Annotated in this window: 45 protein-coding genes and 1 pseudogene (1 of these 46 running past the window's edge); 14 read left to right on the top strand and 32 right to left on the bottom strand. The window is 66.5% G+C overall.

The window, feature by feature from the left end:
• The 10 genes and pseudogenes from LIG30_RS07435 to LIG30_RS07480 form a co-directional block, all read right to left on the bottom strand.
• Positions 1–301: pseudogene (locus LIG30_RS07435) on the bottom strand (phage late control D family protein); the annotation flags it as partial.
• A 289-nt stretch (positions 302–590) separates the two neighbouring features.
• On the bottom strand, positions 591–1625 hold the full coding sequence (locus LIG30_RS07440; protein ID WP_038710932.1) for a transglutaminase family protein: 1035 nt from the start codon (positions 1623–1625) through the stop codon (positions 591–593).
• Positions 1619–4225, bottom strand: a complete 2607-nt coding sequence (locus LIG30_RS07445; protein WP_038710933.1) for a circularly permuted type 2 ATP-grasp protein — start codon at positions 4223–4225, stop codon at positions 1619–1621. The genes LIG30_RS07440 and LIG30_RS07445 overlap by 7 nt, the downstream gene beginning before the upstream one ends.
• A gap of 205 nt (positions 4226–4430) precedes the next feature.
• Positions 4431–7841: a transglutaminase family protein gene (locus LIG30_RS07450; protein ID WP_038710935.1), complete on the bottom strand. Its 3411-nt coding sequence runs from the start codon at positions 7839–7841 to the stop codon at positions 4431–4433.
• 98 nt (positions 7842–7939) lie between these two features.
• Complete coding sequence (locus LIG30_RS07455) at positions 7940–8905, bottom strand: transglutaminase family protein (protein ID WP_038710936.1); 966 nt, start codon at positions 8903–8905, stop codon at positions 7940–7942.
• A gap of 8 nt (positions 8906–8913) precedes the next feature.
• Positions 8914–9855, bottom strand: coding sequence for an alpha-E domain-containing protein (locus tag LIG30_RS07460; protein ID WP_038710937.1), 942 nt, complete (start codon positions 9853–9855; stop codon positions 8914–8916).
• A gap of 67 nt (positions 9856–9922) precedes the next feature.
• Positions 9923–11338, bottom strand: coding sequence for a circularly permuted type 2 ATP-grasp protein (locus LIG30_RS07465; protein WP_038710940.1), 1416 nt, complete (start codon positions 11336–11338; stop codon positions 9923–9925).
• Positions 11339–11847: 509 nt separating this feature from the next.
• Entirely contained in the window at positions 11848–13107 is a 1260-nt protein-coding gene (locus LIG30_RS07470; protein WP_152986031.1) for a Zn-dependent hydrolase, read from the bottom strand.
• The gene (locus LIG30_RS07475; protein ID WP_038710942.1) at positions 13097–13639 is read right to left on the bottom strand and encodes an L-2-amino-thiazoline-4-carboxylic acid hydrolase; all 543 of its coding nucleotides are present in this window, start codon (positions 13637–13639) and stop codon (positions 13097–13099) included. The genes LIG30_RS07470 and LIG30_RS07475 overlap by 11 nt, the downstream gene beginning before the upstream one ends.
• A 68-nt stretch (positions 13640–13707) precedes the next feature.
• Positions 13708–14877, bottom strand: a complete 1170-nt coding sequence (locus tag LIG30_RS07480) for a branched-chain amino acid ABC transporter substrate-binding protein (RefSeq protein WP_038710944.1) — start codon at positions 14875–14877, stop codon at positions 13708–13710.
• A gap of 180 nt (positions 14878–15057) precedes the next feature.
• Between LIG30_RS07480 and LIG30_RS07485 the strand changes: the two genes are divergently transcribed.
• The 3 genes from LIG30_RS07485 (at position 15058) to ahpF (ending at position 18355) form a co-directional block, all read left to right on the top strand.
• Complete coding sequence (locus LIG30_RS07485; RefSeq protein ID WP_038710945.1) at positions 15058–15960, top strand: LysR substrate-binding domain-containing protein; 903 nt, start codon at positions 15058–15060, stop codon at positions 15958–15960.
• Positions 15961–16082: 122 nt separating this feature from the next.
• The gene (gene ahpC, locus LIG30_RS07490; RefSeq protein WP_038710947.1) at positions 16083–16646 is read left to right on the top strand and encodes an alkyl hydroperoxide reductase subunit C; all 564 of its coding nucleotides are present in this window, start codon (positions 16083–16085) and stop codon (positions 16644–16646) included.
• Between the two features lie 116 nt (positions 16647–16762).
• Positions 16763–18355 (top strand): alkyl hydroperoxide reductase subunit F, encoded by a 1593-nt coding sequence (gene ahpF, locus LIG30_RS07495; protein WP_038710948.1) that lies wholly within the window; start codon positions 16763–16765, stop codon positions 18353–18355.
• Positions 18356–18493: 138 nt separating this feature from the next.
• Here the strand turns inward: ahpF and LIG30_RS07500 are convergent, their stop codons facing one another.
• From LIG30_RS07500 to LIG30_RS07515, 4 genes are all read right to left on the bottom strand, one after another.
• Positions 18494–19318: a glycosyltransferase family 2 protein gene (locus LIG30_RS07500; RefSeq protein WP_038710950.1), complete on the bottom strand. Its 825-nt coding sequence runs from the start codon at positions 19316–19318 to the stop codon at positions 18494–18496.
• Entirely contained in the window at positions 19305–20471 is a 1167-nt protein-coding gene (locus LIG30_RS07505; protein WP_235510238.1) for an O-antigen ligase family protein, read from the bottom strand. The genes LIG30_RS07500 and LIG30_RS07505 overlap by 14 nt, the downstream gene beginning before the upstream one ends.
• Positions 20472–20890: 419 nt before the next feature.
• Entirely contained in the window at positions 20891–21445 is a 555-nt protein-coding gene (locus LIG30_RS07510) for a carboxymuconolactone decarboxylase family protein (protein WP_038711003.1), read from the bottom strand.
• 20 nt (positions 21446–21465) lie between these two features.
• Positions 21466–22800 (bottom strand): aspartate aminotransferase family protein, encoded by a 1335-nt coding sequence (locus tag LIG30_RS07515; RefSeq protein ID WP_038710951.1) that lies wholly within the window; start codon positions 22798–22800, stop codon positions 21466–21468.
• A 415-nt stretch (positions 22801–23215) separates the two neighbouring features.
• On the opposite strand from LIG30_RS07515, the gene alr reads away from it, so the two are divergent.
• Positions 23216–24343 (top strand): alanine racemase, encoded by a 1128-nt coding sequence (gene alr / locus LIG30_RS07520; protein WP_038710952.1) that lies wholly within the window; start codon positions 23216–23218, stop codon positions 24341–24343.
• Positions 24344–24395: 52 nt separating this feature from the next.
• On the opposite strand, the gene LIG30_RS07525 is transcribed toward alr, so the two are convergent.
• Together LIG30_RS07525 and LIG30_RS07530 are read right to left on the bottom strand one after the other, a co-directional pair.
• A complete protein-coding gene (locus LIG30_RS07525; RefSeq protein WP_038710954.1) occupies positions 24396–25190 on the bottom strand; it encodes an enoyl-CoA hydratase in 795 nt (264 codons plus the stop codon).
• A gap of 146 nt (positions 25191–25336) precedes the next feature.
• On the bottom strand, positions 25337–26032 hold the full coding sequence (locus LIG30_RS07530; RefSeq protein ID WP_235510239.1) for a YbhB/YbcL family Raf kinase inhibitor-like protein: 696 nt from the start codon (positions 26030–26032) through the stop codon (positions 25337–25339).
• Between the two features lie 27 nt (positions 26033–26059).
• Between LIG30_RS07530 and LIG30_RS07535 the strand changes: the two genes are divergently transcribed.
• Together LIG30_RS07535 and LIG30_RS07540 are read left to right on the top strand one after the other, a co-directional pair.
• A complete protein-coding gene (locus LIG30_RS07535; protein WP_038710957.1) occupies positions 26060–26338 on the top strand; it encodes a YlcI/YnfO family protein in 279 nt (92 codons plus the stop codon).
• Positions 26335–26643: a type II toxin-antitoxin system RelE/ParE family toxin gene (locus tag LIG30_RS07540; protein ID WP_038710958.1), complete on the top strand. Its 309-nt coding sequence runs from the start codon at positions 26335–26337 to the stop codon at positions 26641–26643. The genes LIG30_RS07535 and LIG30_RS07540 overlap by 4 nt, the downstream gene beginning before the upstream one ends.
• A gap of 119 nt (positions 26644–26762) precedes the next feature.
• Here LIG30_RS07540 and LIG30_RS07545 read toward each other — a convergent pair whose 3' ends face one another.
• The 5 genes from LIG30_RS07545 to LIG30_RS07565 are packed head-to-tail and all read right to left on the bottom strand — an operon-like array spanning position 26763 to position 31825.
• Entirely contained in the window at positions 26763–27128 is a 366-nt protein-coding gene (locus LIG30_RS07545; protein ID WP_038710959.1) for a response regulator, read from the bottom strand.
• A 20-nt stretch (positions 27129–27148) separates the two neighbouring features.
• A complete protein-coding gene (locus LIG30_RS07550; protein WP_038711005.1) occupies positions 27149–28108 on the bottom strand; it encodes a chemotaxis protein CheX in 960 nt (319 codons plus the stop codon).
• A gap of 29 nt (positions 28109–28137) precedes the next feature.
• Positions 28138–28671, bottom strand: coding sequence for a hypothetical protein (locus LIG30_RS07555; protein ID WP_038710960.1), 534 nt, complete (start codon positions 28669–28671; stop codon positions 28138–28140).
• Complete coding sequence (locus LIG30_RS07560) at positions 28668–29423, bottom strand: methyl-accepting chemotaxis protein (protein WP_038710961.1); 756 nt, start codon at positions 29421–29423, stop codon at positions 28668–28670. The genes LIG30_RS07555 and LIG30_RS07560 overlap by 4 nt, the downstream gene beginning before the upstream one ends.
• The gene (locus LIG30_RS07565; protein WP_051994908.1) at positions 29420–31825 is read right to left on the bottom strand and encodes an ATP-binding protein; all 2406 of its coding nucleotides are present in this window, start codon (positions 31823–31825) and stop codon (positions 29420–29422) included. The genes LIG30_RS07560 and LIG30_RS07565 overlap by 4 nt, the downstream gene beginning before the upstream one ends.
• A 770-nt stretch (positions 31826–32595) precedes the next feature.
• On the opposite strand from LIG30_RS07565, the gene LIG30_RS07570 reads away from it, so the two are divergent.
• Complete coding sequence (locus tag LIG30_RS07570) at positions 32596–34836, top strand: TonB-dependent receptor (RefSeq protein ID WP_038710963.1); 2241 nt, start codon at positions 32596–32598, stop codon at positions 34834–34836.
• 163 nt (positions 34837–34999) lie between these two features.
• Here the strand turns inward: LIG30_RS07570 and LIG30_RS07575 are convergent, their stop codons facing one another.
• Positions 35000–36010 (bottom strand): DUF2891 domain-containing protein, encoded by a 1011-nt coding sequence (locus tag LIG30_RS07575; protein WP_038710965.1) that lies wholly within the window; start codon positions 36008–36010, stop codon positions 35000–35002.
• A gap of 301 nt (positions 36011–36311) precedes the next feature.
• On the opposite strand from LIG30_RS07575, the gene LIG30_RS07580 reads away from it, so the two are divergent.
• Positions 36312–36536, top strand: coding sequence for a hypothetical protein (locus tag LIG30_RS07580; RefSeq protein ID WP_038710966.1), 225 nt, complete (start codon positions 36312–36314; stop codon positions 36534–36536).
• Positions 36537–36784: 248 nt separating this feature from the next.
• On the opposite strand, the gene LIG30_RS07585 is transcribed toward LIG30_RS07580, so the two are convergent.
• Positions 36785–37837, bottom strand: coding sequence for a medium chain dehydrogenase/reductase family protein (locus LIG30_RS07585; RefSeq protein WP_235510242.1), 1053 nt, complete (start codon positions 37835–37837; stop codon positions 36785–36787).
• A gap of 290 nt (positions 37838–38127) precedes the next feature.
• Between LIG30_RS07585 and LIG30_RS26110 the strand changes: the two genes are divergently transcribed.
• Positions 38128–38373, top strand: coding sequence for a hypothetical protein (locus tag LIG30_RS26110; RefSeq protein WP_152986033.1), 246 nt, complete (start codon positions 38128–38130; stop codon positions 38371–38373).
• 687 nt (positions 38374–39060) lie between these two features.
• On the opposite strand, the gene LIG30_RS07595 is transcribed toward LIG30_RS26110, so the two are convergent.
• A complete protein-coding gene (locus LIG30_RS07595) occupies positions 39061–40086 on the bottom strand; it encodes a hypothetical protein (protein WP_038710972.1) in 1026 nt (341 codons plus the stop codon).
• A 375-nt stretch (positions 40087–40461) separates the two neighbouring features.
• Positions 40462–41496, bottom strand: a complete 1035-nt coding sequence (locus LIG30_RS07600; protein ID WP_038710974.1) for a helix-turn-helix domain-containing protein — start codon at positions 41494–41496, stop codon at positions 40462–40464.
• Positions 41497–41637: 141 nt separating this feature from the next.
• Here LIG30_RS07600 and LIG30_RS07605 point away from each other — a divergent pair, with 141 nt between their 5' ends.
• Positions 41638–42684, top strand: coding sequence for a GlxA family transcriptional regulator (locus tag LIG30_RS07605; protein ID WP_051994909.1), 1047 nt, complete (start codon positions 41638–41640; stop codon positions 42682–42684).
• 215 nt (positions 42685–42899) lie between these two features.
• On the opposite strand, the gene LIG30_RS07610 is transcribed toward LIG30_RS07605, so the two are convergent.
• Both LIG30_RS07610 and LIG30_RS07615 read right to left on the bottom strand, forming a co-directional pair.
• A complete protein-coding gene (locus tag LIG30_RS07610) occupies positions 42900–45140 on the bottom strand; it encodes a putative bifunctional diguanylate cyclase/phosphodiesterase (RefSeq protein WP_038710975.1) in 2241 nt (746 codons plus the stop codon).
• Positions 45141–45304: 164 nt separating this feature from the next.
• Positions 45305–46684, bottom strand: a complete 1380-nt coding sequence (locus tag LIG30_RS07615) for an MFS transporter (protein ID WP_038710976.1) — start codon at positions 46682–46684, stop codon at positions 45305–45307.
• 360 nt (positions 46685–47044) lie between these two features.
• On the opposite strand from LIG30_RS07615, the gene LIG30_RS07620 reads away from it, so the two are divergent.
• Positions 47045–47941 carry a helix-turn-helix domain-containing protein gene (locus LIG30_RS07620; protein ID WP_038710978.1) on the top strand — a complete coding sequence of 299 codons (897 nt, stop codon included), beginning with the start codon at positions 47045–47047 and terminating at the stop codon, positions 47939–47941.
• Between the two features lie 85 nt (positions 47942–48026).
• Here the strand turns inward: LIG30_RS07620 and LIG30_RS07625 are convergent, their stop codons facing one another.
• Positions 48027–49007: a LysR family transcriptional regulator gene (locus LIG30_RS07625; protein WP_038710979.1), complete on the bottom strand. Its 981-nt coding sequence runs from the start codon at positions 49005–49007 to the stop codon at positions 48027–48029.
• Positions 49008–49177: 170 nt separating this feature from the next.
• Here LIG30_RS07625 and LIG30_RS07630 point away from each other — a divergent pair, with 170 nt between their 5' ends.
• The 3 genes from LIG30_RS07630 (at position 49178) to mmsB (ending at position 53017) form a co-directional block, all read left to right on the top strand.
• Complete coding sequence (locus tag LIG30_RS07630; protein WP_038710981.1) at positions 49178–50491, top strand: MFS transporter; 1314 nt, start codon at positions 49178–49180, stop codon at positions 50489–50491.
• Positions 50492–50581: 90 nt separating this feature from the next.
• Positions 50582–52105, top strand: a complete 1524-nt coding sequence (locus LIG30_RS07635) for a CoA-acylating methylmalonate-semialdehyde dehydrogenase (RefSeq protein ID WP_038710984.1) — start codon at positions 50582–50584, stop codon at positions 52103–52105.
• 15 nt (positions 52106–52120) lie between these two features.
• The gene (gene mmsB, locus LIG30_RS07640; RefSeq protein ID WP_038710986.1) at positions 52121–53017 is read left to right on the top strand and encodes a 3-hydroxyisobutyrate dehydrogenase; all 897 of its coding nucleotides are present in this window, start codon (positions 52121–52123) and stop codon (positions 53015–53017) included.
• 161 nt (positions 53018–53178) lie between these two features.
• Here the strand turns inward: mmsB and LIG30_RS07645 are convergent, their stop codons facing one another.
• The 4 genes from LIG30_RS07645 to pyk form a co-directional block, all read right to left on the bottom strand.
• Positions 53179–53487 (bottom strand): hypothetical protein, encoded by a 309-nt coding sequence (locus LIG30_RS07645; RefSeq protein WP_051994910.1) that lies wholly within the window; start codon positions 53485–53487, stop codon positions 53179–53181.
• Between the two features lie 442 nt (positions 53488–53929).
• Entirely contained in the window at positions 53930–55240 is a 1311-nt protein-coding gene (locus LIG30_RS07650) for an MFS transporter (RefSeq protein ID WP_038710989.1), read from the bottom strand.
• 90 nt (positions 55241–55330) lie between these two features.
• Positions 55331–56617: a phosphopyruvate hydratase gene (gene eno, locus LIG30_RS07655; protein WP_038710990.1), complete on the bottom strand. Its 1287-nt coding sequence runs from the start codon at positions 56615–56617 to the stop codon at positions 55331–55333.
• Between the two features lie 8 nt (positions 56618–56625).
• A protein-coding gene (pyk, locus tag LIG30_RS07660) for a pyruvate kinase (protein ID WP_038711012.1) crosses the window boundary here: on the bottom strand, positions 56626–57671 show its 3' portion. The gene runs 373 nt beyond the window's last position; only the last 1046 of its 1419 coding nucleotides appear in the window; its start codon lies beyond the right edge, outside the window — the gene reads right to left on this strand; it ends in the stop codon at positions 56626–56628.

Below are 57671 nucleotides of genomic sequence, written 5' to 3' on the forward strand. Positions count from 1 at the left end.
TCGTGACGATCCCATGCACGGTGCGCGCCGCGTGGCGCACCGGCTCGATCAGGCCCGGCATCGACGGCACCGACGCGTACTCCTCGATCGTGAAGATCGCCGGCCGCCCGACCACCGCCGCGCCGTCGATGCGCTTGTCCGGCGAGGTGGCGGTGATGTCCGCGAGGAACGGCGTGTTCATTGCCTCGTTCAGGACGAACGAGAAGACGGACACCGGCGACTGCAGCGTCGCGATCTCGAGATGGAAAGGCTGGGTGACGATTGCGCTCCGGTGCTGGAGCACATCCTGAATGGTTCGCATGGCGCCGCTGTCGTTAGGTTTCCCAACCGGCACGACCGCCCGCGTTGCCGCTACGGACGAGATGCCGTCAGATGCGCACGAGTTAAGCAAATCATCAGGTAAATGTCGATCGGACTATTCCTAAAATCACTGGGCGAGTTAACGTCGGCAAAAAAACGTCCGCGGCCTCCTCGATACCAGAGACGGTCACCGCGTCTATCGATTTGGAATACTTCGAATCCTTACCGGCAATCCAGTCGTGCTCCTGAACGGAGGCCCGGCGAACGCAACGCGATCATCGCATCCGCCGTCACACCTCCTCCAGCGGCTCGACCGTCACCGCGACCTTCAGCACCTGATCGGCCCCGCCGCCGCGAATCACGCCGCGCAGCGGCGTGACGTCCGCATAGTCGCGGCCGACCGACAGCATCACGTAGTCGTCGCCCGGCGCGCGGTCGTTGGTCGGGTCGAGCTGCAGCCAGCCGCCGTCCTCCGGCCACAGCGGGTCGTACACCTCGACCCACGCATGCGACGCGTCCGCGCCGATCAGGCGCGGCTGTCCGGGCGGCGGCTGGGTCAGCAGGTAGCCGCTCACATAGCGCGCGGCCAGCCCGAGCGAGCGGATCGCGCCGATCATCACGTGCGCGAAATCCTGGCAGACGCCCTTGCGCAACGCGAGCGCATCGAGCGCGGTCGTCGTCACGTCGGTGCTGTCCGGCGCATACGCGAATTCCGCGTGGATGCGCCGCATCAGCTCCCACGCCGCCTGCACGAGCGGCCGGCCCGGCGTGAAGCTCGCCGACGCGTACGCGGCCAGCTCCGGATGACACGCGACGTGCGGCGACGCGAACACGAATTCGCTCGCCGCATCGTACGGCTGCCCCGCGCGATAGCAGAACCGGTCGCGCACCGCCTCCCACGCGCTCGCATGCGCGGCATCCGGCTGCGCGATCGCGGGCGGCGGCGCACCGCGCTTGCCGGCCGACCACGCCGGCGCGGCGACCCGCACCACGCTGCGGCTGCGCACGAACAGCGCGTCGTGCGGCTGGTTCAGCGCGAACGACGCGCGCTCGTTGCCGAACGCATCGGTCTCGACGCCGACCGACTCCGGCTTCGGCTCGATGTCGAGCGCGAACGACAGCAGCTTTTGCCGCGGCGTCGACAGCGGCTTGAGCCGCGCCTGATGCTGCGCGGATTCGACCCGCGCCGCGTAGCGATAGTGGGTATCGTGCGTGACACGCAGCACACGGCCCGGCTCGGCCGCAGCGGTCGCAGTGGCCGCTTTCGGCTCGCGGCGGCGCTCGGCGGCGGGCTCGGCGCGCACCGCGGATTTCATCGTCACCATAGCGTCCTGCCTGCCTCGCGTACGTGGCTGAAATAGCGTTCGCCGATCCGGTTCGACAGCTCCCAGACCGCCTTCACGCTCGCGTCGAGTTCCGCCAGCAGCCGGTCGTGGCGCCCTCCCTCGCCGGTTTCGCACAGCGCGTGCAGCGACCATCCTGCGACGTCGGGAATCGCATCGGCCAGCTCCGACAGCGCATAGCCCTCGCCGCGCTCGACTTTCGTCAGGCGCCCGCGCAACGCCTGCGCGACCCACGCGAGCGAGCGCGGGTTGTCCCCGTCGAGCACGAGCAGCGCGAGCAGCGGCGCGACGTCGAAGCAGCGCTGGTATTGCGAGCGGAACGTGATCGCGCTGTCGAACAGCTCGAGCACCAGCTCGAAGCCGTCCTGCTTGTGCACCGCGCCCTCTTCGAACGCGAACTTCAGCACGCTGCACAGAAAATCCAGCCGGTCGATCTGCCGGCCGATCGACAGCAGCCGCCAGCCGTCGTCGCGCGTCATGTTGTCGGTCTGCGCGCCCGTGATCGCGCCGAGCACCAGCCCGAGCCGCTCCAGCAGCTGCAATGCGTTGTTGCCGAGCTGATCCTCCGCTTCCGGATTGCCCGCGCTGTCCGCGAACAATTGCGTCGCATCGTCGATCAGCCGCCATTGCTCGCGCGACAGCCGCTCGCGGATCGCCGCCGCCGCGCCGCGCATCCCGAACAGGCACGACGCGATGCCCGTCGCGCGGTCGGCGCCGCGCGTGAGCGACGCGCTCAGCGCCTGCTGGAACGCGCGCGGCGCGTCGACCGCATACGGCGTGTCGGCGCCGATCAGCCCGGTGTCGCGGCACAGCGTATCGAGCAGTTGCAGATGCGCGGGGCTGTCGGTGTCGTCCTCGCCGCGCAGGCGCTCGAGCGCGCCGCGCGCGAGCCGCATCAGGTTGGTCGCGCGCTCGGTGTAGCGGCCGAGCCAGAACAGGTTCTCCGCCGCGCGGCTCGAAATCGCGCGCGGCCGCGCGGTCAGGTCGTCCGGGCCGAGATGCGTCTGCAGCAGCGTCGTCGGATCGACGACGCCTTCCGTCATCACCCACGTGTCGATCGTGCTGCCGCCGCGCGGCATCGGCGCGTTGAACAGCATGTCGCGCGCGCCGACGCGCGACAGTCCGCCCGGCAATACGCGCCAGCGGTTCGCGCCGTCGGCCAGCGCGAACACGCGCAGCAACAGCGGCTTCGGCACGAGGCGCGCGGTGTCGGCGCTGCCTGGCTGCGCGCGGCCCGGCCAGGTCGGCGCCTGCGACAGCGGCAGATCGGCCTGCAGCGTGTAGTGCGCGGGCTGCGCGGCAATCCGCGCGCGCCATGCCGCGCGCTGCGCGGCGCTCAGGCGTGCGCCGATCACCGGATCGAAGCCGCCGCCCGCCTGCACATCGGGCGGAAAGGCCGGCTTGACGATGCTGCGCGCCAGCTGCGGCAACGCGTCGTCACATGCGGCAGCCTCGCCGCACCACCACGAATGCACGGCGGGCAGGCTGAGGGTCTCGCCGAGCAGGCTTTCCGCGAGGCGCGGCAAGAAGCCCAGCACGCCCGGCGATTCGAGAAACCCCGAGCCCGGCGCATTCGCGAGCAGCACGTTGCCCGCGCGCACCGCCTGCAGCAGCCCGGGCACGCCGAGCAGCGAATCGGGCCGCAGCTCGAGCGGGTCGAGCCATGCGTCGTCGACCCGCCGCAGGATGCCGTGCACCGGCTCCAGTCCGCTCAGCGTCTTCAGGAACACGCGATTGTCGCGGGCGGTCAGGTCGCCGCCCTCGACGAGCGTGAGGCCGAGATAGCGCGCGAGATACGCGTGCTCGAAATACGTCGCGCTGTGCGGCCCCGGCGTCAGCAGCACGATCCGCGAGTTCTTGCGGGCCGGGCTGAGCGCCTGCATGCTTTGCAGCAGCGCGCGATAGCTGGCGGCGAGCCGCTGCACCCGCATCCCCCGGAACGCGCGCGGGAAGAGCCGCGACACGATCAGGCGGTTTTCGAGCAGGTAGCCGAGGCCGGCCGGGCCTTGCGTGTGCTGCGCCAGCATCCGCCACTGGCCGTCCGGCCCGCGCGCGAGATCGAACGCGACGACGTGCAGCCAGGTGTCGCCCGGCACCCGCGCGCCGCGCATCGGGCGCAGGTAGCCGGGGTGGCCGGTGACGAGCGCGGGCGGCAGCAGGCCGCGCTGCAGGATCGTCTGCGGCCCGTAGATGTCGGCCATGATCGCGTTGAGCAGGCGCACGCGCTGCAGCACGCCGCGCTCGATCGCCGCCCAGTCGTGCGGCGCGACGATCAGCGGCAGCAGGTCCAGCGACCACGGCCCGGTCGCGCCGTCGCCGACGCGCTGCTCGTGCAGCTGATAGAACAGGCCGTTCTCGCGCATGCGCCGCTGCAGCGCGTCGGCGCGGCGGTCGAGGTCGGCCACGCCATCGCTGCCGAGCTGCGTGAAGAAGTCGCGCCACATCGGCGCGAGCGCCGGCGCCTGCAGGCCGGCCGCGCCGCCGCGCAGCTCGTCGTAGCGTCCGGCGGCTGCCGGCGCGGCGAGCGCGGCGGCCAGTTCCGCGGCATCCGGCAGCGACCCGGAATCGAAGAGCGTATGCATGGCGTCGGCGTCAGCCAGGTCGTCGGGGTGAAGGGGCGGCACGATGTCGGTCGGTCATGAATGGGCGGCCACGGGCGTGCGCCGCCGCGCACGGGCGCGGCGGCGCAGGTTCTGCCGGCATCCTAGCATTCGCGCCGGTGCGTTTTCGTGTGTGGCCCGGCGACGGGTCGTCATGCGGTCTCCTCCGGTTCCGTCGCACGCCGCGTCAGGTGCGCCGCAGGTCGAGCGTAAACGGGAACTCGCGGCTCGGCGACGCCGCGGCGACGTCCATCCGCCCCGGCGTATGCCCCATCGCGACGAAGCGCGCGAGACGGCGGCTTTCGGCCTCGTAGGCGTTGACCGGGAACGTCGCGTAGTTGCGTCCGCCCGGGTGCGCGACGTGATACCGGCAGCCGCCGAGCGAGCGCTGCATCCACGTATCGACGATGTCGAAGGTCAGCGGCGCATGCACGCCGATCGTCGGATGCAGCGCAGACGGCGGCCCCCACGCCTTGTAGCGCACACCCGCCACGTACTCGCCGGCGGTGCCGGTCGGCTGCAGCGGCAGCGCGCGGCCGTTCACGGTGACGACGTGGCGGTTGTCGTTCAGGCCGGTGACGCGCACTTCGAGGCGCTCCAGCGACGAATCGACATAGCGCACGGTGTGGCCGGCCGCGCCCTCCTCGCCCATCACGTGCCACGGCTCCAGCGCGCCGCGCAGCGACAGCTGCATGCCGCGCACCGCGATCTGTCCGAACAACGGGAAGCGGAACTCGAAGTGCGGCGCGAACCACGCGGCGTCGAATGCGAAGCCGGCCTCGCGCAGCTCGGTCAGCACGTCGTCGAAATCCATTTGCAGGAACGCCGGCAGCATGAAGCGATCGTGCAGCTCGGTGCCCCAGCGGGTCAGCGGCGTGGTGTATGGCGTCGTCCAGAAACGCGCGATCAGCGCGCGCAGCAGCAGTTGCTGCACGACGCTCATCCGCGCATGCGGCGGCATCTCGAACGCGCGCAGCTCGAGCAGGCCGAGGCGGCCGGTCGGCGAATCGGGCGAGTACAGCTTGTCGATGCAGAACTCGCTGCGGTGCGTATTGCCGCTCACGTCGATCAGGATGTTGCGCAGCACGCGATCGACGAGCCACGGCGGCATGTCCTGCCCGTACAGCAGCGTGTTGCGCTGGATCTCCTTGAACGCGATGTCAAGTTCGTAGACCTGATCGTTGCGAGCTTCGTCGACGCGCGGCGCCTGGCTCGTCGGGCCGATGAACAGCCCCGAGAACAGGTACGACAGCGACGGATGGTTGTGCCAGTAGCCGATCAGGCTCGCGAGCAGGTCCGGGCGACGCAGGAACGGGCTGTCGGCCGGCGTCGCGCCGCCGAGCACGAAGTGGTTGCCGCCGCCCGTGCCGACGTGGCGGCCATCGACCATGAACTTCTCGCTGCACAGCCGCGAGTGGTACGCCGCGTCGTACAGAAACTCGGTATGGTGAACCAGTTCGCTGAAATGGCTGGCCGGGTGGATGTTGACCTCGATCACGCCCGGGTCCGGCGTCACCTGCAACAGCTTCAGGCGCGCGTCGCGCGGCGGCGGATAGCCTTCGAGCACGAGCGTCACGTCGAGCGTCTGCGCGGTCAGCTCGACCGCGCTCAACAGGTCGAGATAGTCCTCGAGCGCGGCGAGCGGCGGCATGAACACGTAGAGGATGCCGTTGCGGACCTCGACGCAGAGCGCCGTGCGGGTGATCCACGCGGCCGACTCGAAGCGCTCCGGATAGCGCGGCGCGGGAGGCGCGGCGCGTCCGCCGTGTGCTCGCCCGTCGTCGCGCCACTGCATCACGGTGTTCGGCAGCGCTTCGCGCTGCACGCCGGCCAGATGGCGCGTCGCGTCGGCATGCGCCGCGTAGCGCGCGCGGAACATGTCGGCGCTCGGCAACGGCGCGAGCGGCGCGAACGGGTCGCGCTCGATCAGGTACGGGTAATCGCCGCGGCTCACCCACGGCAGCGAATCGAGCGGCAGCCGGTAGCCCATCGGCGAATCGCCCGGCATCAGGTACATCCGCTCGTCGCGGAAGAACCACGGCCCGGTCTCCCAGCAGGGGCCGTCGAGGCCGGGCCCGGCGTCGGCGGGCTTGAGCGGCAGCACGTAGCCGACGACGCTGTCGAGCTTCTGCTCGAACACCTTGCGCAGCCGCGCGCGCTCCAGCTCGTCGTCGAGACGCGAGTCGAACGGATCGACGTTGACCGGCAGCTGGCGTTCGCGCCACAGGTAGTACCAGACGTCCTCATACCCCGGGCGGATGTGGTCGCGCGTCAGGTTCAGGCGCGCGGCGAGCGCGTCGATGAAGCGTTTCGCGTCGTCCGTCGTAAGCGACGACGGCGCGCGCTCGTCGGCGAACCGCGCGGGATCCTGCCAGACCGGCTGCCCGTCCGCGCGCCAGTAGATCGACAGCGCCCAGCGCGGCAGTTGCTCGCCCGGATACCACTTGCCCTGCCCGAAGTGCAGGAAGCCGCCCTGGCCGTATTCCGCGCGCAGCCGCTGCACCAGTTCCGTCGCGTAGCCGCGCTTGGTCGGACCGAGCGCATCGGTGTTCCATTCGGCGCCGTCGCGGTCGTCGATCGACACGAAGGTCGGCTCGCCGCCCTGCGTGAGCCGCACATCGCCCGCCGTCAGCGCGCCGTCGACCGCGTCGCCGAGCGCGAGCACGGCGCCCCACTGCGCGTCGGTGTACGGCTTCGTCACGCGCGGCGATTCGTGGATGCGCGTCACCGTCATCTCGTGCTCGAACGCGACCTCGCATTCGTCGACGAGCCCTTCGACCGGCGCGGCGCTGGTCGGCTGCGGCGTGCAGGCGAGCGGAATGTGCCCTTCGCCGGCCAGCAGCCCCGAAGTCGGATCGAAGCCGATCCACCCCGCGCCGGGCAGATACACCTCGCACCACGCATGCAGGTCGGTGAAATCGACCGACGTGCCGCTCGGGCCGTCGAGCGACTTCACGTCCGGCGTCAGCTGGATCAGGTAGCCCGACACGAAGCGCGCGGCGAGCCCCAGGTGCCGGCACAGCTGCACCAGCAGCCAGCCGCTGTCGCGGCACGAGCCGGACGCCAGCTCGAGTGTCTGCACGGGCGTCTGCACGCCCGGTTCCATCCGCACCAGGTAGCGGATGTCGTGCTGCAGTCGCTGGTTGAGCGCGACGAGGAAGTCGACGGTGCCGGACGGCGTGCGGTCGATCCCGTCCAGGTATGCGCGAAACGCGGGCGCATCGGTCGTCTGGGGGTCGCACGCGAGATACGGCGCGAGCTCGGTGAGCAGCGCGTCGTCGTAGCGGAACGGGAACCGTTCGGCGCTCTCCTCGAGGAAGAAGTCGAACGGGTTGTACACCGACATCTCGGCGACGAGATCGACCGTGACCTCGAAGTGGCGCGTGCGCTCCGGGAACACCAGCCGCGCCATGTAGTTCGCGAACGGATCCTGCTGCCAGTTGACGAAGTGCTGCGCGGGCTCGACGGTCATCGAGTACGAGACGATCGGCGTGCGGCAGTGCGGCGCGGGACGCAGACGCACGATCTGCGGCCCCAGGTTGATGAGGCGGTCGTAACGGTAACGGGTGGTGTGATGCAGCGCGACGTGAATGGGCATGGCAAGGCTGCTCGGTTCGGGTTGGATCGGGGCGGCCGTGTCGCGGCGGCTTCGTCAGCCGCGGCACGGCATCACGGGTTGGGTGGCGACGCGCGGGTTCAGACCAGTTCGGGCGACTGCACGACGCTGATCTCCACGCCGAGCGGCTGCGCGCCGGAACCGGTCACCGGCTGCGTGTCGCGGTAATCGAGTCCTGCCGCGATCCGCACGTAGCGCTCGTCCGGGCAGCGGTTCATGAACGGGTCGAAACCGACCCAGCCGAGCCCGTCGACATGGGCCTCCGCCCACGCATGGCCGGCGGACGGCTGCATCAGCGCGAGCGCCTGCTGCCGCGCGCCCAGCGACGGTTGCGGCATGCCCGGCGCAGCGCGCGCCGCGCCGAGCGCCTGCCGCATGCCGTTGCCGGCCTGCAGCGCGGCTTCGGCCTCCTCCGCGCCGCCCGCGTGCTGCATCGCCTCGGCCATGCGCTGCATCGCGCCGTCGGCCAGCAGATAGCCGGACACGTAGCGCGCCGGAATTTTCAGCACCCGCGCGGCGGCGATGAACGCATGCGCGTGATCGCGGCTCGTGCCTTCGCCGTTCTGCAGCGCGGTCTCCGCATCGAGCGGCGCGTCGGCGCCGTTCGGCGCATACGCGATGCGGCCGTGGACTTCCGTCATCAGCCAGTGCAGCGCATCGAGGCCGCGCTGCTCGACCGGCAGCGCGTCGGCGAGCGCGCGGATCGCGTCGCCGGCCTGCGTGAGCGGTGTCTCGCGCTCGAAGATCCACGGCGGCGCATAGCCGTCCGTCGTGCCGAGGATGCCCGCGCGATCCTGCGTCTCGACGACGCCCGCCGCGACGATCACGATCTCCGGCTTGACCGCGCGCTCGTGCCGCACGAGGTCGATCCGGTTGCCGAGGCCGTCGGCATAGGACAGCGTCGGCTCGATGCCGTCGATCGTCACCTGCCATGCGCGCACGGTCTGCCCCGGCCCCGATTGCGGCCGCAGGCGCAGGCGCTGCAGCACGTGCGTGACATGATCGTCGAACCGATAACGCGAGATGTGTCGGATGGCGAGGCGCATGGCAGGTCTCAGTCGAAGTTGTAGGCCTGGGCGACTTCCTGCCCCAGGCTGTTGTTGCGGCCGATGAAGTCGGTCAGGAATTCGTGCAGCCCGCTCTTGAAGATCCGCTCGACGCTGTTGTCGGACAGCATCTGCAGGATCGTCGCGGCGGTCTCGTGACACGGATGCGTGACGCCGTAATCCTTCGCGAGCATGTCGAGGCTCGACACGACGCGCCCGTAGCAATACCGCAGCGAGCGCGGCATCCGCCCGTTGAGGATCAGGTAGTCGGCGATGTTGAGCGGCTTGTACTGCACGTCGTACATCCAGCGGTACGAGCGGTGCGCGGCGACGCAGCGCAGGATCGTCTCCCATTGGTAGTTGTCGAGGATCGTGCCGACGTGCGACACCGACGGCAGCAGCAGGTGATACTTCACGTCGACGATGCGCGCGGTGTTGTCCGCGCGCTCGATGAACGCGCCGATCTGCGCGAAATTGAAGATCTCGTTGCGCAGCATCGTGCTGTAGAAGCTGCCGAGGATCAGTGCCGTCTCGCGCTTCACCTGATCGAGAAACGCCGGCAGCTCGCTCGCCGGCACCGGCTGCGCGAGGCCGCGCCCGATCGACAGCCACGCGCCGTTGACGCTCTCCCACGCCTCGCGCGTGAGCGCGGTGCGCACCATCCGCGCGTTCGAGCGCGCGTCCTCGATGCACGACAGCACGCTCGACGGGTTGTCGCGATCGCGCAGCAGGTAGTCGGTGACGGTATCGGCCGCGTACGCGTCGTATTTCCGGCGATAGCCTTCGTCCGCGCCCGAGCTGACGAGCACCGACGACCATTCGGCCGGCGCGTCGGTCGTGCGCGTCAACGCCATCCGCAGGCCGGCGTCGACGATGCGCGCGGTGTTCTCCGCGCGTTCGATATAGCGGTACATCCAGTAGAGACCGCTCGCAGTGCGTCCAAGAAGCATCTGTGATCCACTCCGTCGTTGTTCTGATTGCGCGCCGCGTCCGGGCGCGCATCGCGTGGTGCGGCGGTCAGTCGGCGAGCACCCAGGTGTCCTTGGTGCCGCCGCCCTGGCTCGAATTGACGACGAGCGAGCCTTCCTTCAGCGCCACCCGCGTCAGGCCGCCCGGCGTGATGCGGATCCGGTCCGACACCAGCACGAACGGACGCAGGTCGACGTGGCGCGGCGCCAGGCCCTTCTCGGTCAGGATCGGCGTCGTGGACAACGCCAGCGTGGGTTGCGCGATGTAGTTCGACGGCCGCGCGCGCAGCTTCGCGGCGAACGCCTCGCGCTCCGCCTTCGACGCGGCCGGCCCGACCAGCATCCCGTAGCCGCCCGAGCCGTGCACCTCCTTCACGACCAGTTCGTCCAGATGCTCGAGCACGTACTTGAGGCTGTCGGCCTCCGCGCAGCGCCAGGTCGGCACGTTCTCCAGCAGCGCCTTGCGGCCCGTGTAGAACTGCACGATTTCCGGCATGTACGAGTAGATCGCCTTGTCGTCGGCGATGCCGGTGCCGGGCGCGTTCGCGATCGTGATGTTGCCCGCGCGGTACACGTCCATGATCCCGGCGACGCCGAGCACCGAGTCGGGCCGGAACGTGAGCGGATCGAGGAACGCGTCGTCGACGCGGCGATACAGCACGTCGATCGGCCGGAAGCCCTCGGTCGTGCGCATCGCGACGCGGCCGTCGATCACCTGCAGGTCGCTGCCCTCGACGAGATGCACGCCCATCTGGTCGGCGAGGAACGAATGCTCGTAATACGCGGAGTTGTGGATGCCGGGCGTGAGCACGGCGACGGTCGGGTTGTCCACGTTGCCGCCCGGCGGGCACACTGCCGCGAGCGACTCGCGCAGCATCTGCGGATAGGTCTCGACCGGCCGTACCTTGACCCGCTGGAACAGCTCCGGAAAGAGCTGCATCATCGTCTCGCGGTTTTCCAGCATGTACGAGACGCCGGACGGCGTGCGCGCGTTGTCCTCGAGCACGTAGAACTGGTTCTCGGCGGTGCGCACGATGTCGACGCCGATGATGTGCGTATAGACGTTGCCGGGCGGCCGGAAGTCGATCATCTCCGGCAGGAAAGCGTCGTTGTGCGCGATCAGGTGCTTCGGCACGATCCCGGCGCGCACGATCTCCTGGCGGTGATAGATGTCGTCGAGAAACGCGTTGAGCGCCATCACGCGCTGCTCGATGCCGAGCGACAGCCTGCTCCACTCCTGGCCGGAGAGGACGCGCGGCACGATGTCGAACGGGATCAGCCGTTCGGCCGCCTCGGCATCGCCGTACACGGCAAAGGTGATGCCGGTCTTGCGGAAGACGCTTTCGGCGTCGTGGGCCTTCTGGGCGAGGCTCGCGGGATTCTGCGTGTCGAGCCATTGTTTCAGGCGCGCATAAGGCGCCCGGACAGTGTCGCCGGGTTGCAGCATCTCATCGAATGGCTTCATCGATCATTATCTCCATCGTTTTCGCGGCACCCTGTGTGCCGGACCGGCGTCAATACTGATGAGCAAGGAGCGTGCCTTGCGATTCCTCCATTCTTCGGCCGGCCCGGCACGCTCGCGCGGCATCGCGCACCACGGCGGTGCGGCGCGCCCCGCGCGCGCGGCCCGGCATGCGCCGAGTCAGCGCACGGCCCGTCCGCGCGTCGCATGGCGGCGCGACGGCAGCGCGCGGATGGCGCGACGACCGGTATTTCGTATCGACCTTAGTCCGCGTTCGTGTCACGAATATGCAACCGACGGGAAGTAAGCGAGGGGAAGGCGGAAACGGCGGATGGCGCGTTACGGCGTGTTACGGCGCGCTCGGACGCTGGGCGTACAGCCTGCGGCGCAGGAGGGAGCGGGATAAGTCGGGAAAGCGCGGCGCCGTGCCGCGTCGCGGCGAATGACGCCGGCCGCGACGCCGCGCGGCCGGCCTGATGCGCCGGATCCGCCGGCGCCGGCACCGCGCGCCGTCAGGCGGCCGGCTCCTGCGCGCTCGCCAGCACCGCGCGCAGCAGCACGTTGGCGCCCGCCTCGGCCCATTCCGGCGTGATCGCTTCGGCTTCGTTGTGGCTCAGGCCGTCGACGCACGGCACGAAGATCATGCCGGTCGGCGCGATGCGCGCGAGATAGCAGGCGTCGTGCCCCGCGCCGGACACGATGTCGGCATGCGGCAGCCCGAGCGCGTCGGCCGCCTCGCGCACCGCGTCGACGCAGCGCGGCGCGAACGGCACCGGCGGATACCGGAAGATCTGCTCGATCTGCGCGGCAAGGCCGGCCTGCGCGGCGATGCGCTCGAGCTCGCCGCGCAGCGCGGCATCCATCCCGTCGAGCACGGCGTCGTCGGGATGACGGCACTCGATCGTGAAGAAGCAGCCGCCCGGCACCGTGTTGCGCGAATTCGGCCGCGCCTCGATCATGCCGACCGTCGCGCGCGCATGCGGCGCGTGACGCCGCCCGAGCGCATCGACGAACGCGATCATCCGCGCCGCGCCGACGAGCGCGTCGCGCCGGAACGCCATCGGCGTCGTGCCCGCATGCGCGTCCACGCCGGTCAGCGTCACTTCGTACCAGCGCTGGCCCTGCCCCGCCGTCACGACGCCGATCGTTTTGCCGGCGCGCTCGAGGATCGCGCCCTGCTCGATATGCAGCTCGTACGCCGCGTGCACCGGATAGCCGCCCACCGGCTCGACGCCCGCGTAGCCGATCTGCTCGAGCGCATCGCCGATCGTCGTGCCCGCGCCGTCGGCGCGCGACAGCCCGTATTCGAGCGTGTAGACACCCGCGAACACGCCCGACGCGATCATCGCCGGCGCGAAACGCGAGCCCTCCTCGTTGGTCCAGATCACGACGTCGATCGGCCGCTCGGTTTCGACCTGCGCGTCGTTCATCGCGCGCACCACTTCCAGCCCGCCGAGCACGCCGTAGATGCCGTCGTAACGCCCGCCCGTCGGCTGCGAATCGGCATGCGAGCCGGTCATCACCGGCGCGGCATGCGGATCGCGGCCTGCGCGGCGCGCGAACACGTTGCCCATCCGGTCGACCCGCACCGTGCAGCCGGCGTCGCGCGCCCATTGGGCGAACAGGTCGCGCGACGCGCGGTCGAGCTCGGTCAGCGCGAGGCGGCAGACGCCGCCCTTCGGCGTCGCGCCGATCTGCGCCATCCGTTCGAGCGACGCCCACAGCCGGTCGCCGTTGACGCGCGGCGCGCGCGTGCCGCCGTCATGCCGCATCGTCCGCTCCTTGCGCATCAGGTTGCGGCGCGCCGGCGAGCCGATAGCGGAAATCGCAGCGCGTGCCGCCCTGCATGAGCGTGCTGGTGCGCGTGAGCGCGATGCGCGGGTCGTAGCCCTGGATGAAGTCGCTGTCGCGCGCGCAGCTCAGCAGGTGGCCGATCTCGCCGAGCCCCATCGCGTGGTACATCTCGGCATAGCTGCAGCGATGCACGTCGTAGTCGTAATGCGTGTCGTCCGCGCGACGCACCTCGACGTCGAGCGCGTCGTCCTTCTCCCACAGCACCTGCAGCGCGATGAACGACGCGACGCTCGTGCCGTCGGGCTCCTGCGCGGCGAACGTGCGCCCCGCGTCGACCGCCGCGCCGCGCACGGCCTCGGCGATCACCGCCTGTGCACGCTCGATACCGAATTCGCGCTTCATGATCTCGTAGATCGGCTTGATGATCTCCGCCTCGATGCGGCGCCGCGCGAGGATGCCGAGGCGCGTGTCGTCCGGCGCGGCGGCCGGCGTCTGGGTGGTTTCAGTCATGTGTATTGTCTCGTGTCGACCTGAGTTAGCGCTTCAGCGCTTACTCTGGTCCCATGCAAAGCTCGAAGTCACTTCACGGCGGCGCGCGCGCCGCCGAGCACGTCGACGACCGCCCACTTGCCGCCACGCACCTGATAGATCGTGAATGCCGGGTTCTTCAGATTGCCGGCCTCGTCGAACGCGATCTCGCCCGTCACGCCCGGCCGGTCGATCGCGTGCAGCGTCGCGACCAGCTTGCCGGGCGCAGTCGAACCGGCTTTCTGCGTCGCGGCGATCAGCGTCGCCGCCGCGTCATACGCGAACGGCGCGTGCAGTTCGATCGGCGCGCGATAGCGTGCCCGATACTGCGCGTCGAACGCGTTGCCGCCCGGCATCCGCGACAGCGGCAGGCCCGGTTCGAGCGCCGTCACGCCCTCGCCGTCCTTGCCCGCGAGCGACAGGAACGTCTGGCTCACGAAGCCGCCCGCGCCGATGAGCGGCACGCGCAGCCCGAGCTGGCGCATGCGCCGCGCGATCGGCGCGGCCTGCGCGTCGAGGCCGCCGAAGAACACGAGATCCGCGCGCTTGCCCTTGATCGCCGTCAGCACGCCGCTGAAGTCGGTCGTCTTGTCGTTCACGTACTGGCGATCGACGATCGTGCCGCCATGTGCCTCCACGCCGCTGATGAACTGCGCCGCGAGCCCCGCGCCGAACGACGTGCGGTCGTCGATCACCGCGATGCGCTTCGCCTTCAGCGTGCCGACCGCGTATGCGCCGGTGTACGCGCCGCCCGCGTCGTCGTGGCCCATGATGCGAAAGGCCGTCGCGTAGCCCTGCTGCGTGTATTGATGGCCGGTGGATGCGGGCGCGATCTGCGGAATGCCCGCGTCACGGTAGACGCGCGACGCCGGCACGCTGCAGCCGGTGTTCCAGTGGCCGACGACCCCGGCGACGTGCCGGTCGACGAGTTGCTGCGCGACCGTGACGGCGGTGCGCGGGTCGGACTGGTCGTCGACCGCGACGAGCTTGTAGACGACCGGCTTGCCGCCGAGCGTCGGGCGCTTGCTGTTCGCGTCGTCGATCGCGAGTTGCGCGCCGTTTTGCAGATCCTTGCCGATCCGCGCAGACGGGCCGGTCAGCGGCGCGGCGAGGCCGATCAGGACCGTCTGCGGCGCGGATTGCGCGAGCGCGGCAGGCGCGGAAGCGGCCAGCGTGGCCGAAAACAGCGCGAGGCCGAAGGTGGAGAAAGCGGTTTTCATGTGCGGGGATCGAAGTATCGCCAAGACAAAACATGAAAAATACTAAACAGTCATCGCAACCCGCTCAAATATTCAATTGTTGGATGCTTATGCCATTCCGGAAACAATAGCTTAATTCGCTGTAAACACAAGATATTTCATGCTTGCACCATAACCAGGCTGTTCTATAAAATTTGATACATGAAAAATATCGAACAAACACCCAACGACCCGCCGTTGCGCGCGGTCCGCGCGTTCGAGGCGTTCGCGCGTCTCGGCTCGGTCACGGCGGCGGCGGCCGAACTCGACATCACGCCGTCCGCGGTGAGCCATCAGCTGCAGTTGCTCGAAGCGTTCATCCAGACGCCGCTGACCGTCCGCGAAGGCCGGCTGCTCGCGCTCACCGACGAGGGCCGCGACTATTACCGGTCGATCAGCGCCGCGTTCTCGGTGCTGCGCAGCGCGACGCGCTTCGTGCGCGACCGCTCGTCGCTGCGGCAGATCACCATCAGCCTGATCCCGCTGTTCGGCATCGGCTGGTTCATCCCGCGCCTGCACACCTTTCTCGCCGACAACACCGATGTCGACGTCACCGTGCTGTACGCGCATCACCGCAACTATCGAAGCGACGCGTCCGACCTGTCGATCCGCTTCGGCGTCGGCGACTGGACCGGCTACCGTTGCGAGCGGCTGCTGCCCGGCGCGATGGTGCCGGTGTGCAGCGCATCGTTCCTGCGGCGTCACGGGCCGTTTCGCACGCCAGCCGATCTCGCACGCGCGCCGCTCGTTCACGACGAGGACCGCAGCGCTTGGGTGAACTGGCTGCAGGGGGCGGGCGTGCGGCACGCGCCGCACGTGGTCGGCCCGCTGTTCGAGGACGGGCAACTGACGCTGAGCGCCGCGCGCGCGGATCTCGGCGTCGCGCTGCTGCGCGCGCCGCTGATCGCCCGCGAGCTGGCGAGCGGCGAACTCGTGCAGCTGTTCGACCATGCACTCGACGACGGACGCGACTACTACCTGTGCACGCGCGAGGACAGCGACCTGCCCGACGGCGCGCGGCGTCTCGCCGAGTGGCTGACGCGCATGGCGGCCGCCTCCGCGTGACGCCGCGCACGCGCGGATAGAAATTCACGATGCCGACTATTGAAACAAGCAATTTCACATCGGACGGATGAAACCGGATACTGACGCTTCCTCAGACATCACCGACACAAAGGGAAACGCAGATGCCGATCATCAACACCACCATCAAGCCGTTCAAGGCCACCGCATACCACAACGGCGAATTCGTGCCCGTCACCGACGAGCACTTCAAGGGCAAGTGGTCCGTCGTCGTGTTCTACCCGGCCGACTTCACCTTCGTGTGCCCGACCGAGCTGGGCGACCTCGCCGACCGTTACGCGGAATTCCAGAAGCTCGGCGTCGAAATCTACGCGGTGTCGACCGACACGCACTTCACGCACAAGGCGTGGCACGACACGTCGGACACGATCGGCAAGATCCGCTATCCGATGATCGGCGATCCGACGCTCACGCTGTCGCGCAACTTCGACGTGCTGATCGAGGAAGAAGGCATGGCGCTGCGCGGCACGTTCGTGATCAACCCGCAAGGCGAAATCAAGCTGTGCGAGATCCACGACAACGGCATCGGCCGCGACGCGGGCGAACTGCTTCGCAAGGTGCAGGCCGCGCAGTACATCGCGGCCCATCCGGGTGAAGTGTGCCCGGCGAAGTGGACCCCGGGCGCCGAGACGCTGACGCCGTCGCTCGACCTGATCGGCAAGATCTGACGCACCGGCCGCGCGCCCCACCCGGCGCGCGACGGCGGGCCGCCGCACCGTGCGGCCCGCCCACCCCATCCCGGCACGACCTGCCCGACCACAATCATTACGGAATCCGAATCGCCATGCTCGACGCCAATCTCAAGACCCAATTGAAAGCGTATCTGGACAAGATCACGCGCCCGATCGAACTCGTCGCGTCGCTCGACGATGGCGCGAAGTCGCAGGAACTGCTCGCGCTGCTGAACGAGATTGCGTCGCTGACGCCGCGCGTGACCGTCATCGAGCGCCGCGGCGATGCCGAGCGCAAGCCGTCGTTCTCGATCGGCGAACCGGACAAGCCGGCCGGCATCCGTTTCGCGGGCATTCCGATGGGTCATGAATTCACGTCGCTCGTGCTCGCGCTGCTGCAGACGGGCGGCCACCCGATCAAGCTCGACGGCGACGTGATCGAGCAGATCCGCGCGCTCGACGGCGACTACGCGTTCGAGACGTTCTTCTCGCTGTCGTGCCAGAACTGCCCGGAGGTCGTGCAGGCGCTGAACGTGATGTCGCTGATCAATCCGCGCATCCGCCACGTTGCGATCGACGGCGCGCTGTTCCAGGACGAAGTCGACGCGCGCCAGATCATGGCGGTGCCGACGATGTTCCTGAACGGCCAGCCGTTCGGCCAGGGCCGCAGCAGCGTCAAGGAGATCCTCGCGAAGCTCGACAGCGGCGCGAGCGCACGCGCCGCCAGGGCGCTCGACGACAAGCCGGTGTTCGACACGCTGATCGTCGGCGGCGGCCCGGCCGGCGCGGCCGCTGCGATCTACTCCGCGCGCAAGGGGATCGCGACGGGCGTGGTCGCCGAGCGCTTCGGCGGCCAGGTGCTCGACACGATGGCGATCGAGAACTTCGTGTCGGTGCAGGAAACCGAGGGGCCGAAGTTCGCGGCCGCGCTCGAACAGCACGTGAAGCAATACGACGTCGACGTCATGGACGTGCAGCGCGCCGACGCACTGATCCCCGGCGACGTGCACCAGATCCGCCTCGCGAGCGGCGCAGTGCTCAAGGCGAAGACGATCGTACTCGCCACCGGCGCGCGCTGGCGCGAGATCGGCGTGCCGGGCGAGCGCGAGTACCGCAACCGCGGCGTCGCGTACTGCCCGCACTGCGACGGCCCGCTGTTCAAGGGCAAGCGCGTCGCGGTGGTCGGCGGCGGCAATTCAGGCGTCGAGGCGGCGATCGATCTGGCGGGCATCGTCCGCGACGTCACGCTGATCGAATTCGGCGCGCAACTGCGCGCGGACGAAGTGCTGCAGCGCAAGCTGCGCAGCCTGCCGAACGTCACCGTCGTCACCCAGGCAAGGACGACCGAGCTGACCGGCGACGGCAGCCGGCTGAACGGTCTCGTCTACGAGGACCGGCGCACGGGCGACATGAAGCGCATCGACCTCGAAGGCGTGTTCGTGCAGATCGGCCTCGTGCCGAACACCGAATGGCTGAAAGGGACAGTCGAATTATCGAAACACGGCGAGATCGTGGTCGACGCGCGCGGCGCAACCTCGGTGCCCGGCGTGTTCGCCGCGGGCGACGTGACGACGGTGCCGTTCAAGCAGATCGTGATCGCGGTCGGCGAAGGGGCGAAGGCGTCGCTCGGCGCGTTCGATCACCTGATTCGGCAGGAGGTCGCGCCGGTGGACGTGGCGCCGCAGGCCGAAACCGTCGCGGCATGACGGAAGATGTTTCTGCCGGCCCCGCGCGCCGTCATGGGTGCGCGGGCCATTTTCACGATCGTCGCGGATTGGCGGCGGGCAGACGATCGCATGCCGCCCGCTTTCGCACCACGCGGGCAAACGCCCGCGGTGCCGCCGTCACAGCCACTCGAAGCCGCCCTGCTTGCGCCAGCCGTGCATGGTCATCCCGTAGCGGGCCAGCTCGCTTTCGCGCCAGGCTTTCTTCAGCTTGTTCAGCTTCAGCTTGTTCAACTTGCGCGTCAACGTGCTCTGATGCAGCAGGCGGTAATTCTTGCGATTGCCGAGCCCGCTCTTGTCGGCCAGGCCACGCTCCTGCTTCATCGCGGTCTGCGTGATCGAACCGAAGTGATGCAGCCACGCGGCGCCGGTGATCGCGGTGCGAATGCCCGCCTTGTCCAGCTCGTTGAAGAACAGCGTGTCCTCGTAGCCGAGCAGCTTGGGCACGGGCTGGAAGTAGCCGACCTCGAGCCAGACGCTGCGGTGCACGGCGATGCAGACGGCATGGCGCGCGCCCATCCGCAGCGCGTCGCGCATGTTTTCGCTCCAGACAGGCGCCTGCGCGTCGAAATCGTAATCGAGCGGCCCCTCGATCAGCGCCGGCGAAATGGCTTTCAGGCCGTGCCGTTCGGCCGTGCCGATCAGATGCTCGACCCAGTTCGCGGACACGAGCACGTCATTGTTCATCACGATCGTCCATTCGGCCTGCTGGTGCAGCGCGCCCTGGTTCCACGCGATTCCGCAGCCGAGGTTATCGGCATTGTGAATGACCCCGCCCAGCGGAAGGCTGCGAAGATAATCCAGCGTGCCGTCGCTCGATGCGTTGTCGACCGCGACCAGCCGGTCGAGCGGCGTGCCGTGCCTGAGCATGCTCTCCACGCACTTCTGCGTGTACTCGAGCTGGTTGTAGCACGCGAAGGTGATCGAGTACTTATTCTTGTCCATAGCGGGCGATTGATGCGCCACACAGCGCTGCGATGAAAACCGCGGCGAAGCTGGCGGTGAACTTCAGGTTGAACACTTCGGTGCTCATGCTGCTCACGATCTGGCCGATCATGAATACGACCCCCAGCGTGCCGTTCGCGATACGCTCGCGGGAAGGCGAACGCATCGCGCGGCAGAAGACGAGCAGCGGCACGATGAACAGCGCGAGCGTCGCGACGATACCCCAGACGCCCGACCGCACCGCATTCGTCATCACCTCGTTGTGAAAGCCCGCGTGCAGCGCGTAATCCCGCGCGAAAGGCGACGCGAACGACGCGAGGGCCGGCACGTTCAACGCCGATGCGAAACCGTTGTCGCCGAAGCCGCGCAGCGGGTCCGTCGCAACGAGGTGCGCGCCGAGACGCAAGAAGGTGATGCGCAGGCCGACGGAGGTGTCCGGCGCGATGCCGGTCCAGTTGTAGCTCATGTAGTCGAGCAGTGCCTGGTTCGCGCGCGCGTGGATCGTCGGCGACAGATCGTAGCCGGCGACGAGCACCGCGACCACCGCCACGAGGGCTACGATGCCTTCACGCCCAGGCAGCTTGTGACGCCGGGACAGCATGAGGAAAGCGAGCACGATCGGCACGGCGAGCCAGCCGGAACGGCTTCCGGAGCGGATCGACAGGTAAAAGCCGATCGCGGCACCGGCGCACTTGAGTGCGACGAGCGCGTAGCTGTCCTTTCCGAACAGATGGATCGACGCGAGACTCATCAATCCGAGCGTGATCGCGTATTGGCCGAGCGTCAGCGGATCGGCGAAATAGGTGGCCATCCGGCCGTCGCCCCAATAAACCGGGGCTTCGACGAAGCGCAGCAGCAGCAGCGTGAGCACCAGCGTGGCCGGAATCGTGTATTGCAGCCAGCGGGCCACGCTGAACCGGTGCCGGAGGACGAGCAGCAGGACCGGAATGGCGATCACGAATCTCGACGGACTGTCAAACAGCGACCCCGAAAATTTCCCGCGGAAGGCCGAACTCAGCAGGATCGCCGTCACCGGCAGCAGCAGCGTAACGGCGACCCACCTGGCGGCGCGGATCTCCGTCGCCTGGATCGGCTGGCCGGGCCGCCGGAGCAGCAGGCACGCGGCAGCACCGACGCCGCAGACGAATAGCACGACGCTCGCCCACCCTCTGATCGTGACCAGAAACAACGGTGCGGCACAGATTAGCGCGAACACGGCGGCAGGAAACAGATCCGTGCGTACAGCGGGGGCAGGCAGCCTGAAATTGAAGGACATCAGGGGAGGATCGCGCCTCAACAGGCGCTCCGACGAAGGAGAAGGAATGACTCGGCAGGCAACAATGCAGCCGGACGCGGCGATACTCGCCAGCGGTAGACCCCGACTGCACTGGCTGCGCGCGAAATCCTTGCCAATCGTGCCGCATATCACGATAGTCGCAGGGACAACGGTATGACAGACATGGAGTAAGTGATTGTCGAAGCGCGCCTTTCCGCCGCACAGCCGGGACGACGCATGGCGTGCGTGACGTTACTTCAGAAACCACCTTCAGTCAAGATGGCCGGCGCCGCGCATCACTCCGCAAACGGCAGGTCAGTCTGGCCGTCGGCGCGCATGCCGAACGTGTTGAGCGTCATCGCGACGAGCGCGTAGTAGCCGAGCAGGCCGACCAGGTTCACGACGACCTCGTGCCCGAAGCGCGTGACCGCGCGCGCGAACGTCGCGTCGCTGACGCGCCGGGTTTCGTCAAGCTCGCTCGCGAACGCATGGATCAGCGCGTCGTCGTCCGACTCGAACACGGGACGCACGCCCTGCCGGATCGCCTCGGCCGTCGCGGCCGGCAAGCCGGCCTCGAGCGCGATCGGATGGTGGATGTGCCATTCCGCCTGCGAGCGCCAGCGCGCCGCCGTCACGAGGATCGCCAGCTCGGACAGGCGCAGCGGCAAGCCGGTGCGATAGCGGCAGAACGCGCCGAGCCGCTGCGCGTGCTGCGCCAGCTCGGGGCTCGCGATCCAGCCGAGGAACGGGCCGTTCAGGTTGCCGCGCGGACCGCCGAGTATCTCGTCGAGCACGGCGCGCTGCGCCGCCGACGCGGCGGCAGGATCGAAGGGAGGAAGTCTGTCGGTCATGGAGCGTCCCGTCGGGTTCGTCATACGGCGAGCGGCGCGAGTGCCGCGTCGATCGCGTCGGCCAGCCGCGCGACGATCGTGTCGATCTGCTGCGCGGTGCAGATGAACGGCGGCGCGAGCAACACGTGGTCGCCCTGCCGCCCGTCGATCGTACCGCCCATCGGATACACCATCAAACCGCGCTGCATCGCCTCGCGCTTGATCGCCGCGTGCAGTTTCAGCGCCGGATCGAACGCCGCCCGGGTCGCACGGTCGCGCACCAGCTCGACGCCGACGAACAGCCCGCGCCCGCGCACGTCGCCGACGAACGGATGATCCGCGTAACGCTCGCGCAGCAGCCCGCGCAATTGCTCGCCGCGTGCCTTCACGTTGTCGAGCAACCGCTCCTCCTCGATCACGCGCTGCACCTCGAGCGCCGCCGCGCACGCGGTCGCGTGGCCGACATAGGTATGGCCGTGCTGGAAGAAGCCGGAGCCCGCGACGATCGTGTCGTAGATCGCGTGGCTGACGAGAGTCGCGCCGATCGGCTGATACCCTGCGCCGAGCCCCTTCGCGATCGTCAGCAGATCCGGCGCGACGCCGTCCTCCTCGCAGGCGTACAGGTAGCCGGTGCGCCCCATCCCCGACATGACCTCGTCGAGAATCATCAGCACGCCATACTTGTTGCAGACGGCGCGGATCTTGCGCAGGTACGTGCGCACCGGCGGCACCGCGCCGGCGGTCGCGCCGACGACCGTTTCCGCGACGAACGCCGCGACGCTGTCCGCGCCGAGCTCGAGAATCTTCTGTTCGAGCTCGTCGGCGAGGCGCTGCGCGAACGCCTCCTCCGTCTCGTCCGCCCGCTGCTCGCGGTATGCATAGCACGGGCTCACGTGATGCGCTTCGATCAGGATCGGCAGGAACGGCTCGCGCCGCCATGCGTTGCCGCCGATCGCGAGCGCGCCGAGGGTGTTGCCGTGATAGCTCTGCCGGCGCGCGATGAAATGGCGCCGCTGCGGCTCGCCCTTCTCGACGAAATACTGGCGCGCGAGCTTGAGCGCCGCCTCGATCGCCTCCGAGCCGCCGGACACGAAGTAGACGTGTTCGAGCCCCGCCGGCGCCGCCGCGACGAGCCGGTCGGCGAGCGCCTCGGCGGCGTCGGTCGTGAAGAACGACGTGTGCGCGTACGGCAATTGCCGTGCCTGACGCTCGATCGCGTCGGTCACGCGCCGGTTGCCGTGCCCGAGGCACGACACGGCCGCGCCGCCGCACGCATCGATGTAGCGCTTGCCGGTCGAATCGACGATTTCGATGCCGTCGCCCGCGACGGCGACGGGCAGTCTCGCGCGCGGTGCGCGATGGAATACGGTTGTCATGCGTGCCTCATGGATCAGGATGCGTGCGTTGCGCTGTCCGATTAAACAGCAATGCAACATATGTTGTCAACGCACAAACATCAACAACAAAAACGTTCACAACAGGCCGGCGCATCGTGAAAAAACCACGCATCGGGCGAACGACGCATGCGCGGCCGGATGAGGAACGCTGGACGGGCCGGGATTCCGGCGCACCATCCACACATCGCGGAATACGATAATTTCCACCAAATTCTCGACAAATACGTTAATTAAAACTGGCAAATCATCAATACCATAGCGGACACAACTGGATGCGCGCTTTAGGGCGCCATCCCGGGCAGCGGGGGCCGCGATCCGGCCCCGGGGCTGCCCGCCCTTCCGGGCGGCGTGCGTTTCGCCGCCGCGCCTCGAACGACTCACGATACGAACCCACATGCCGCGCCCCATCGTCGCTCACATCCGCCCCGACGCCGTCCGCCACAACCTCGAAATCGCCCGCAAGAATGCCGCCCGCTCCCGTGTCTGGGCGGTCGTGAAAGCCGATGCATACGGCCACGGCATCGAGCGGATCTATCCGGGCCTCGCACCGGCGGACGGCATCGCGCTGCTCGACCTCGATGAAGCGGTGCGCGTGCGCGAGCTGAGCTGGGACAAGCCCGTGCTGCTGCTCGAAGGGATTTTCGAGCCGGCCGACGTCGCGCTGGTCGAGCGCCATCGCCTGACGGTCGCCGTGCATTGCGACGAGCAGCTCGATCTGCTGATCGCCGCGAAGCCGCAACAGCCGATCGACATCCAGCTCAAGATGAACTCCGGCATGAACCGCCTGGGCTACCGGCCCGACGCGTTCCGCGCCGCATGGGAACGCGCGGCGAGCGCGCCTTCGATCGGCAAGATCACGCTGATGATGCACTTCGCGAACGCCGACGACGGCGAGATCGACTGGCAGCTCGACCAGTTCGACGCCGCCACCGACGGGATTCCGGGCGAGCGCACGCTGTCGAATTCGGCCGCGGTGCTGTGGCATCCGCGCGCGCACCGCGACTGGGTGCGGCCCGGCACGATCCTGTACGGCGCGTCGCCGACCGGTGCGTCCCGCCATATCGCGGACGTGCCGCTGCAGGCCGCGATGACGCTGACGAGCAAGATCATCGGCGTGCAGACGCTCGCGCCGCAGGAAACCGTCGGCTACGGGCGCTCGTTCACCGCCGATCGCCCGATGCGGATCGGCGTCGTCGCGTGCGGCTACGCGGACGGCTACCCGCGCCACGCGTCGACCGGCACGCCGATCGCCGTGGACGGCGTGCTGACGCGCGTCGTCGGCCGCGTGTCGATGGACATGCTGACCGTCGACCTCACGCCCTGCCCGAACGCGGGCATCGGCTCGCGCGTCGAGCTGTGGGGCGATCAGGTGCGGGTCGACGACGTCGCCGAAGCGGCCGGCACGATCGGCTACGAGCTGATGTGCGCGCTCGCGCGCCGCGTGCCGGTGGTGGTCGTGCCGCCCGGCGCATCGTCGGTGCAGCCCGCCACGTTGCTGCGCACCGGCACCGGCGGCCGCTGAGCGCGTACCGCGCGCCGCTGCGCGACGGCGTCTGCCGGGCGCGCGGCGCGCATCACGTCCGCCAGCGCGGCGGACGCTTTTCCAGGAATGCGTCGATGCCCTCGGCGGCGTCGGCCTCCATCATGTTGCGCGCCATCACGTCGCCGGCGTACGCGTATGCGTCGTCGAGCGTCATCTCGCGCTGGCGGTGGAACATCGCCTTGCCGTAGCGCACCGCGGCCGGACTCTTCGCGACGATCTCGGCAACCTTGCGCGCGACCGCCGCGTCGAGCGCGTCTTCCGGCACGGCCTCGTTGACGAGCCCCCAATCGACGGCCGTTGCCGCATCGACGAAGCGACCGCTCACGAGCATGTCGAACGCGCGCTTGGCCGACACGTTGCGGCTCAGTGCCACGGCCGGGGTCGAGCAGAACAGCCCGACGTTGATGCCGGACACGGCGAAGCGCGCGATGTCCGCCGCGATCGCCAGATCGCACGCGGCCACCAGCTGACAGCCGGCGGCCGTCGCGACGCCGTGCACGCGCGCGATGACCGGCACCGGCAACGCGCGAATCGCGCGCATCACGTCGCTGCAGCGCGCGAACAGCGTGCGGTAATAGTCGAGAGCGGGGTGGGCGCGCATCTCGCGCAGGTCGTGGCCCGCGCAGAACGCCTTGCCCGCGCCGGCGAGAATGACGCAGCGCACGCGCGGGTCGGCCGCGAGCGTGTCGAAAGCATCGTGCAGCGCCGCCAGCATCGCTTCGGACAGCGCGTTGAACTGCTGCGGGCGGTTCAGGCGCAGCGTGACGACGCCTTCGCGGTCGTCGCGCAGCAGGATGGGTTCCGATGACGCGTGATTCGATTCCATTTGGCTCCTCCAGGATGGCGGCGGCGCAGCGGCGCCATCCTGCCGGCGCGCCACACGCATGTGTCGTTGGTGTTTTGTTCAATCTGACATCCGATCCGGCGTCGCAACCCGGCGATACCGCGCGACCGGGAGCCGACCGGCACGAACTAGCGCCCGAAACGCATCACGGTGCTGGTATTGGCCAGCACATGATCCTTTATCGCCGCATGCAACGCATCGCGTGTCAACCCGGCCGCGAGCGCGTCAGGCGCAAGGTCCAGCGCGTAGATCTGCACGACATAGTGATGGGCGATCTCGCCAACCGGTGGACACGGCCCACGATAAGCTGCCTGCCCGATGACGTTGAGACCCACGCGCGCGCCGGCAGGCGGCTCGCCGCCTGCCGCAAGCGACGTCGTCGACGCGGCAATGCCGTACATCACCCAGTGCACGACACCGAAGCCTTTTGCGCCGTCCGGATCGAAGATTGTAATCACAAAGCTGCGCGTGCCAGCGGGCGCATTGCGCCATTGCAATGCCGGCGACACATTGCCGCCACCACAGTTGTTCTGGCTCCCGGCATGGCGCATGGAGAGCGTGCCGCCGTCGGGCAGCCCCGGTGAAGTCAGTTCGAACGCGTCTGCGGCGTACGCGGTCGCGCCGCGCAGCAACAGGACGCACAGGCTCGCGCCAAGCGCATGCCGGATCGCATGTGCGTTGATTTTCATCGTACGGCTCCTTTCTCGCCGCATGGGTCGCGCGACGCCGACGCTGGAACTCGCCCATTTTGGAACCGTGGGCGAAACGCCCGACGCTGCCGAACGGACGACTTGCGCCAGCATGACCATCGGCGGATAATGCATCGCAATTGCGATGCTTCGAGAGACATCATGAAATCCGCCACCTTTCCATCCATCCGGGTCGAGCCGGAACTGCGCGACGCCGCCGAAAGCGTCCTCGGCGAAGGAGAAACGCTGTCGGGTTTCGTCGAGCAATCGATCCGCGAGGGTATCGAGCGCCGTCGTAACCGAAGCGAATTCATTGCCCGCGGCATCGCATCGCGCGAAGCGGCCCGACACACCGGCGATTATGTGCCTGCGTCCGACGTGCTGGAAAGGCTGGAACGGCGGCTCGACGCCCTTCGCGATACGAGACGGAAACCTCGATGACGTATGAGGTTCGGTTCACGCGTGCGGCGTCGGATGATCTGGAGCGTCTTTATGGCTTCATCGTCGATCGCGACGACGCCGACGTCGAACTCGCCGCCCGCGCGCTTGCGGCCGTCGCCGCCGGGATCGCCACGCTGGAATCGTCGCCGTTCACTTGCCGCAAAGCGCATCCGTCGATGCCGTTTCTACGGGAACTGATCATTCCGTTCGGCGCGTCGGGATATGTCGCGCTGTTCGAGATCGACGACGATCGGACGGTGACGATCCTTGCCGTGCGCCATCAGCGAGAAAGCGATTACCACTGAGCCAACGACTCCCGCCCGCCCGATCGTGATCACACGATGAATGGCGAACCGGCGGCACGGGCGCATGCGCGCATCGCGCGCGCTGCGCCGCGTACCGGCCCGTCGCCGCACCCGGCAGGTCAGCCCGCGAGCTTCTTGAACGCCTCGATCACCGCGTCGCCCTTGAACGGCTTGACGATCCAGCCCTTCACGCCGGCCGCCTTGCCGCGCTCCTTCATCGCCGGACTGCTTTCCGTCGTCAGCATCACGACGTTGACCGCCGTGTTGCCCAGCTCGCTGCGGATCTTCTCGACCATCGTGAGGCCGTCCATGATCGGCATGTTGACGTCGCTGATCACGAGGCGCACGCCCGGCGTCGCCTTGAGCTTCGCAAGCCCGTCCTTGCCGTCGTTCGCCGTCGCGACGTCGAGCCCGTGGTTGCGCAGGAAGCCTGCGACTTCGTCGCGCACCGTGCTGGAATCGTCCACCACCAGAATCTTTGCCATGTCTTTTCGTCCTTCCTTTTTTAAAACAATTCCAGTTCACCCGAGTCGACCATCGGCCCCACGTCCTGCTCCGACTCGGTGAAATCCTCGGGCGACCAGCTCAGGCTGAACACGAATCGCTGGTCGACGCAGACCGACTTGCCCGACTCCGGATCGGTCACCCAGTACTTGAAGCAGAGTTGCGGGTACTCGCCGCCGAACGAGATCGTCTTCTGCTTGTGATTGACGATCAGCGGCACCTGCACCGGATGACGCGCGAGCGCCTCGGCATCGCCGAGATAGCGGTTCTTGAACGCACCCCAGACCAGGTTCGTCAACTCGCCGAGCATGCCGTTCAGCTCGCGGAAATCGGGCGGCGCGCCGTCCGACTCCATCTCGCCGAGCAGGTCGAGCATCGGCTGCTCGCTCGTCTGCAGCAGCATGTAGCCGCGGCACCATGCGCTTTCTAGCGCGATCAGGCTGAACACCTCGCCGAAGATGATCTGGTCGCGGACGATGCAGGGCGTCTCGCAGCGCACCGTCATGCCGGGGAAAAGCGCGTCGAGCCGCGCCTCGGTGATTTCCGCGATGCCGCGCACGAGCGCGTTCGGGTAGTCGAGGCTGAAGATGTATTCGTCGATCATGCGACGCAGCGGCGTCATGTCGTCCGCAACGTAGGTCGCACAGGCGGCGCGGGCCAGCGCATCGGGCAGGCCTTCGCTCGACGGCTCCGAGCCGCGCCGCAGGATGATCGGCAGCTCCGGTCGCAGCGCGTCGATCTGCGTCGCGACGATCGCGCTTTCCTCCACCGAGCCGCCGTAATCCTCGGCGAGCAGGATCGCGCCGAGATCGATGTTCGAGCGCAGCACATTCAACAACCGGTTGCGGCGCACTTTCAGGCCGATCAGGTTGTGGTCGTCGCAAAAGCGCTTGATCGCCTCGACGTGCACCGGACTGTCGTCGAGCACCAGCACCTTGCTGACGGGTTTGCCTTCGGTCATTTCCGGTTCTTCCTCGCGTTCGGATTCGGTCAAAACAGTTCGAGTTCGCCGCCCGATTCCACGGCTGCGGTGTCCTGCGCGTAGAAGTCGACCGGCGCGTTCGCGCAGATGCACAGGGTCGCGCCAAGGCGCACGGCGTCGCCGACCGTCACGTCGAATGCGGCGAGATGATGCGGCGCGAGCGCGTGCATCGCGTCGATGCTCGCGCTGCCCAGCAAGTACGGCGTCGACATGCCCAGGTCGGGGAAATGCTCGATCAGCGCCTGGTTCATCGCGCCGCAGCAGAGGTTCGCGACCTCCATGAACGCATCCTGAATCGACCGCTGCGCGGTGGCGCCGAAGTAGGCGCGCGTCGCGTCGTCGTCGCGGAACCGCAATGCGAGCAGCAGCCGGAAATGCAGCGACGAAATCGTCAGCACCACGGCATGGGCGTCACGCGCGGCCGGCCGCGCATCGCCGGCGGCCGGCACGATCGCGCACGTGCCGCCGTCCAGCACGAGCCGCGTGCGGGCCGCGTTGAAGAAGATGCGCTCGACGCTGTCCTTCGCCTGCGCGCTGATCACGCCTGCACTCCTTGCAGCCGCTCGCGCAGCTGGCCGCTCAGTTGCCCGGTCAGCATCTCGACGGTGCCGAGCGCCGCGGTGATCATCTTGCCGCCCGCCTGAATGTCCTGGAACGTCGCGGCCGTCACCAGGTCGTTCCGGTTCAGGCTGTCGCGGTAGCTGTTCGACAGTTGCTGCGAGCGCGCCGCGAGGGTTCGCACTTCGCTCGCCACGATCGAGAATCCGCGCCCGGCCGCGCCGGCGCGCGCCGCCTCGATCGACGCGTTCAGCGACACGATCGACACGTGTGCGACGATCGAAGACAGCTCGTGGTTCTTCGAGCGCATGTCCTGGTTCTGCGTCGTCAGCGAGATCATCTGCTCGTGCCAGCGCTCGAACGTGCCGGACAGGCCGCGCAGCCGCCCTGCCTCCTGCTCGATCCGCTCGGCCATCGCGAGCAGCGCCGCCTGCTCCGACTGCGCCGCCTGCAGCGCGTCGCGCCGGGCGTCCGCCTCGGCCGACTGGCGGGCGAGCGCGTCGGCGAGCTCGCTTTCCTTCTGCGTCCATGCTTGCGCGTCGGAGGCGTGCGCCGCCTGCGCGCCGCTCGCCTGCGCCTCGGCGTGCGCGAGCGCTTCGCGCAGCGCCGCCATTTCATTTGCCGCCTGCGCAGCCAGCCGCTTGCCGCGCGCGTGGTACGCGAGCGCCGCCCCCAGCCATGCCAGCAGGCCGCCGGCCAGCACGGCCGCGATCGTCCATCCCGTCTGCACGCTCACTCCGTCACGCCGGCTGCTGCCGTGCCCATACGCGTGTCGCCGTCGCCGCGCGTCGCGTCGAAGCCCACGCTGTCCACCGCGAATGCGTCAGGCAGCGACACGACCGTCTGGAATGCGCGATACGATGCGCCGCGCCGGTCGTCCGTGAAGCGCAGCGCGATGTCGCCGCCTTCGCGATTGAGGAAATTACGCACCGCGTCCATGCCGACGCCACGGCCCGACACCTCCGTGACCGCGCTGGCCGTCGAGAAGCCCGGACGGAAGATCAGCTCGGCCACGGCCTCGTCGCTCATCGTCCGCTCGGTGTCTGCATCGATCCAGCCGCGCTCGCGCGCAATGCCGCGAATCCGGTCGAGCGCGAGCCCGCGGCCGTCGTCGGCGAGCGTGATCTGCAGCATGCCGCCGTCGACGCCCGCTTCGATGTCGATCGTGCCGGCCACCGCCTTGCCGTTAGCCTTGCGTTCGTCGGCAGCCTCGATGCCGTGATCGATCGAGTTACGCAGCAGGTGCACGAACACGTTCTTCAACGTGCCGCCGATCTCGCTGCGCACCCGGTAGCCGTTGTCGTCGATCCGCACCTCGGGCACTTCCTTGCCCAGCTCGGTTGCCAGCGACGGCAGCGATTCGAGCACGCCGGCCAGCGCCTCGTCGAGGCTTTCCGTGCCGAGCAGGCTCAGCATGTTGCGCACCGAGTCGCGCGCCGCACGCCAGTCCGCGGCGTTCGCGGGGTCGATCCCGTCGAGTACGCGCAGGCTCTCGCTGATCTGCGCACGCTCGACCATCAGGTAGTCTTCGGCCGGGCTGCCCGCCACTGCGCCGCCGCGGCCGAGCGTGACTTCGTTGATCGTCGCATAGCTGTCCACTGCCTCGCGCACCCGCACGAGATCGTCCATCAGCGCGTTGCGGTCCCATTCGCGCGCGGCATCGGCGTTCTCGTGGCGCAGCGCCTCGTAGGCCTGCTCCGCTTCGTGCACGATGTTCGTCAGGTGCTGCAGGCTGTACGTGCGGGCATTGCCCTTGATCGTATGCATGTTGCGGAACAGCGCCGCGACCGCCGTGCTGTCCGCGCAGTCGTTCTGGCGGATGATGTGCTCGTTCTCGTTGATGAAGCCCTTCGCGCTGTCCACGAAGTGGTGGAACTTGTCCTGGCTGATCGACAGGATCTCGCCGATCATCTCCAGGCGGCGCTGCTGCTCGCCCGCCTGCGCGGTCAGCTCGCGCAGCTCGGTGACGTCACGCACGCACAGCATCAGGCGCACCACGGTGTCGGTATCGTCGGTGATCGCCGACCAGCTCAGGTCGAGCCACTTCTCGCGCCCGTCCGGCATGCGCTTCGCGACTTCGTTGACCAGCAGGTGCGCGTTGAACTCGAAGTTCATGCTGTCCTCGCCAAGGCACGCGAACATCGCCGCCTCGACCTGCGAGCGCGCATCCGAGCCGAGGCTCGAATCGTCGAACACGAGCTCCATCAGCGGACGGGCGGCGATGTTCTTCGTTTCGAAGATGTTCTCCAGATACGCCGAGTATTCCGCGTGCACGACGCCGCCGTTCACCACGGTCAGGATACCCTGCTGCATGTTCTGCAGCATCGCCTGGATGTCCGCGGTCTTCTGCTTCAGCTGCGCGGCGTTTTCCTGGATCTTCTCGATCATGCCGTTGAACGCGACGATCGAGTGGCCGATCTCGTCCATCCGGCCGACCGGCACGCGCCGCGTGAAGTCCTGGCTCGACGCGATCTCGCTCATCATCGTCTGCATCCGGCTCAGCGGGCGCGTGATCTGGCGATACAGCACGAAGCCGAGCGCGGTCAGCAGCACGATCACCGTGCCGGCGACGCCCGCGATCGCGGTCGCCGTCGTCGACAGCATGCCGTTCAGCGCCTGGATCGCGTCGTCCTTCTGGCGGTTCTTCTCGACGCGCAGCGCTTCGACGATCCCTTCCAGTTCGTCGCGATACTGCGCGACGTTCGCGAACAGGTAGGCCTGGGCCATCTCGGTCTTGCCGTCGGCTTTCATCTTCGCGGTGTCGCCGATCGCCGAGAAATAGTTCGTGACGCTCTCTTTCGCCTGCGCGACGAGACCTTCCTGCGCATGGCTCGCGGCCGACCGGGCCTGCACGTCGAGCGCCGCGCGCAGTGCCGCCTGCTTCGCCTTCAGCTCGTCCTGCGCCTGGGCGGCCATGTTGCTGTCGGGCGCGTAGATCAGCGTCATTGTCGCGATCTGGATGTCCTTGACGTCGGACACGAGATCCGCGGATGCGAGTGCGCTGGGCACGATGCCCTGCGTAACCTGCTTAACTTCGGACGCGCTCTTGCGCGTCTGGTAGACGGCGTAGACACCGATCGCCGACAAGGCGAGAAATGTCAGGACGACAAGCAACGTGATGCGATGGCGAATGGTCATGTGTACTGCTCCCCGTAACGATCCGGATTCAACCGCGTGCGCGTTCTATTGAATATGAGTTGGCGCGCGGCGAATTATCGGCGACGGGTTATGACCGTTATATGACTATGGCGGAATCGATTTTTCCAAAAAAAGAGACAGTTTATTCGGGCACGAAAACCCTAAAGTTTTCGGAAACTCTGCCGTTAACTTTCGTCCACCATTCTCGCTGACCCTTGCGACGCAGCGTGAATCGCGTGCCGCGGCCGGGTGTGATGCGCGCTTTTTTTCATTCGCGCATGCATCGGACGATATGTACCACGCCGTAAAACGTTTGCAAATAATTAACGCTTGCATCGCATTCAATTCGAAATGATTTTGCGAATGGCGGCGTGAATGCCGCCAACTTTCATCCGGCGACCGGCTGGCCGCCGGATCGCACGCGCCCGCCCCACCGGACAGCGCGCACGTCGGCACAACCGGCAATTCGCTCCTCCGCACCCTGTCACGCCGCCCTGCCCGATCGCACCCCACCACCACAACCGCACGGGCCATCGCCGCATCCCGCATCCCGCATCCCGCCTCTCGCCTCTCGCCTCTCGCCTCTCGCGTCCCTGACGCATTTTTAAATCCCCACCGACGTCGTGTGTTTACACAAACACTACATACCCCTACAATCGCAACCGCTAACGCGAATCATACTCATTTACATTGTTGCGAGAGATTGCCATTTGTGCCGGCAGTCAACCTCGCAGCCGCACAAACCGATCACCGTCACTTCCTTTTTCTCTATGCCTGCCCAGATCAAGACGCGGCCTCGCGCCCTCGTGTCGGCGCTCTATTGCTCCGTTTTCCTGACGCCGCTCATCGCCGCCGCCGAAACGGCGCCCGACACGCCGGCGCAGACCACCGCACCGAATCCGGCCGCCGCGACGGCCGGCACGCTGCCGACGATCGCGGTCACGTCGTCGGCGCTGTCCGAGATGCAGGTGCGCCGCTCGCCGTCATACAAGTTCACGGCGCCGCTGATCGACACGCCCCGCTCGATCACGGTGATTCCCGAGCAGCTGATCAAGGAAAAGGCCGTCACCACGTTCGCCGACGCGCTGCGCTCGGTGCCCGGCATCACGTTCCTCGGCGGCGATGCCGCAGCCAACCCGTCGGCCGACCGCCCGGTGATCCGCGGCTTCGAATCGCGCAACTCGATCTTCGTCGACGGCATGCGCGACTCCGGCCTGCAGAACCGCGAGACGTTCGCGGTCGAGCAGATCAGCGTGATCAAGGGCCCGGATTCCGTCTACGCGGGACGCGGCTCGGTCGGCGGCAGCATCGACATCGTCACGAAGACCCCGCAGAACGACAATTTCGTCAACGGCAGCATCGGGCTCGGCACCGACAGCTACCGGCGCGCGACCCTCGACGCAAACCACAAGCTGAACGACGCGACCGCCGTGCGCCTGAACGTGATGGGCCACAATGCGGACCAGGCGGGCCGCACCGACGTCTACAGCAAGCGCTGGGGCGTCGCGCCGTCGATCGCGTTCGGCATGAACACGCCGACCACGGTCACGATCAGCTACTACCATCTGAACAGCTACGACATGCCGGACTTCAGCGCGCCGTTCCGGTCGACCGGCGGCACGCCGGTGCCGACCGACCGCGGCCAGTTCTTCGGGCTGAACACGCGCGACTACCGCTACGGCCAGACCGACACCGGCGAGGTGCGCGTCGAGCATCGCTTCAACGACGACTGGAAACTGAAGAACACGACGATGTTCGGCCGCTCGACGCTCGACTACGTCGCGACCAATCCGCAGATCCTGGCCTCGAACCCGAACCTGCTGAGCCTGCAGGCGAAGAGCGGCAAGTACGCGACCAACGGCGTGTCGAACCAGACCGAGATCACCGGCCGCGCCAGCCTGTTCGGCATGCAGCACACGATGACGGCAGGCGTGGAATTCAGCCTGGAGCAGAACCGTTACGAGGGCTATTACGTGTCCGACGCGGCGGGCAACAACATCCGCACGGGCGGGCCGTGCACGGTCGCCTACAACTGCACGACGCTGTCGGGCGGCTGGAACCCGAACAACCCGTGGACCGGCAACATCGTGCTGAACGGCGACAAGAGCTTCCCCGGCCCGGCGACGAACACGCGAACCACCACCGCGTCTGCGTATCTGTTCGACACGGTGAAGCTGTCCGAGCACTGGCAGTTCAACGCCGGGCTGCGCTTCGACCGCTACGACATCTCCGCACAGCAGTCCGGCGCGGCTGACCTGTCGAACACGTCGAACCTGTTCAGCTACCAGTTCGGCCTCGTGTTCAAGCCGGTCAGCAACGTGAGCTTCTATACCTCGTACGGCACGTCGTCGAACCCGCCGGGCGCAAACGGCGGCCTCGGCGGCGGCACCGACCAGATCACCGCGACGAACCAGGACCTGTCGCCGGAACGCACGCGCAACATCGAGATCGGCGCGAAGTGGGACGTGCTCGACGAGAAGCTGTCGCTGACATCGGCGCTGTTCCAGACCGAGAAGACCAACGCGCGCGTGAGCGACGGCCTCGGCCACACGATCAACGCGGGCACCCAGCGCGTGCGCGGCGTCGAACTGGGCTTCGCGGGCAACGTGACGAACAAGTGGCACGTGTTCGGCGGCTACTCGTACCTGAACGCGGTGACGACCGACGCCGGCCCGGGCAGCCCCGGCGCGTCTGGCCTGCCGATGGTGATGGTGCCGAAGCACAACTTCACGCTGTGGACGAGCTACGACGTCATGCCGAAGCTGACGATCGGCGCGGGCGCCACCGTGATGAGCAAGATCTATGCATCGGTGTCGCCTACCGTGTCGAAGTGGACGCCGGGCTATGCGCGCTTCGACGCGGCCGCGACCTGGCGCGTGAACAAGACGATGGACCTGCAATTGAACGTGCAGAACCTCTTCAACAAGGAGTATTACTCGAGCGCGTACCCGATCTACGCGACCTGGGCACCGGGCCGCTCGGCGATGGTCACGCTCAACTTCTACCAGTGACGCCCGCGCCTTCCGGAGGCCGTCCGGCCACATCCCGGACGGTATCCGGCGGCGCGATTCCCGGCGATGCCCGGCGTGCGTGCCGCGCGACGCTCACGCCTCACGCCTCACGCCTCACGCCTCACGCCTCACGCCTCACGCTTCAGGCTTCAGGCTTCAGGCTTCACGCCTCCAGCGCAAGCGTCGCGAACGTCGCGAGCCAGTGCTCGCCCATGTAGTCGCCCGCGACGTGCGCGAGCGCACTGTCGAGATGGCGGTCGGCCGCATCGCGCAGCAATGCGCGCCGGATGTCGTTCTCCGGCAGCGCGCCCGCGAGCGCGCGCTGGCACCATGCGCGGCTCAGGTTCAACCCGTCGAGGTGCGCGATCTTGCCGTCGCTGCGGTCGCTCACCGTGACCAGCGCGAACAGCGTCGCCGGCTCGCCGCGCGCGAGATCGGGCAGGAACCGCGCGAACCAGCCGTCGAACGCGTCCGGCGGCAGCACGCGCCGCATCAGTTCCGCCTCCATCAGCGCGGGCGACAGGAACTCGTCGCCGGACGGCTCCCAGGCCTGGCACGCGGCGTCGTTCAGGTGCCAGCGCGCCGCCGTCTCGACGATCAGCGCGGCGAGCCGCTCGCGCCCCGTCTGGCGCGCGAAATCGAGTGCGAGCGCCAGCGCGAACGCGGTATTGAAATGCGTGCCGACGCGCACCGGATAGGTCGCTTTCGGCAGGAATCCCTCGAAGCGCTCGACGATCGCGCCGGTAAGCGGCGCCAGCACCTCGGCCCAGCGGGCGGCCTGCGGCAGCGGCAGGCGTTCGAGCTGCGCGGCAAGCGCCAGCAGCCACGCCCAGCCATACGGCCGCTCGAAGCCGAGGTTGTGCGGCAGATCCAGATATGCGCACTCGCCTGCGACGTTCGCGCCGGTGAAGTGTGCGTCGGCGACGGCGACGATGCGCGCGGCTTCGGGCAAATCGGGAAAGCGCTCGAGCAGATGCAGCACGAGCCAGTAGCCATGCACGCACGAATGCCAGTCGTAGCTGCCGTAGAAGATCGGGTGCAGCGCGCGCGGCCCCTGCACGTCCCGCGGGCCGGCGAGCGCATGGGCGAGCTTGTTCGGATACTCGCGCGTCAGGTGCGCGAGCGCGAGCGTCGCGAATCTCGACGCAATCGCGGGCGTGAGTCGAGCGGTCATGGGCATCTCGTCGGTGGCGGAACACGAAACATCACATTATCAAAAAGCCGATCTTTCACGTTTCCCGGGTACGCGCCCAACGGCACGCCGAGGCGGCGATCCCCGTTTTATCCGACGAAACCGCCCCGCGCGCACGCCGGAAACGGCCCCGCACCGATCGTCGATGCCGTGCGCCGGCAGGCGCCGCCCACGCGCCGCCGGAAACGCGCGCCCCCGCCCGGCCGCGCGGGCGCTCCGCATGGCGAACGCCGCGCCCGGCAACTACACTGGAACAGGATCCGGACTATTCGGGAGATCCGCCATGATCGACGTTTACGAGACCATCGGCACCCGCGCGCTCTCCGCTCATCTGACGAAGGACGGCATGGTGACCGTGAAGGAACAGCGCCACGAAGTCGGGCGCGTGACGCTGGCGACGGCCTATGCCGCGCTTGTCGAGGATGTGGAGGAGGAAGAAGACCTGCGGGACGCGACGGTCGAAGGCATGATGCGCGCGCTGCTGCACGGGTACGTGCGAAGCCACTGACGCACAATCACGCGCGGGCGCAACGCTCGCGCGACGCGGCGCCCCGCCGCCGCGACGGCATTGCTGCCGGGTATCGGCACGCCCTGCGCGGGCGCGGCGACGCGTCGGCGCGCGCCAGGGCCTGTTCACGCTGACAACAGGTTCCTCGTGGATTTCTGGGGATGTCGCGTACAGAGCCACACCGGTCCTTGGCATATTTAAGAGCCGAATGGCAGATTCCAAGGTACAGCGGTCGCCGCATGCCATTCTTATACCGCGCCTGACGCAGAACCGGATTCATTGCACACGAGCACGATCTTGCCTGTCACGCCCCCCTCGCCGAGCAGCTCCTGCGCGCGTCGCGCCTCTGCAAGGGGGATGAGCTGCGCGATTAGGGGCTTGATCTTCCTCTGTTGCAGAAGACCAAGCAGGGCAATCAAATCTTGTCGAAACAATGCCGGTTTCAGCCGTTTTAGCCACTGGATGCTATAGGGAATCACCCGTTTCCTGCCCGGCAATAGCCAGCCGCCAGCAATGTACAACCCGAAAATGGCGATCGCGCGAAAGCGATGGCGACCGCCTGGACCTGGACGCCCTGAAGCCAATCTACCCCCACGTAGAGAGGATGTTAGCCCGTATGCGACTACTGTCCCTCCAGGGCGGAGAGCCTTGCGGGAACGCCAAATATGGGTACCACCGATCCCTTCAAAGACGACGTCTACGCCGTCCCTTGTGAGGCGCTGAATTTCTTTCACGAAGTCGAACTTTCGGTAATCAATTGGGATACCGCCAAGTTCTGAAACGGCCGACGCCCCATGCGATGAACAAGTACCGTACATCTCCAGTCCGGCGAGGCGCCCAAGTTGCAACAGTGCCGTGCCGACCCCACCTGCAGCGCCGTGGATCAAGACGCGCTGGCCCGGTCTGACCTTTGCGGAACGATGCAGCATCTGGTACGCCGTGACATAGTTCAGCACGAGGCTGACAGCCTCAGCAGCGTCCAATCCAGGTGATACCGGAACCAGTTCACCTTGCGGCAGGCACACGTACTGCGCGTACGCACCACTGATCGGCAGCGCGGCTATCATCTGGCCGGGTTCCACTCCAGAGACGCCGCGGCCGAGCCGATCCACCATGCCAACCAGATCCCAACCCGGCGTGAAAGGTAGTCGTGGCGTTTCGGGATGAACGCCCTCGCGCATCATCAGGTCGGGCAAGCTGACACCTGCAACCAGCACTTTCACCCGCACCTCACCATCCTTAGGCTCGGGGCACTCCTCCTCAACCACCCTGAGTGCGTCGGGACCACCGTAGTGAGTCACGATGATACGTGTGTGTCTCATAGGCACCTTCCCGGCTTACCGAGTTATCGATCTCGCGAGCGCCAAGAGGAAGTCAAGACGACTTGGCAGCAGAAACTCTCAAACTACCCGCCTACCTCCTCGCCAACTTGATGCACGTCAATCTCTTCAAGAGAACAACTTCGTGGCGGTCTTGCCCCGCCCACAATAGGTTCCTCAGATGCCGACCGGTGATTCGAATGCCTTGAGCCTCGAACGGCAAACGACAATTATTCAGGAACCCGATTGTTTTGCGGATTTGCAAAGTCTTCGTGATCTGGACCAGTTCGGTCATCAGCTACACGAATAGTGGTTTCGCGAATCTGCAGAGCGACGTGCCACAGTCTGGTGTTGATCTCGCCGCTGTCGGTCGCCTACCGATCTCGCTAACGCCAACCGGCATCCGATCTCCTCAAATCCAGATCACGAACGTCAAGTTGACGCAGCAGCGTATCGCGCAGCGCTCCGAGCGTCGGATGTCTGCAAGCGACGATGCGAAGGGGATCGTCGCCAAATGAACGGCCGTTCCACGTCGAATCGGCCGCCCAGATGTCATAGTCGCGGTGAAAACGAACGACGCTTATCGCCCGAACCCGGTCCGATCCGGCACCGACAAGGCGATCCGCTGCCGGCGGAGATCGCATTCGGCGCAAGTCGACCCAATGCGGCCAGTCGCGTTGCTCCAAATCAGCCGTTCCGCCGATATGCTGTTCCTCGCATCCCCGACACGGGTTGCGGCTACTGACTTGGTGATGAGATTATTTTGCGCCCATACATGTCTTGGCCCGTCAATTTGTTCGCTTCGCTCAGCACATTTTCAAGCGTGGCATACGCGGGACCGACGTCCATCTTCCGTACCGCCAGGTCCATGCAATTCGACCTTAGCTGCGCAGTCAAATCGTGTAGCGCCGCAATTACTTCATAGTCACACGGAGACTCTTCCAACGCCATGCGACCAATCAAAAACGCCTCGTGATACGCCGCGGCACGAAGCTTCTCCCGTATGCGATCTGAGTTTGAACTCAAGATAATCTTCCCCCCGTCGGTGCGAATTTAGCGATTCTCCGCGATCTTGAGCTCGATGTTGACCGACCGTTCCTGGCCGGTGACAGACTCCGAAACTGATCCAGGCTCATAAGGAGTTCATGTTCGTGTCAGCTCGAACGATAGCTGACTGCACCCGTACTCGTTTCCCCCTTCGTCGGTCATAAATTCAGTATAGCTTTGAGTACCTCGTCGTGTTCGAAATAGTAGTCGTGCGCGAAGCCAAGAGAAGCTTCGATTTCCGTGTATCCCAGGTTGATGCCCGCATGCGAGCGCTTCCGTTCCGCTTCGAACGGCACCTTGCTGCACAACGAATCGGTCAAGGCGTAAAAATCAATCCAATTTTCGACCAATGTCGAGGCCACGCACTGCCGGATCCGTTTCTCATACGCTGGTTCGCGGGACATGACAAACTCCAAGGGACTACCTGCGGTGACGAACTTAAATGCCCGAAGCAGCGACGCAGGGTCTGGTTCAGCCATGATCCACGCGATTGCATCGACCGCGACGACGCTGCCGAAACTGTGCGCGAGCAACGTGATGCTTTGGTAGTTTGCAAACTGCGGACCGATCTCCCGAAAGGCGTTGATGACACGCCGACGGACCCGGTCACAAAACCCTTCGCGATTCTTGAGATAGCAAAATGCCGCGTACGACGCGTCGATGTTCGATGTTACGAAACCGGTTGCGAGAAGGCCGGTGGCACCCACCCAAAGCCAACCAATCGGGCTTTCGGTATGCGTTGGCAGGAACAAGGAGAGAAGTTGCGTGAAGTGAAGAATGGCGAGTAGTGTCAGAACATACCAAACGAACAGGAAACACGTTCCAACGCAGAAGGCTCGCTGAAGTGGCCTGGACGTTTTCGGTATTGCCTTCCATTGCTTGAGGCTGAGCCAATACCGGACAAGAGAGTACCCCAGGAACGGAATCCAAGATTTTTCAAGCGGTGGCCGAAGATCATTCCAGAAGATTTCGACTACATCAACCAGCTTCTGCTGACCGTTGCAGAGTCGTATGTCGAACTGCGCGCGGCCGCTGCTGTCGCTTCGGCGACGAAACGACTGGACTGATTCGCGGTGCGTTTCCAGGAAGCCCTCAATGCCGTCCGACAGACGGGTTGCGTAGCGCTCACGTTCGCTTCTGGCCATGCCCGGGACAAGCATGACAAGCTCATGTACCGTTTCCATTTCAGCACCTCATGTGCATCAAGCGCGTTATGACGAACACTTAGGGGATCTGGCTGGCCTTCATGCGGTCCGAGCGAGCGAGGCCGGAGCGTGCCGCTGCCACCGAGAATAATAGACGGTCGAGACGAACTGGTGGCGGGGGCCGCCCCATTCCGGACGCTGCACCAGGCACCATTTCAACGACAGATTTCAGTGCGGTCGCGATGGAACTCAAGAATCTCGGCCGGCTGCGTGACCGGATGACAGTTCGAAACGACGGATAGACATTACACTCACGCGGACACTCGGATGTCGTCTGCTTACAGACGATAGATGGTGGATGTTCGGCTAGGGAACTTCGTACCGATCCCGTCGGCGCTAACGTTGCAGAGAGGATCAGTCAGGCGCGGACTTCGTCCTGCCCGACCTGCCGAGTGTCGTCGAGGGAAGTTCGCCAAATTGGCGCAAATAATCTTGCGCGAATCTAGCAAAATGAAAGAACCCCCAGTGCATGGCGATGGCCGTCACCGTCGCGTTTGTACCGCGCGCCGCTTTCAGGGCTCGCCGCGCGCAATTGAGCCGTCGCATCCTCAAGTATGCAAGCGGCGCGACACCATGAATCTGCAAGAAGCAGCGCTGAAGGGAAGCACGGCTGACTCCCAGCCCCTGACACAAAGTCATTACTGTCAACGGCTCTTCGGGTCTGCTTTCAATCAATGCTTGCGCGGCTTGGGTGATTCGATACGCACTACCCAACGGCATCTGAGAGGATCTGGCAGTCGAGTTGGAAACGATGCGGAGAGTGCGCTCCAGCACGACCTTTTCCAGGTATTCGTGATTCAATGCCTCAAGCTGGCTTGGATCAGACGAATGTCGCAGCGACATCAAGGTCTCGAGCATGTCGTTCAGATCACTGGAATCAATGCCATCGAACATCAGCGCTTGGTACCCGTCTCCCGCCAAGTCGTAACCCAAGGTGTCGGCTGCTTGTAATAACCGGTCCTGGCGGATCCGAAAATAGGCGATCTCGCTTGGCGGCAAAAGCACTTCGTACTCGTTGTTTGCCGGCAGGTAGGCGACAGTCCCTTGGGAAAGAGCATCGAGATCGCATCGTGCCCGACCTGAGACCGAACGGACGAAGCTCACCGAGCAGTAATCGGGCGGGAAATGCAGCCGCTTCAGCACAGTGCGATTCTGTTGTTCAGCAGCCACGAGTGTGTCTTGAAAACTCAGTTGCTGAAACCGACCGGCAAACGCGCCTCTATCAACCTGATCGTACTCGGTTGGCATCCATCGACGCTGAACGCCTGCGGCGTCCTCGGCGTCGGTCGTCGCAAGGTCCAGCCATGAGAGCCCGCCATCGATATCCGCCGCGTGCTCGTCCGACGCGCCTTGGGCAGCCACCTTCACTGATCGGTCTGGCAGATCCATGCACAAGCTCCCATGCGTGACTAATTTCGGATAGCCGAGGGGCACACAACCAAGTAACTTGCTTTTGCGTCACCGATTATAAGAAAAAGACAGAGTCTTCAAAATGAGCTTTTCAGGCCAAAAAATTTTGGGAACTAACAGATGGAGCTGGTACATTCTCCGCCGCGCTGCTCGTGGCAATGTTCCGTGACCACGCGAACGAGCGAGTTCGTACGTGTCAATATAGCGCTGTTCAATGGCTTTGCGCTGACAAAGATTGCAGCGCTTATCGAGATCTTCCAGAAGGCAAACGCACTCATCGCATCGCAGCGATCGGGCCGCGCACACTATGACGTCTCGCTGCTTTCGGCTGCGGGCGGCCGCATCGCAAGCTCGTCGTCGGTGTTTGTCTGGACGGAAAGCGTCGAGTCGCACCGAAGTACGAATGACAGGCACCTGCTGTTCATTGCCGGTGGCGCGGGCGTGCAGCAGGCGTGCCGCGACTTGCGACTTGTCGATTGGCTGCGCTGTAGGCACCCCTTCAGCGAGATTGTTCATCCCATCGCAGAAGGACAACTGCTTTTGGACGCGGCAGGGCTTCCCAGCCGCTATCACGCGCTTCTATATGGCAGCAACGACGCGCACGAACGTTATCCGGCACTACCGCTTGACGAAGCGCCTGCTGCCGTACGCACGGCACTGCGCATCGTCGAAGATGATCTTGGACCCGAACTGGCGCGGCAAGTCGCAGAATCGATTACGCCGCAAAGCGAGACGCCCCTCAGCTCGTCCATGACGCGCGGCGCGACGCCTCAGGTCAGCGAGAAGATTATGGCGTCGGCGCGCTGGCTGGAGGCAAACGTCGATCGTCCCATCTCTATCGACGACGCCGCGCAGGTCGCAGCGATGAGCGAGCGCAACTTCCTGCGACGCTTCAAGAGCGAAATCGGCATGACACCCTCCGACTATCTGCTTCGCGCGCGCCTGAACTTAAGCTGTCGGATGCTCGTCGAATCACGCTTGCCGATCGACAAAATCGCCAGGCGCTGCGGGATCGGCAGCGGCGGTCAGTTAGCCAAACTGTTCAGAAAATATCTGGCGACAACACCCACCGACTACCGGATGCGCGAGGAGGCGCCTCCGGGCAGCATCCTGATGCTTGCGCGGCGCGGCTCGACAAAGCAATCCGGGACAGTATCCGAGCGGTAGCCACCGCCATTCCTGTCGACTCAGCCGCTGGCCGTTGGAACGGCAGCTATGGCCGATGACTCGCCGGATCAACTTGCAGAGTGGATGTCTCCTATCCGGGCGTAGCCGACGTTCGAATGTCCGACCGACGGCGCTGACTAACGTCTGTTGTTGTCCGACCGCCAACGGTCTGCGCCGCGTTCCCCGGTAACCCTCGATGAACCGAATAACAGGCCCTACCGGTCACCCAGCCGCCGCGCGTACGCGTCCGGCTCCAGCGGCTGGCTGAACAGAAAGCCTTGCTGCTTGTCGCAGCCGATTTCCCGCAGAAACGACGCCTGCGCCTCGGTCTCGACACCTTCGGCCGTGACTTTCATCCCGAGCGAATGCGCCATCGCGACGACCGCCTGCGTGATCGCGACCGAATCGCGGTGATCCGGCACGCCGGCGACGAACGAGCGGTCGACCTTCAGGTTGTGCAGCGGGAAGCGCTTCAGGTACGACAGCGACGAATAGCCGGTGCCGAAGTCGTCGACGGAGATGCGGACCTTCATGTCCGTCAGCGCCTTGAGCATCGGCATCACCGTGTCGCTGTCGTTCATCAGCAGCCCCTCGGTGATTTCCAGTTCGAGCGCGGACGGATCGAGTCCCGCTTGCGCGAGACTGCGGCTCACGCACTCGACGAGCCCGTCGTGGAACTGGCGCGGCGACAGGTTGACGGCCATCACGAGATCGGGCGCGATCGTGCGGCGCCATTCGGCGGCCTGCCTGCATGCCGTTTCGAGTACCCACTGGCCGATCGCGACGATGAGCCCGGTATCCTCGGCGACCGGAACGAATTCCGCCGGCGACAACGGCCCGAGCTCCCGGCTCGTCCAGCGCAACAGCGCCTCCGCGCCGACCGTGCGGCCGCTGCGGCCGTCGACGACCGGCTGATACGCAAGCCTGAGATCGCGCGCGACGATCGCGCGCCGCAGCGATTGCTCGATCGCGAAGCGGCGCTGCAGCCGCTGGTTCAGTTGCTCGGTGAAGAACGTGAAGTTGTTGCGCCCGCGCTGCTTCGCGTCGTACATCGCGGAATCGGCGTTGCGCATCAGCGTCGCGGCGTCGCGGCCGTCGCGCGGCGACAGGCTGATGCCGACCGACACGCCGAGGTAATACTCGTTGTTGGCCGCCTCGAACGGCTTGCCGATCGCGTCGATGACCTGCCGGGCGAGCGCAGCCAGCACTTCCGTGTCGTCGCACGCGTTGACCATGATGACGAACTCGTCGCCGCCGACGCGCGCGAGCGCATGCCGATCGCCGACGCAGCACGCGAGCCGCGTCGCCACGCTGCGCAGCAGTGCGTCCCCCGCGTCGTGGCCGGCCGTGTCGTTGACCTTCTTGAAACCGTCGAGATCGATGAAGAGGATCGCGACGCGGGCAGGCTCACCGCCGGTCTCGAACGCCTCGCGCATCCGTTCGCCGAGCCACGCCCGGTTGTAAAGGCCGGTCAGCGCGTCGCGCGTCGCCAGATAGCGAAGCTGCCGCTGCGCTTCGCGCACCGGCCCGACATCGTTGAACGAGACCAGCGCGGACTGGGCTTCGACCTCCCCCGGCTTGACGATCGGCACCGCGTTGCCGCTGACCCAGATCACGTCGCCGTCGGTCAGCCCGAGGCCGACCGAATAGCCGAGCCGCGGCTTGCCGCTCGCGATCACGCTGCGGCTCGGCCACTCGGCGGGCGACAGCGGCGCGCCGTCCTCCCGCAGGATTCGCGTCAGCACGGTCGAGATGCCGTGGCCGACGAGGCAGTCCTTCGCGTGCAGCATCCGCTGCGCGCTCGGGTTGCTCGCGAGCACGATTCCGTCGCGGGAGACGACGAGGATCCCTTCGTTCAGGTTGTTGACGACGAGCCGGTGATGCTCCTCGCTGCGCGCCAGTTGCCGGGCCATCCGGTCCTGCTGAACCGCAAGCCCCGCGCTGTTGCCGATGTCGCGCAACAGCGCTTCTTCCTCGTCGCTGGGGCGGCGCGGCGTGCGGTAATAGACAGCGAACGCGCCCAGCACGCGGCCGGCGTCGTCGAGAAACGGAACGGACCAGCACGAACGCAGGCCGAGCGGCAGCGCGACCTGGCGGTAGGCGGCCCATAGCGGATCCGTCGCGATATCTTCGACCGTGACCATGCGGCGCTCGAACATCGCGGTGCCGCAAGAGCCCGCGGCCGGCCCGATCGGCACGCCGTCGATCGCGGCGCCGTAGTGCGCGGGCAACGACGGTGCCGCGCCGAGGCGGATGTGCTTGCGGTCGTCGTCGAGCAACACGATCGTGCACGACGCGCCTTCGCCCAACAGCGCCTCGGCCCGCCGGCACACTTCCATCAGCAGCTCCGGCAGCGGCGTGTTGCGCGTGATCAGGCGCAGCACAGTCTGCTCCGACGCAAGCACCTCAGCGGCGAGACCCAGACTGTAGCGGGGACTTTGCGGTTCAGTGTTCAAGGGGAAGCCTGCCGTTCGTTCTCGTTCAAATCTGCTGCGCCCAACTCGTTATCGGCACGTCAAGCGCTCGCGTACACCCGGGTTTACGCTAACACAAAACAGTGACAAATCAGGCGCCGCACCTGAACGGCTGCGGCAATCCATCAAACACCGGCCCGCCCGGCTCAATGCAGCGGAACGGTCACGCCTGCCGCGCCCTCCTCCTGCGCGCCCTGCGCCGGCCGGCACTTGACGACCGCATGCAGCGCGAGCGCCGCCACGAGCGCGGGCAGCGCAAGCAGGCTGAACACATCGCCGACATGCCAGCCCAGCCCCATCAGCAACGCGCCGACGAATGCGCCGGCCACGCCGCCGATCCGCCCGACACCCAGCATCCACGCGACCCCGGTCGCACGCCCCTGGGTCGGATACAGGCTCGCCGCGTAGGCGGACATCGACGTCACCGCGCTCGTGACCACGGTGCCGCACAGGAAGATCAGCGTGCCGAGCCACGCCGCGTGACCGAGCGTGCGCCCGACCACCAGCACCAGCGCGCCGGCCAGCAGGTACGCGCAGACGATCGTGCGATTCGCGTTGAAGCGGTCCATCAGCCAGCCGGCGCACAGATTGCCGACCACGCCGCCGAGCGGAAACAGCGACGTCATCAACGCGCCGTGCCCGGCGTCGAAGCCCGCATCGCGAAACAGCGTCGGCATCCAGTTGGTCAGCAGGTAGTAAATCAGCAAGCCCATGAAATACGCGGCCCACAGCAACACCGTGCGCGCCCGGTAGCCGGACGACAGCACGAGCGCGAGCGCCGATCGGCCGACGGACGGGTCGGCGTGCGGGCGCGCCGCGGCGAACGCGACATCGTCGAACGAGCGGCCCGGCGCGATGCGCGCGAGGATGCGGGCGATGCGCGCGTGGCGGCCGGGGCGCACCGCGAGGAACTGGGCGGACTCCGGCAGGAATGCGACGAGGAACACGGCCAGCACGATCGGCCCGATTCCGCCCGCGCTCAGCACGCTTGGCCAGCCGAAGTGCGGAATCAGCCACGCGGATGCGACGCCGCCGGCCGCGAGCCCGCATGAGAAGCCGCAGAACATCGCATTGACGACGATGCCCCGCACGCGCGCCGGCGCGTATTCGGACATCAGGGTGACGGCGTTGGGCATCGCGGCGCCAAGCCCCAGGCCGGTCAGCACACGGTACGCGGTCAGCTCGCCGATGGTCTGCGCGTGCGCGGACACGAGGCTCCATACGCCGAAGCACGCGACGGACAGCACCAGCACGGTCTTGCGGCCGAGCCGGTCCGCACACGGGCCGGCGGCCAGCGCGCCGACGCCGAGCCCGGCGAGCGCCGCGCTCATCACCGGGCCGAGCGCGCTGCGCGCAATGCCCCAGTCATGCACGAGCGACGGCGCGATGAAGCCGATCGCCGCCGTGTCGTAGCCGTCGGCGGCGACGACGAGAAAGCACAGGACCAGGATCAGCCACTGACAGGGGGAAAAGCGCTCGCCGTCGATGAACGACTGGACGTCGAGCGTACGGGCAGGTTGATTCATGTTGCGTCTCCTTGTTGTCCGGGCGCGCGCGCGCCGGTGTCTCCATGTCTTGTATCGCGGTGCGCCGGGCGAGCATTGCCGATCCCGCGCATCGCCTCGTTGCACTGTGCGCGAGTGGCGCGGGGCTCACCCCCTCCCGGAGGACGACCCGTCCGTCGCACGCACCGCCCACATGATCAGTTATCCTTATTTGCCTGACGGAATGCCTGTCGGCCCCTCTGGCGAAGATGGCGCGGCATCGCGGCGTCGTGCGACTCAGGCCACCCCGTTCGGCAAAAAAAGTATAGAGGCGCGACAGCCGCGCCGATTGGACAAACGCATCAAGCAGCAGGACAATTTGTACAGAGGAGGGCAAACCACATGAGGAGAATCCCTAATTACGACCTGTATGGCGAATCGGCGCGTCCGCCTTGGTATGACGCGTTCAACTTCGAGTGGATACCGGAGCGCAGCCGTCCGAACGACTGGCATATCGCCGCTCACCGGCACGATGCGCTATTGCAGATTTTGTACATTCGCGACGGAACCGGGCATGTCGTGATCGAAAGCGTGAAGCACGCGTTCGACCCGCCCTGCATCGTGCTGCTGCCGGCGCAGACCGTCCATGCGTTCGAGTTCATGCCGGAGATCGACGGCCTCGTCATCACGGTCGCGCAGCGCGCGCTCGAAGCGCTCGTCAAGGCGGCCGCGCCCGGCATCCTGCCGATCCTGCAGCACGCGGCGGTGATTCCCGTCAGGGAGCCGGACGCGAGCGTGTCGATGCTGATGCCGCTCTTCGAATTGCTGGAGCACGAATTCCGCGGCGCCGCGCGCGGCCGCGCCGCCGCCGGGATGGCGCTCCTGGTTGCGCTGTTCGTGCAGATCGCGCGCCTGAGCGACGTCGCCGCATCGCCGTCGCACGGCGGCACCGATCGCCGCGGCGCGCTGTTGCGGCGCTTTCGCGAATTGATCGCCGCGCACTTCCGCGAGCATCGGCCGGTCGAGTTCTACGCGGGCCGGCTCGGCGTCACGGCGCCCTATCTTGCGCGGATGTGCCGGGAAGCACTCGGCCTCTCGCCGACGGCGATCGTCAACGAACACGTGATTCGCGAGGCCCAGCGCGATCTCGTCTATTCGAATCTGAGCGTCAAGCAGATCGCGCACGAAATGGGCTTCGAGGACAGCGCCTATTTCAGCCGCTATTTCCGCAAGCAAACCGGCCTCACGCCGGGCGAGTTCCGCGAATCGGCTCACCACGACCTGATGCTCGCGCGCTGAGACGGCTGCACGCGGCGAACGCCGTCGCCGCCGCTTGCACACGCCAACGCCAACGCATGCCGGCCGCTCGCCCCCTGCCGCGCGCTTACAGGCGGGCGACAGCCGCCTGCCCTGCGTCGCCCACGAGCCGCAGCACGCCCGACTCGCCGGCCAGCAGCGCGCGGTTTTCCTCGGCGGCGGCGCGCAAGTAGTCCCACAGCGCCTGGACGCGCCGCAGCTTGCGCAAGTCCTCGCGGCAATAGAGCCAGAAGCAGCGCGTCAACCCGACTTCATCGGGCAGCACCGGCACGAGCGCCGGTTGCTGCGCGGCGATGAAGCAAGGCAGGATCGCCAGCCCGCCGCCCTGCAGCGTCGCGAAATACTGCGCGATCACGCTCGTCGTGCGCAGCCCCGCCGTCGCGCCGGGCACGGTGCGTTCGAGATAGAGCAGCTCGTTGCTGAACGCCAGGTCGTCCACGTAGCTGATGAACGCGTGGCGGGCCAGGTCGTCCTTGCCGCCGATGGGCGGATGGCTCGCCAGATACTCGCGCGTCGCATACAGCCGCAGCTGGTAGTCGCACAGCTTGGTGAACACGTAAGGGCCGCGATCGGGGCGCTCGATCGTGACGGCCAGATCGGCCTCGCGCTTGGTCAGGCTGACGAAGTGCGGCACCGGCAGCAGATCCACGGTGACGTGAGGATGCGCGGCGCGAAAGCGGGTCAGTTGCGGCGCGAGGAAGAAGCAGCCGAAACCCTCGGTCGAGCCGATCCGCACGTGGCCGGACAACGCATGCCCGGTGTTCGCGACCTGGTCGCAGGCCGACTGCACGGTGGTCTCCATCGCATCGGCATAGGCGACCAGCCGCTGCCCTTCGGCCGTGAGCGTGAAGCCGCCGGAGCGGGACTTGTCGAACAGCAGCGTGCCCATCGCCTCCTCCAGCGCGCGAATGCGGCGGGCCACGGTGGTGTAGTCCACGCCGAGCCGCTTGGCGGCGCCGCTCGCGCGCTGCGTGCGCGCCACCTCCAGGAAGAAACGCAGGTCGTCCCAGTTGAGATGGGCCGGGGCCGGGTCGGAATGAATGGGCATCGGAGAGGCGGGCTTGGGGTGTCAGGGGAGCGAACGGGGCGCGAACGGGGCGCGATATGCATTTTTGCATATCCAACCGGATTCTTTGTCGCTACATCGCAGTTGCATGCATAACTATACTCGACCGCAACCTGCAGCCTCGAAGCGGCGGGACAGACAAAGGAGACACCATGCAAACGCCATCCACCCTCGATGAGCACGTCGCCGCCGGGCGGCCGGTGCGCACCGCGAAGGACCATCTGCTGGCCGGCTGGGCCAGCATGACCGGCACGACGATCGAGTGGTACGACTTCTTCCTGTACGGCACCGCCGCCGCGCTCGTGTTCAACCGCATCTTCTTCCCGTCGCTCGATCCCGTCGTCGGCACGCTGGCCGCCTTCGGCACGTTCGCGGTGGGCTTCATCGGACGACCGATGGGCGGCATCGTGTTCGGCCACTTCGGCGACCGCATCGGCCGCAAGTCGATGCTGATGATCACGCTGCTGCTGATGGGTGTGCCGAGCATGATCATCGGGCTGATCCCGTCGTACGACCGGATCGGCTACTGGTCCACGGCGATCCTCGTCGCGATGCGCTTCCTGCAGGGGATGGCGGTCGGCGGCGAATGGGGCGGCGCGGTGCTGATGGCCGTCGAACACGCGCCGAAGGGCCGCAAGGGCCTGTTCGGCAGCCTGCCGCAGACCGGCGTCGGCCTGGGGCTGATCCTGTCGTCGCTCGCGATGACCGCCGTGGCGGCAATGCCGGAGGCCGACATGCTGTCGTGGGGCTGGCGCATTCCGTTCCTCGCGAGCATCGCGCTCGTGGGCCTCGGCTGGTTCATCCGCCTGAAGGTGCCGGAGTCGCCCGACTTCCAGAAGATGAAGACCCAGGGCAAGGCCGTGAACGCGCCGGTGCTGACGGCCATCCGCAATCATCCGCGCGAGGTGCTGACCATCATCGGCGCGCGCGCCGCCGAGAACACCTGGTTCTACATGGTGGTCACGTTCTCGCTGGCCTATGCGACCAACAGCCTGCACATCCCGAAGGCCGACGTGCTGCACGCCGTCACCGCAGGCGCGGCGCTGTCGCTCGTGACGATGCCGCTGTGCGGCCACCTGAGCGACCTGGTCGGCCAGCGCCGCATGTTCGCGTGCGGCCTCGTGCTGATGTGCGCGTTCGCGGCGCCGTTCTTCGCGATGCTCGGCACGCTGCACGCGTCGCTCGTGTGGTGGGCGATCGTGCTCGGCCTCGGCGTCGTGTTCCCGATCCTGTATGCGCCCGAATCGCTGCTGTTCGCGAGACAGTTCCCGGCGGAGATCCGCTACAGCGGCATCTCGCTGTCGGTGCAGCTCGCCGGCATCCTCGGCGGCGGCTTTGCGCCGATGATCGCGACCTCGCTGCTCGCCGCCGGCCACGGCAACCCGCACTACGTGGTCGCCTATCTGGTCGGGCTCGGCGTATTCGCGCTGCTCTGCACGCTGCTGATGCGAAGCCCGCGCGACTGACCGTCCGTTTTTCCCTTTGTCCGCCGGGCGGCGCGTTCGCGCCTGCCGCGGCCTCCCCTTGTCGTCGATTTCCCGTTACGGAGACTTTCCATGAATGCTGCCGTTCCCCACGCCGCCGTCAACCTCGCCACCGCCAAGCTGCTGATCGACGGCCAGTTCGTCGATTCGCAGACCCAGGAATGGGGCAACGTCGTCAATCCCGCCACGCAGGAAGTGATCGGCCGTGTGCCGTACGCGACCCTCGACGAAATCGATGCCGCGATCGCGTCGGCCCGGCGCGCGTTCGACACCTGGCGCGTCACGCCGATCGGCACGCGCATGCGCATCATGCTGAAGTTCCAGGATCTGGTGCGCCGCAACCTCGAACGCATCGCCCGCACGCTCACCGCCGAGCAGGGCAAGACGCTGCCCGACGCGCAAGGCGACATCTTCCGCGGCCTCGAAGTCGTCGAGCACGCGTGCTCGGTCGGCACGCTGCAGCTCGGCGAATTCGCGGAAAACGTCGCCGGCGGCGTCGACACCTATACGCTGCGCCAGCCGATCGGCGTGTGCGCGGGCATCACGCCGTTCAACTTCCCGGGCATGATCCCGCTGTGGATGTTCCCGATGGCGATCGTCTGCGGCAACACCTTCGTGCTGAAGCCGTCGGAACAGGACCCGCTGTCCACCATGCAGCTCGTCGAGCTGGCCATCGAGGCGGGCGTGCCGCCGGGCGTGCTGAACGTCGTGCACGGCGGCAAGACCGCGGTGGACCGGCTGTGCACGCATCCGGACGTGAAGGCGATCTCGTTCGTCGGCTCGACCCGCGTCGGCACGCACGTCTACAACCTCGGCAGCGAGCACGGCAAGCGGGTGCAGTCGATGATGGGCGCGAAGAACCACGCAGTCGTGCTGCCGGACGCCCATCGCGGCCAGACGATCAACGCGCTGGTGGGCGCCGGCTTCGGCGCCGCAGGCCAGCGCTGCATGGCGACCTCGGTCGTCGTGCTGGTCGGCGAGACCCGCGAATGGCTGCCGGAACTGGTCGAAAAGGCGAAACTGCTCAAGGTCAGCGCCGGCCATGAGCCGGGCACCGACGTCGGCCCGGTGATCTCGCCGGCGGCCCGCGCGCGCATCACCGGCCTGATCGACGAAGGCGTGAAGGCCGGCGCGACGCTGCTGCTCGACGGCCGCGACGTGAAGGTGCCCGGCTACGAGAACGGCAACTTCGTCGGCCCGACGATCTTCTCCGGCGTGACGACCGACATGTCGATCTACACCGACGAAATCTTCGGCCCGGTGGTGGTGGTGCTGGAAGTCGACACGCTCGACGACGCGATCGCGCTGGTCAACAAGAACCCGATGGGCAACGGCGTGGGCCTCTTCACGCAAAGCGGCGCGGCCGCCCGCAAGTTCCAGAGCGAGATCGACGTCGGCCAGGTCGGCATCAACATCCCGATCCCGGTGCCGGTGCCCTACTTCAGCTTCACCGGCTCGCGCGGCTCGAAGCTCGGCGATCTCGGCCCGTACGGCAAGCAGGTCGTGCAGTTCTACACGCAGACGAAGACGGTGACCGCGCGCTGGTTCGACGACGCGCCGGCCGGCGGCGTGAACACGACGATCGCACTGCGCTGACACAGGGAGCGACACATGGAAATCGCATTCATCGGGCTCGGCAACATGGGCGGCCCCATGGCCGCCAACCTGCTCAAGGCCGGCCACGCGCTGACGGTGTTCGATCTCGACCGCGGCGCGGTGGAGGCCGCCGTGCACGCCGGCGCGGCCACCGCCGCGTCGCCGCGCGAAGCCGCGGCCGGCGCCCGCGTCGTCATCACGATGCTGCCTGCCGCGCAGCACGTCCGAAGCGTCTATCTGGATGCGGACGGCGTGCTGGCCGGCGCGCGCCCCGGCACGACGCTGATCGACTGCAGCACGATCGATCCCGCCACGGCGCGCGCCGTGGCCGACGCCGCCGCGCGCCAGGACTGCCCGTTCGCCGACGCACCCGTCTCCGGCGGCACCGGCGGCGCGCAGGCCGGCACGCTGACGTTCATGGTCGGCGCCGGCGACGACGTGTTCGAGCGCATCCGTCCCGTGCTGCTGGACATGGGCAAGAACGTCGTGCACTGCGGCGCGCTCGGCACCGGGCAGGTCGCCAAGATCTGCAACAACCTGCTGCTCGGCATCTCGATGATGGGCGTGTCCGAGGCGATGGCGCTCGGCGTGTCGCTCGGGATCGATCCTGCCGTGCTGGCGGGCATCATCAACACGTCGACGGGGCGCTGCTGGAGCTCGGATACCTACAACCCGTATCCGGGCGTGCTGCCCGCGGCCCCGGCCGCGCGCGGCTATGCGGGCGGCTTCGCCGCGAACCTGATGCTGAAGGATCTGGGACTCGCGACGGAAGCGGCGCGGCACGCGCGGCAGCCGCTGTGGATGGGCGCGCTCGCGCAGCAGCTGTATCAGTCGATGAGCCAGCAGGGGCTCGGCACGCTCGACTTCTCGGCTTGCGTGAAGCTGTACGAGGCGCGCACGCCGGCCGCGTGACGCTGCACGAAGGCGCAACGGCCGTCTTCATGCCGCATGCCGACCCGAGATGTGCACGGGCCGGCATGCGGCCCCGCTTCCGGCGGCGGCGCGCGGCCGCCGGATTCCGCGATGCGCGCACCCGACCTTCGGACAACGCATCACGCCCCCCCGTCGCTCCTTCAGAACACCGGATGGCACTCGAACGAAAGTTCGGCTTGCCCGACGACGCCGCGCGCGGCGTTCAGCGATTCCTGCTTGACGCTGGCGCGCATGCCGCGCTGCGCGCAGTAATCGTTCGCCTCGTCGACCGCCTTCTGGTGCGCGCCGGCCCACGTCAGCAGGATGCCTCGCGAATGCGTCGTCACGGTATAGACGTTCGGCTGCGCGGTGGCGGCGACGTCCGTCGCGCTCGCGCATGCGGCCAGCAACAGCGTGCCGGCCACCATCGGCACGCCACGCAACAATGTTAGGAGAATGGACTTCGACATGTTTGAAGATCGCTCGCCGGGCAGACTCGCGGCGTACAGGACAGCCGAAAGTATGCCCTGCCCTTCCCCGCAGATCATGTCGCGAGTGCCAAACAAACTGTTTCCCAAACGTTAATGATGGCGCTGGACGACGCCGGCCGCCACGCGATCGCACCCCAAATAAAAGGTTCATCGAGGATTACCGGGGAACGCGGCGCAGACCGTCCGCGTTCGGCCGATTTGTGATGCTGGCAATTGGGTCTTCGATGGCTGCTCGCAGTAGTAGAACTGCCATTCGCATAGCAGCGCGCGGCAGATCGCAATCGCAGTCGACTCCGTCCTACCGCGCGCCAGCTCGCCGTTACCAAGCAAAAAGCGACCGGTCGTCGGCGGGCACACCGACCGGTCGCTTTAGACTTTAGACGAAGGGATCTGCGGGCGGGGCGAGCGTTGTCGAGGTCATTCAATGACCGTGACGTTCCTCAGCACGAACCGGCACCTGCTTCGATTGCCGGCTCAGCAACCACGTCACCACTGCTGACACGGCCAGCGTCGCCCCGACTACGTATAGACCGGCGGCGTAGCCTCCTGTCAGATCCTTCAGCCAGCCTATCGCGAAAGGACCAACGAAGCCGCCAAGATTGCCAACGGAATTGATCATCGCAATGCCCGCTGCCGCGCCGGCACCCGAGAGGAACATGCTCGGCATTGCCCATAGCGGTGCTTTGGCGGCGCTGATCCCGATGTTCACGATCACGAGCGCCAGGATGATCATCAGCGCGCTGCTGGCTCCGCCTGCGAAAAAGAATCCGAGGCAGGCCACTACACAGGGAATCACCACGTGCCACGTCCGTTCTTCCGTGCGGTCCGAATGCTTCGCCCACAGGATCATTGCGATGACGGCGAGAACACTGGGTATGCCCGCAATGAGCCCGGTCTCGAACGAGCCGAACCCATACTGCCGGATGATCAGCGGCGCCCACAGACCAAGGGTGTAGAGGCCGGCTGAGGTGCCAAAGTAGATCAGTGCCAGTGCGAGCACTCGGGGATCTCGTAATGCACTGAGTGCGCCGGCCGTGTGGCCCGCATGCGACTGCTTTGCGTCCGCTTCCATCTTCAGCTTCGCGATCAGCCATTCACGTTCGTCGGTCTGGAGCCATTGCGCCTTCGAGGGCGTGTCGGTCAGGTACTTCAGCACCACAAATCCGAGGATGATCGCGGGCACCGCTTCGAGAATGTAGAGCATCTGCCAGTCGTGCAATCCCCACATCGGCGGGAGTTTCATGATTGCGCCCGAAATCGGCGAGCCGATAGCGGTGGAAATCGGCGCTGCGGCCATGAACCACGCTGCAGCGACTGCGCGTTGCCGGCTCGGGAACCACAAGCTGAGGTAAAGAATGATGCCGGGAAAGAAGCCAGCTTCCGCGACACCGAGAACGAAGCGCAGCACGTAAAAGCTGGTCGGGCCGACGACGAACGCAGAGGCCGCCGACACGATGCCCCACGACACCATCACCCGTGCGATCCATTTGCGTGCGCCCACTTTGTGAAGAATCAGGTTCGAGGGCACTTCAAAAAGAAAGTAGCCGATGAAAAAGAGGCCGCCCCCGAGGCCAAACGCGGCCGGAGAAAGCCCGATGGCCTTGTTCATCGTCATCGCAGCAAATCCGACGTTGACGCGGTCGAGAAAGCTGACGAAATACAGCAACATCACAAACGGGATAATCCGCAGCATCAGCTTGCGGGAAACCCGGGCTTCGAGATCGGAAATCATCTTGTCTCCTCCTTGGAGGGGCGAGCAGTGCTCTATGGGAAGGTCCGGTGTGACCGGTATCTCGTCCGTTGTCCGTCTGCGCGGCTCTTCTTACCGGACTATTGAAGCCAGCGCCCTGGCACCGCCGTAAGACGCGCTACTGCCTAATTCAGCCTCGATCAACAGGAGCCGGTTGTACTTGGCAGCACGGTCGGAGCGGCACAGGGAACCTGTCTTGATCTGGGTCGCTGCGGTGCATACGCTGAGATCGGCAATCGTCGTGTCCTCCGTTTCGCCTGACCGGTGCGAGATCACCGACGAGTAACCAGCCTTCTGGGCCGCCGAAACGGCCGCCAGTGTTTCGGTCAGCGTGCCGATCTGGTTGGGCTTGATCAGAATTGAATTCGCGATCTTTCGCTCGATGCCCTCGGCAAGAATTGCCGTGTTCGTCACAAAGAGATCATCGCCGACGAGTTGAATGCGATCGCCCAGGCGCTCGGTCAGAAGTTTCCAGCCGTCCCAGTCGTTCTCGGCCATGCCATCTTCGATCGAGACGATCGGGTAGCTATCGACGAGCCTCGCGAGGTACTCGACGAAGCCGTGTGAATGGAAATGCCGGCCTTCCGACGCGAGTTCGTATTTCCCGTTTACGAAGAACTCCGAGCTCGCCGTGTCCAGCCCCAGAGCGATGTCGCTGCCGGGTTTGTAGCCAGCCAGTTCGATGGCGAGCATGATCGTGTCGAGGGCAGCCTGATTCGACGCAAGGTCGGGCGCGAAGCCGCCTTCGTCACCGACTGCCGTCGATAGATGCTTTTGCTGCAGCACGCTCTTCAGCGCATGGAAGACTTCGACGCCCCAGCGCAGCGCCTCCGAAAAACTCGGCGCACCTACAGGCAGGATCATGAACTCCTGTAGGTCAACGCTGTTATCCGCATGCGCGCCACCGTTGATGATGTTCATCATCGGCAGAGGCAAGCGCGGTGCGCCCGTGGTCGCCAGATACCGATACAACGGCACGCCAGAAGACGCCGCGCCGGCTTTTGCCGCAGCAAGCGACACGGCGAGAATGGCGTTCGCGCCAAGCCGTGCCTTGGTCGGTGTTCCGTCCAGCTGGATCATGCGCTCGTCGATCGCCGCCTGGTCAGTTCCGCTAAGGCCTAACAGGGACTGACGAAGTTCTCCGTTGACGTGACTGACCGCCAGGCGTACCCCCTTGCCACCGTATCGCTTCGTGTCGCCGTCGCGCAGTTCGAGTGCTTCACGCGCTCCGGTCGATGCGCCAGAAGGCGAGATCGCAAAGCCCGTCGCGCCGTCGTCGAGTGTGACCTGCGCCGCGACGGTTGGATTGCCCCGGGAATCGAGCAGCTCGAAGCCCTGAATATCCTTGATGCGTGCCATTCGATGCCTCACTGGATTTGCGCGATGCGCAGAAGATTGGTTGTGCCGGGCGTGCCAAACGGCATGCCTGCAGAGATGACGACCGTCTGTCCTGTTGCGCCGAATCCTTCCTCCCGTGCGGTTTCGCAGGCTAGTTCACTGACTTCAAGCGCGTCGACGATCTCCTTGCACACGACAGGATGCACGCCCCAAACGAGCGCCAGGCGACGTGCCGTCCCCATTTGGGGTGTCATGCCGATAATCGGCCCGCACGGCCGTTCACGCGCCATCCGCAGGGCTGAGTAACCGGAGCTGGTGTAAGCAACGGTTGCGGCCGCGTTCAGCAGGCCGGTGACGTGTCGCATCGCATAGCCGATCGCATCCGACGTGTTGGCACGAGGCGCGGCATGCGATGCAGCGATGACTTCCCTGTAGTAAGGGTCGCATTCGGTCTGCGAGATGATGAGGTCCATCATTCGTACGGCTTCGACAGGGTATTTGCCGCTTGCCGATTCGGCCGACAGCATCACTGCGTCGGAGCCATCGTAGATGGCGGTCGCCACATCGGACGCTTCAGCCCGCGTGGGCACGGGTGCGGTGACCATCGACTCCAGCATCTGCGTGGCGACGATCACTGGCTTGCCGGCCTTACGACATGCGCGAACAATGCGCTTCTGGATCGCGGGCACCTGCTCCGCCGGCATTTCAACGCCCAGGTCACCGCGCGCGACCATCACGGCATCCGCCTCGTCGACAATCGCATCGAGGCTACTGATCGCTGCCGGTTTTTCCAGCTTGGCGACGATCCCTACCCGGTCGCCAACGATTTTGCGAACTTCCAGAATGTCTTCGACGCGCTGCACGAACGAAAGCGCCAACCAGTCGATGCCCAGCGTGAGGCCGAACTCCAGATCGCGGCGGTCCTTCTCTGTCATCGCCGAGAGCGGGAGCACCACATCCGGAACGTTGACACCCTTGCGCTCGGACAGCGGCCCGCCGACGATGACGGTCGTTTCGGCAAAGTCGGGCCCGCACCGTTCGACGCGCAGCTGGACGCGGCCATCATCGAGCAACA

This window comes from Burkholderia sp. lig30 (assembly GCF_000687455.2).
GTDB lineage: Bacteria > Pseudomonadota > Gammaproteobacteria > Burkholderiales > Burkholderiaceae > Burkholderia.

Excerpts from the sequence above, each read along its gene's own strand:
- LIG30_RS07445 (WP_038710933.1), bottom strand. The coding sequence starts at position 4,225 with ATGCATACGCTCTTCGATTCCGGGTCGCTGCCGGATGCCGCGGAACTG.
- mmsB (WP_038710986.1), top strand. The coding sequence starts at position 52,121 with ATGGAAATCGCATTCATCGGGCTCGGCAACATGGGCGGCCCCATGGCC.
- LIG30_RS07570 (WP_038710963.1), top strand. The coding sequence starts at position 32,596 with ATGCCTGCCCAGATCAAGACGCGGCCTCGCGCCCTCGTGTCGGCGCTC.
- LIG30_RS07440 (WP_038710932.1), bottom strand. The coding sequence starts at position 1,625 with ATGGTGACGATGAAATCCGCGGTGCGCGCCGAGCCCGCCGCCGAGCGC.
- LIG30_RS07465 (WP_038710940.1), bottom strand. The coding sequence starts at position 11,338 with ATGAAGCCATTCGATGAGATGCTGCAACCCGGCGACACTGTCCGGGCG.
- eno (WP_038710990.1), bottom strand. The coding sequence starts at position 56,617 with ATGGCACGCATCAAGGATATTCAGGGCTTCGAGCTGCTCGATTCCCGG.
- LIG30_RS07595 (WP_038710972.1), bottom strand. The coding sequence starts at position 40,086 with ATGGAAACGGTACATGAGCTTGTCATGCTTGTCCCGGGCATGGCCAGA.
- LIG30_RS07615 (WP_038710976.1), bottom strand. The coding sequence starts at position 46,684 with ATGAATCAACCTGCCCGTACGCTCGACGTCCAGTCGTTCATCGACGGC.
- LIG30_RS07550 (WP_038711005.1), bottom strand. The coding sequence starts at position 28,108 with ATGACCGAAGGCAAACCCGTCAGCAAGGTGCTGGTGCTCGACGACAGT.
- ahpC (WP_038710947.1), top strand. The coding sequence starts at position 16,083 with ATGCCGATCATCAACACCACCATCAAGCCGTTCAAGGCCACCGCATAC.
- LIG30_RS07450 (WP_038710935.1), bottom strand. The coding sequence starts at position 7,841 with ATGCCCATTCACGTCGCGCTGCATCACACCACCCGTTACCGTTACGAC.
- LIG30_RS07650 (WP_038710989.1), bottom strand. The coding sequence starts at position 55,240 with ATGATTTCCGATCTCGAAGCCCGGGTTTCCCGCAAGCTGATGCTGCGG.
- LIG30_RS07625 (WP_038710979.1), bottom strand. The coding sequence starts at position 49,007 with ATGCCCATTCATTCCGACCCGGCCCCGGCCCATCTCAACTGGGACGAC.
- LIG30_RS07470 (WP_152986031.1), bottom strand. The coding sequence starts at position 13,107 with ATGCGGCATGACGGCGGCACGCGCGCGCCGCGCGTCAACGGCGACCGG.
- LIG30_RS07475 (WP_038710942.1), bottom strand. The coding sequence starts at position 13,639 with ATGACTGAAACCACCCAGACGCCGGCCGCCGCGCCGGACGACACGCGC.
- LIG30_RS07620 (WP_038710978.1), top strand. The coding sequence starts at position 47,045 with ATGAGGAGAATCCCTAATTACGACCTGTATGGCGAATCGGCGCGTCCG.
- LIG30_RS07525 (WP_038710954.1), bottom strand. The coding sequence starts at position 25,190 with ATGGAATCGAATCACGCGTCATCGGAACCCATCCTGCTGCGCGACGAC.
- LIG30_RS07535 (WP_038710957.1), top strand. The coding sequence starts at position 26,060 with ATGAAATCCGCCACCTTTCCATCCATCCGGGTCGAGCCGGAACTGCGC.
- LIG30_RS07600 (WP_038710974.1), bottom strand. The coding sequence starts at position 41,496 with ATGGATCTGCCAGACCGATCAGTGAAGGTGGCTGCCCAAGGCGCGTCG.
- LIG30_RS07485 (WP_038710945.1), top strand. The coding sequence starts at position 15,058 with ATGAAAAATATCGAACAAACACCCAACGACCCGCCGTTGCGCGCGGTC.
- LIG30_RS07455 (WP_038710936.1), bottom strand. The coding sequence starts at position 8,905 with ATGCGCCTCGCCATCCGACACATCTCGCGTTATCGGTTCGACGATCAT.
- LIG30_RS07460 (WP_038710937.1), bottom strand. The coding sequence starts at position 9,855 with ATGCTTCTTGGACGCACTGCGAGCGGTCTCTACTGGATGTACCGCTAT.
- LIG30_RS07635 (WP_038710984.1), top strand. The coding sequence starts at position 50,582 with ATGAATGCTGCCGTTCCCCACGCCGCCGTCAACCTCGCCACCGCCAAG.
- LIG30_RS07515 (WP_038710951.1), bottom strand. The coding sequence starts at position 22,800 with ATGACAACCGTATTCCATCGCGCACCGCGCGCGAGACTGCCCGTCGCC.
- alr (WP_038710952.1), top strand. The coding sequence starts at position 23,216 with ATGCCGCGCCCCATCGTCGCTCACATCCGCCCCGACGCCGTCCGCCAC.
- LIG30_RS07540 (WP_038710958.1), top strand. The coding sequence starts at position 26,335 with ATGACGTATGAGGTTCGGTTCACGCGTGCGGCGTCGGATGATCTGGAG.
- LIG30_RS07480 (WP_038710944.1), bottom strand. The coding sequence starts at position 14,877 with ATGAAAACCGCTTTCTCCACCTTCGGCCTCGCGCTGTTTTCGGCCACG.
- LIG30_RS07605 (WP_051994909.1), top strand. The coding sequence starts at position 41,638 with ATGGAGCTGGTACATTCTCCGCCGCGCTGCTCGTGGCAATGTTCCGTG.
- LIG30_RS07565 (WP_051994908.1), bottom strand. The coding sequence starts at position 31,825 with ATGACCATTCGCCATCGCATCACGTTGCTTGTCGTCCTGACATTTCTC.
- LIG30_RS07530 (WP_235510239.1), bottom strand. The coding sequence starts at position 26,032 with ATGCATTATCCGCCGATGGTCATGCTGGCGCAAGTCGTCCGTTCGGCA.
- LIG30_RS07500 (WP_038710950.1), bottom strand. The coding sequence starts at position 19,318 with ATGGACAAGAATAAGTACTCGATCACCTTCGCGTGCTACAACCAGCTC.
- LIG30_RS07630 (WP_038710981.1), top strand. The coding sequence starts at position 49,178 with ATGCAAACGCCATCCACCCTCGATGAGCACGTCGCCGCCGGGCGGCCG.
- LIG30_RS07645 (WP_051994910.1), bottom strand. The coding sequence starts at position 53,487 with ATGTCGAAGTCCATTCTCCTAACATTGTTGCGTGGCGTGCCGATGGTG.
- LIG30_RS07545 (WP_038710959.1), bottom strand. The coding sequence starts at position 27,128 with ATGGCAAAGATTCTGGTGGTGGACGATTCCAGCACGGTGCGCGACGAA.
- LIG30_RS07575 (WP_038710965.1), bottom strand. The coding sequence starts at position 36,010 with ATGACCGCTCGACTCACGCCCGCGATTGCGTCGAGATTCGCGACGCTC.
- ahpF (WP_038710948.1), top strand. The coding sequence starts at position 16,763 with ATGCTCGACGCCAATCTCAAGACCCAATTGAAAGCGTATCTGGACAAG.
- LIG30_RS07510 (WP_038711003.1), bottom strand. The coding sequence starts at position 21,445 with ATGACCGACAGACTTCCTCCCTTCGATCCTGCCGCCGCGTCGGCGGCG.
- LIG30_RS07580 (WP_038710966.1), top strand. The coding sequence starts at position 36,312 with ATGATCGACGTTTACGAGACCATCGGCACCCGCGCGCTCTCCGCTCAT.